This is a genomic window from Frankia sp. BMG5.23 (genome assembly GCF_000685765.2).
GTDB lineage: Bacteria > Actinomycetota > Actinomycetes > Frankiales > Frankiaceae > Frankia > Frankia casuarinae.
Map to the genome: position 1 here is coordinate 1 of NZ_JDWE01000032.1, position 57181 is coordinate 57181.

Annotated in this window: 49 protein-coding genes and 1 tRNA gene; 28 read left to right on the plus strand and 22 right to left on the minus strand. The window is 71.8% G+C overall.

Annotated elements, in window-relative coordinates; all coding sequences use genetic code 11:
* From BMG523DRAFT_RS14645 to BMG523DRAFT_RS14655, 3 genes are all read right to left on the minus strand, one after another.
* Positions 1 to 799 (minus strand): cbb3-type cytochrome c oxidase subunit I (locus tag BMG523DRAFT_RS14645; protein WP_043591408.1); only part of this gene is annotated, 799 nt, incomplete at its 3' end.
* A 269-nt stretch (positions 800 to 1068) separates the two neighbouring features.
* Positions 1069 to 2703 (minus strand): alkaline phosphatase, encoded by a 1635-nt coding sequence (locus tag BMG523DRAFT_RS14650; protein ID WP_082456745.1) that lies wholly within the window; start codon positions 2701 to 2703, stop codon positions 1069 to 1071.
* Positions 2704 to 2995: 292 nt separating this feature from the next.
* On the minus strand, positions 2996 to 3574 hold the full coding sequence (locus BMG523DRAFT_RS14655; protein WP_011438193.1) for a suppressor of fused domain protein: 579 nt from the start codon (positions 3572 to 3574) through the stop codon (positions 2996 to 2998).
* Positions 3575 to 3687: 113 nt separating this feature from the next.
* On the opposite strand from BMG523DRAFT_RS14655, the gene BMG523DRAFT_RS14660 reads away from it, so the two are divergent.
* From BMG523DRAFT_RS14660 to BMG523DRAFT_RS14670, 3 genes are all read left to right on the plus strand, one after another.
* On the plus strand, positions 3688 to 5169 hold the full coding sequence (locus BMG523DRAFT_RS14660; protein ID WP_011438192.1) for a TerD family protein: 1482 nt from the start codon (positions 3688 to 3690) through the stop codon (positions 5167 to 5169).
* A 193-nt stretch (positions 5170 to 5362) separates the two neighbouring features.
* The gene (locus tag BMG523DRAFT_RS14665; RefSeq protein ID WP_011438191.1) at positions 5363 to 6706 is read left to right on the plus strand and encodes a CBS domain-containing protein; all 1344 of its coding nucleotides are present in this window, start codon (positions 5363 to 5365) and stop codon (positions 6704 to 6706) included.
* Positions 6703 to 7341, plus strand: a complete 639-nt coding sequence (locus BMG523DRAFT_RS14670) for a DUF1003 domain-containing protein (RefSeq protein ID WP_043591401.1) — start codon at positions 6703 to 6705, stop codon at positions 7339 to 7341. The genes BMG523DRAFT_RS14665 and BMG523DRAFT_RS14670 overlap by 4 nt, the downstream gene beginning before the upstream one ends.
* Before the next feature lie 68 nt (positions 7342 to 7409).
* On the opposite strand, the gene BMG523DRAFT_RS14675 is transcribed toward BMG523DRAFT_RS14670, so the two are convergent.
* Positions 7410 to 7691: a chorismate mutase gene (locus BMG523DRAFT_RS14675; RefSeq protein ID WP_011438189.1), complete on the minus strand. Its 282-nt coding sequence runs from the start codon at positions 7689 to 7691 to the stop codon at positions 7410 to 7412.
* A 403-nt stretch (positions 7692 to 8094) separates the two neighbouring features.
* On the opposite strand from BMG523DRAFT_RS14675, the gene BMG523DRAFT_RS14680 reads away from it, so the two are divergent.
* Both BMG523DRAFT_RS14680 and BMG523DRAFT_RS14685 read left to right on the plus strand, forming a co-directional pair.
* Positions 8095 to 8940 (plus strand): PD-(D/E)XK nuclease family protein, encoded by an 846-nt coding sequence (locus BMG523DRAFT_RS14680; RefSeq protein WP_023841351.1) that lies wholly within the window; start codon positions 8095 to 8097, stop codon positions 8938 to 8940.
* A gap of 126 nt (positions 8941 to 9066) precedes the next feature.
* Positions 9067 to 10284, plus strand: a complete 1218-nt coding sequence (locus tag BMG523DRAFT_RS14685; protein ID WP_043591402.1) for a pyridoxal phosphate-dependent aminotransferase — start codon at positions 9067 to 9069, stop codon at positions 10282 to 10284.
* Here BMG523DRAFT_RS14685 and BMG523DRAFT_RS14690 read toward each other — a convergent pair.
* Positions 10271 to 10903 (minus strand): hypothetical protein, encoded by a 633-nt coding sequence (locus tag BMG523DRAFT_RS14690; protein WP_011438186.1) that lies wholly within the window; start codon positions 10901 to 10903, stop codon positions 10271 to 10273. The genes BMG523DRAFT_RS14685 and BMG523DRAFT_RS14690 overlap by 14 nt on opposite strands.
* Before the next feature lie 53 nt (positions 10904 to 10956).
* On the opposite strand from BMG523DRAFT_RS14690, the gene BMG523DRAFT_RS14695 reads away from it, so the two are divergent.
* From BMG523DRAFT_RS14695 to BMG523DRAFT_RS14705, 3 genes are all read left to right on the plus strand, one after another.
* On the plus strand, positions 10957 to 11331 hold the full coding sequence (locus BMG523DRAFT_RS14695; RefSeq protein WP_011438185.1) for an antibiotic biosynthesis monooxygenase: 375 nt from the start codon (positions 10957 to 10959) through the stop codon (positions 11329 to 11331).
* Between the two features lie 175 nt (positions 11332 to 11506).
* Positions 11507 to 12487, plus strand: a complete 981-nt coding sequence (locus BMG523DRAFT_RS14700; protein WP_011438184.1) for a ParA family protein — start codon at positions 11507 to 11509, stop codon at positions 12485 to 12487.
* A 7-nt stretch (positions 12488 to 12494) separates the two neighbouring features.
* Positions 12495 to 12890: a hypothetical protein gene (locus BMG523DRAFT_RS14705; RefSeq protein WP_023841352.1), complete on the plus strand. Its 396-nt coding sequence runs from the start codon at positions 12495 to 12497 to the stop codon at positions 12888 to 12890.
* Positions 12891 to 12944: 54 nt separating this feature from the next.
* Here the strand turns inward: BMG523DRAFT_RS14705 and BMG523DRAFT_RS14710 are convergent, their stop codons facing one another.
* A complete protein-coding gene (locus tag BMG523DRAFT_RS14710) occupies positions 12945 to 14621 on the minus strand; it encodes a DEAD/DEAH box helicase (protein WP_023841353.1) in 1677 nt (558 codons plus the stop codon).
* A 501-nt stretch (positions 14622 to 15122) separates the two neighbouring features.
* Here BMG523DRAFT_RS14710 and BMG523DRAFT_RS14715 point away from each other — a divergent pair.
* The gene (locus BMG523DRAFT_RS14715) at positions 15123 to 15788 is read left to right on the plus strand and encodes a ferritin-like fold-containing protein (protein WP_085949901.1); all 666 of its coding nucleotides are present in this window, start codon (positions 15123 to 15125) and stop codon (positions 15786 to 15788) included.
* Between the two features lie 84 nt (positions 15789 to 15872).
* On the opposite strand, the gene BMG523DRAFT_RS14720 is transcribed toward BMG523DRAFT_RS14715, so the two are convergent.
* The 3 genes from BMG523DRAFT_RS14720 to BMG523DRAFT_RS14730 all read right to left on the minus strand — a co-directional run bounded on the left by BMG523DRAFT_RS14720 (position 15873) and on the right by BMG523DRAFT_RS14730 (position 17412).
* Positions 15873 to 16100 carry a DUF3107 domain-containing protein gene (locus tag BMG523DRAFT_RS14720; RefSeq protein WP_011438181.1) on the minus strand — a complete coding sequence of 76 codons (228 nt, stop codon included), beginning with the start codon at positions 16098 to 16100 and terminating at the stop codon, positions 15873 to 15875.
* 242 nt (positions 16101 to 16342) lie between these two features.
* Positions 16343 to 17032: a TetR/AcrR family transcriptional regulator gene (locus BMG523DRAFT_RS14725; protein ID WP_023841355.1), complete on the minus strand. Its 690-nt coding sequence runs from the start codon at positions 17030 to 17032 to the stop codon at positions 16343 to 16345.
* Positions 17033 to 17208: 176 nt separating this feature from the next.
* Positions 17209 to 17412: a hypothetical protein gene (locus tag BMG523DRAFT_RS14730; protein ID WP_023841356.1), complete on the minus strand. Its 204-nt coding sequence runs from the start codon at positions 17410 to 17412 to the stop codon at positions 17209 to 17211.
* 419 nt (positions 17413 to 17831) lie between these two features.
* On the opposite strand from BMG523DRAFT_RS14730, the gene BMG523DRAFT_RS14735 reads away from it, so the two are divergent.
* Complete coding sequence (locus BMG523DRAFT_RS14735) at positions 17832 to 19022, plus strand: Ku protein (RefSeq protein ID WP_043591403.1); 1191 nt, start codon at positions 17832 to 17834, stop codon at positions 19020 to 19022.
* A 121-nt stretch (positions 19023 to 19143) separates the two neighbouring features.
* On the opposite strand, the gene BMG523DRAFT_RS14740 is transcribed toward BMG523DRAFT_RS14735, so the two are convergent.
* Positions 19144 to 19317, minus strand: a complete 174-nt coding sequence (locus BMG523DRAFT_RS14740) for a CsbD family protein (protein WP_023841357.1) — start codon at positions 19315 to 19317, stop codon at positions 19144 to 19146.
* A gap of 221 nt (positions 19318 to 19538) precedes the next feature.
* Here BMG523DRAFT_RS14740 and moeZ point away from each other — a divergent pair, with 221 nt between their 5' ends.
* Together moeZ and BMG523DRAFT_RS14750 are read left to right on the plus strand one after the other, a co-directional pair.
* Complete coding sequence (gene moeZ / locus BMG523DRAFT_RS14745; RefSeq protein ID WP_011438177.1) at positions 19539 to 20711, plus strand: adenylyltransferase/sulfurtransferase MoeZ; 1173 nt, start codon at positions 19539 to 19541, stop codon at positions 20709 to 20711.
* A 44-nt stretch (positions 20712 to 20755) separates the two neighbouring features.
* The gene (locus BMG523DRAFT_RS14750; RefSeq protein ID WP_011438176.1) at positions 20756 to 21142 is read left to right on the plus strand and encodes an MGMT family protein; all 387 of its coding nucleotides are present in this window, start codon (positions 20756 to 20758) and stop codon (positions 21140 to 21142) included.
* Between the two features lie 15 nt (positions 21143 to 21157).
* Here the strand turns inward: BMG523DRAFT_RS14750 and BMG523DRAFT_RS14755 are convergent, their stop codons facing one another.
* Entirely contained in the window at positions 21158 to 21904 is a 747-nt protein-coding gene (locus BMG523DRAFT_RS14755; RefSeq protein ID WP_035729824.1) for an SDR family NAD(P)-dependent oxidoreductase, read from the minus strand.
* A 196-nt stretch (positions 21905 to 22100) separates the two neighbouring features.
* On the opposite strand from BMG523DRAFT_RS14755, the gene BMG523DRAFT_RS14760 reads away from it, so the two are divergent.
* Positions 22101 to 25412 (plus strand): ATP-dependent DNA helicase, encoded by a 3312-nt coding sequence (locus BMG523DRAFT_RS14760; RefSeq protein ID WP_011438174.1) that lies wholly within the window; start codon positions 22101 to 22103, stop codon positions 25410 to 25412.
* Positions 25409 to 28801, plus strand: coding sequence for an ATP-dependent DNA helicase (locus BMG523DRAFT_RS14765; RefSeq protein ID WP_011438173.1), 3393 nt, complete (start codon positions 25409 to 25411; stop codon positions 28799 to 28801). The genes BMG523DRAFT_RS14760 and BMG523DRAFT_RS14765 overlap by 4 nt, the downstream gene beginning before the upstream one ends.
* Here BMG523DRAFT_RS14765 and BMG523DRAFT_RS14770 read toward each other — a convergent pair.
* Positions 28759 to 29550 carry an endonuclease/exonuclease/phosphatase family protein gene (locus BMG523DRAFT_RS14770; RefSeq protein ID WP_011438172.1) on the minus strand — a complete coding sequence of 264 codons (792 nt, stop codon included), beginning with the start codon at positions 29548 to 29550 and terminating at the stop codon, positions 28759 to 28761. The two genes, BMG523DRAFT_RS14765 and BMG523DRAFT_RS14770, sit on opposite strands and share 43 nt — an antisense overlap.
* 28 nt (positions 29551 to 29578) lie before the next feature.
* A complete protein-coding gene (locus BMG523DRAFT_RS14775) occupies positions 29579 to 30937 on the minus strand; it encodes a helix-turn-helix domain-containing protein (RefSeq protein ID WP_108913854.1) in 1359 nt (452 codons plus the stop codon).
* Between the two features lie 137 nt (positions 30938 to 31074).
* Here BMG523DRAFT_RS14775 and BMG523DRAFT_RS14780 point away from each other — a divergent pair, with 137 nt between their 5' ends.
* Both BMG523DRAFT_RS14780 and BMG523DRAFT_RS14785 read left to right on the plus strand, forming a co-directional pair.
* Positions 31075 to 32472 carry a pitrilysin family protein gene (locus BMG523DRAFT_RS14780; RefSeq protein ID WP_023841360.1) on the plus strand — a complete coding sequence of 466 codons (1398 nt, stop codon included), beginning with the start codon at positions 31075 to 31077 and terminating at the stop codon, positions 32470 to 32472.
* The gene (locus BMG523DRAFT_RS14785; RefSeq protein ID WP_043591405.1) at positions 32469 to 33815 is read left to right on the plus strand and encodes a pitrilysin family protein; all 1347 of its coding nucleotides are present in this window, start codon (positions 32469 to 32471) and stop codon (positions 33813 to 33815) included. Before BMG523DRAFT_RS14780 ends, BMG523DRAFT_RS14785 begins: the two co-directional genes overlap by 4 nt.
* 48 nt (positions 33816 to 33863) lie before the next feature.
* On the opposite strand, the gene BMG523DRAFT_RS14790 is transcribed toward BMG523DRAFT_RS14785, so the two are convergent.
* Entirely contained in the window at positions 33864 to 35027 is a 1164-nt protein-coding gene (locus BMG523DRAFT_RS14790; protein WP_011438168.1) for a GAF and ANTAR domain-containing protein, read from the minus strand.
* A gap of 113 nt (positions 35028 to 35140) precedes the next feature.
* Positions 35141 to 35380, minus strand: a complete 240-nt coding sequence (locus BMG523DRAFT_RS14795) for a mycoredoxin (protein ID WP_011438167.1) — start codon at positions 35378 to 35380, stop codon at positions 35141 to 35143.
* A gap of 94 nt (positions 35381 to 35474) precedes the next feature.
* On the opposite strand from BMG523DRAFT_RS14795, the gene BMG523DRAFT_RS14800 reads away from it, so the two are divergent.
* The 3 genes from BMG523DRAFT_RS14800 (at position 35475) to BMG523DRAFT_RS14810 (ending at position 38545) form a co-directional block, all read left to right on the plus strand.
* Entirely contained in the window at positions 35475 to 37700 is a 2226-nt protein-coding gene (locus BMG523DRAFT_RS14800) for an ATP-dependent DNA helicase UvrD2 (protein ID WP_043591406.1), read from the plus strand.
* 168 nt (positions 37701 to 37868) lie between these two features.
* Positions 37869 to 38144, plus strand: coding sequence for a hypothetical protein (locus tag BMG523DRAFT_RS14805; RefSeq protein WP_011438165.1), 276 nt, complete (start codon positions 37869 to 37871; stop codon positions 38142 to 38144).
* A 110-nt stretch (positions 38145 to 38254) separates the two neighbouring features.
* Complete coding sequence (locus BMG523DRAFT_RS14810; RefSeq protein ID WP_011438164.1) at positions 38255 to 38545, plus strand: WhiB family transcriptional regulator; 291 nt, start codon at positions 38255 to 38257, stop codon at positions 38543 to 38545.
* 527 nt (positions 38546 to 39072) lie between these two features.
* Here BMG523DRAFT_RS14810 and BMG523DRAFT_RS27385 read toward each other — a convergent pair.
* Complete coding sequence (locus BMG523DRAFT_RS27385; RefSeq protein ID WP_023841362.1) at positions 39073 to 39207, minus strand: hypothetical protein; 135 nt, start codon at positions 39205 to 39207, stop codon at positions 39073 to 39075.
* A 43-nt stretch (positions 39208 to 39250) separates the two neighbouring features.
* On the opposite strand from BMG523DRAFT_RS27385, the gene BMG523DRAFT_RS27390 reads away from it, so the two are divergent.
* The gene (locus tag BMG523DRAFT_RS27390; RefSeq protein WP_308726832.1) at positions 39251 to 40204 is read left to right on the plus strand and encodes an alkaline phosphatase family protein; all 954 of its coding nucleotides are present in this window, start codon (positions 39251 to 39253) and stop codon (positions 40202 to 40204) included.
* A gap of 17 nt (positions 40205 to 40221) precedes the next feature.
* Here BMG523DRAFT_RS27390 and BMG523DRAFT_RS14820 read toward each other — a convergent pair whose 3' ends face one another.
* From BMG523DRAFT_RS14820 to BMG523DRAFT_RS14830, 3 genes are all read right to left on the minus strand, one after another.
* A complete protein-coding gene (locus BMG523DRAFT_RS14820; RefSeq protein WP_023841364.1) occupies positions 40222 to 41946 on the minus strand; it encodes an AarF/ABC1/UbiB kinase family protein in 1725 nt (574 codons plus the stop codon).
* A 113-nt stretch (positions 41947 to 42059) separates the two neighbouring features.
* A complete protein-coding gene (locus tag BMG523DRAFT_RS14825; protein ID WP_011438162.1) occupies positions 42060 to 43340 on the minus strand; it encodes a ThiF family adenylyltransferase in 1281 nt (426 codons plus the stop codon).
* A gap of 177 nt (positions 43341 to 43517) precedes the next feature.
* A complete protein-coding gene (locus BMG523DRAFT_RS14830; protein ID WP_011438161.1) occupies positions 43518 to 44885 on the minus strand; it encodes a zinc-dependent metalloprotease in 1368 nt (455 codons plus the stop codon).
* A 282-nt stretch (positions 44886 to 45167) separates the two neighbouring features.
* Here BMG523DRAFT_RS14830 and BMG523DRAFT_RS14835 point away from each other — a divergent pair, with 282 nt between their 5' ends.
* The 3 genes from BMG523DRAFT_RS14835 (at position 45168) to BMG523DRAFT_RS14845 (ending at position 47264) form a co-directional block, all read left to right on the plus strand.
* Positions 45168 to 45608, plus strand: coding sequence for a molybdenum cofactor biosynthesis protein MoaE (locus BMG523DRAFT_RS14835; RefSeq protein WP_035729938.1), 441 nt, complete (start codon positions 45168 to 45170; stop codon positions 45606 to 45608).
* Positions 45609 to 45668: 60 nt separating this feature from the next.
* The gene (locus BMG523DRAFT_RS14840) at positions 45669 to 45944 is read left to right on the plus strand and encodes a hypothetical protein (RefSeq protein WP_011438159.1); all 276 of its coding nucleotides are present in this window, start codon (positions 45669 to 45671) and stop codon (positions 45942 to 45944) included.
* 282 nt (positions 45945 to 46226) lie between these two features.
* Entirely contained in the window at positions 46227 to 47264 is a 1038-nt protein-coding gene (locus BMG523DRAFT_RS14845) for a PDZ domain-containing protein (protein WP_023841368.1), read from the plus strand.
* A gap of 112 nt (positions 47265 to 47376) precedes the next feature.
* On the opposite strand, the gene BMG523DRAFT_RS14850 is transcribed toward BMG523DRAFT_RS14845, so the two are convergent.
* Positions 47377 to 47883 carry a PPA1309 family protein gene (locus BMG523DRAFT_RS14850; RefSeq protein ID WP_011438157.1) on the minus strand — a complete coding sequence of 169 codons (507 nt, stop codon included), beginning with the start codon at positions 47881 to 47883 and terminating at the stop codon, positions 47377 to 47379.
* Positions 47884 to 47985: 102 nt separating this feature from the next.
* On the opposite strand from BMG523DRAFT_RS14850, the gene BMG523DRAFT_RS14855 reads away from it, so the two are divergent.
* Positions 47986 to 51042 carry a UPF0182 family protein gene (locus BMG523DRAFT_RS14855; RefSeq protein ID WP_011438156.1) on the plus strand — a complete coding sequence of 1019 codons (3057 nt, stop codon included), beginning with the start codon at positions 47986 to 47988 and terminating at the stop codon, positions 51040 to 51042.
* 78 nt (positions 51043 to 51120) lie between these two features.
* Positions 51121 to 51197, plus strand: a tRNA-Met gene (locus BMG523DRAFT_RS14860).
* Positions 51198 to 51479: 282 nt separating this feature from the next.
* Here BMG523DRAFT_RS14860 and BMG523DRAFT_RS14865 read toward each other — a convergent pair.
* Both BMG523DRAFT_RS14865 and BMG523DRAFT_RS14870 read right to left on the minus strand, forming a co-directional pair.
* A complete protein-coding gene (locus tag BMG523DRAFT_RS14865; protein ID WP_011438155.1) occupies positions 51480 to 51746 on the minus strand; it encodes a hypothetical protein in 267 nt (88 codons plus the stop codon).
* A 238-nt stretch (positions 51747 to 51984) separates the two neighbouring features.
* Positions 51985 to 52473, minus strand: coding sequence for an Lrp/AsnC family transcriptional regulator (locus BMG523DRAFT_RS14870; RefSeq protein WP_011438154.1), 489 nt, complete (start codon positions 52471 to 52473; stop codon positions 51985 to 51987).
* A 195-nt stretch (positions 52474 to 52668) separates the two neighbouring features.
* Between BMG523DRAFT_RS14870 and BMG523DRAFT_RS14875 the strand changes: the two genes are divergently transcribed.
* The 3 genes from BMG523DRAFT_RS14875 to BMG523DRAFT_RS14885 all read left to right on the plus strand — a co-directional run bounded on the left by BMG523DRAFT_RS14875 (position 52669) and on the right by BMG523DRAFT_RS14885 (position 56773).
* The gene (locus tag BMG523DRAFT_RS14875) at positions 52669 to 54072 is read left to right on the plus strand and encodes an aspartate aminotransferase family protein (RefSeq protein WP_023841370.1); all 1404 of its coding nucleotides are present in this window, start codon (positions 52669 to 52671) and stop codon (positions 54070 to 54072) included.
* Between the two features lie 31 nt (positions 54073 to 54103).
* Entirely contained in the window at positions 54104 to 55534 is a 1431-nt protein-coding gene (locus tag BMG523DRAFT_RS14880; RefSeq protein WP_011438152.1) for a gamma-aminobutyraldehyde dehydrogenase, read from the plus strand.
* 237 nt (positions 55535 to 55771) lie between these two features.
* The gene (locus BMG523DRAFT_RS14885) at positions 55772 to 56773 is read left to right on the plus strand and encodes an alpha/beta fold hydrolase (protein ID WP_108913827.1); all 1002 of its coding nucleotides are present in this window, start codon (positions 55772 to 55774) and stop codon (positions 56771 to 56773) included.
* Positions 56774 to 57181 lie beyond the last annotated feature (408 nt).

Sequence of the window (57181 nt, forward strand, 5' to 3'; positions counted from 1 at the left end):
ACCAGAACAGGTGCTGCCAGAGCAGCGCGCCGCCGTTGGCGGCGTCGAACACGTGCGCGCCGAAGCGCCGGTCGGCCTCCAGGGCGAGCAGCGCCGCGGCGAGCACGGGGAAGGCGATCAGCACGAGGATCGAGGTCGCCAGGAAGGTCCAGCAGAAGATCGGCAGCCGGAACATCGTCATGCCCGGGGCCCGCATCGTCAGGATCGTCGTGATCATGTTGACGGCGCCGAGGATGGTACCGACACCGGAGACCGCGAGACCCACGATCCACAGGTCCGACCCGGCCCCCGGCGAGTACACCTNGNTNTTCAGCGGCGAGTAGGCGAACCAGCCGAAGGACGCGGCGCCGTTCGGGGTCAGGAACCCAAAGATCACCGTCAGGCTGCCGAACAGGAAGAACCAGTAGGACAGCGCGTTCAGCCGCGGGAACGCCACGTCCGGCGCGCCGATCTGCAGCGGCACGAGGAAGTTCGCGAACGCGAACGCCAGCGGGGTCGCGAACATGAGCAGCATCAGCGTGCCGTGCATCGTGAAAAACTGGTTGTACTGCTCGTTGGAGAAGTACTGCAGCCCCGGGCGGGCGAGTTCCGCCCGCATCATGATGGCCAGGACACCGGCGAAGAGGAAGAACCCGAACGACGTGACGGCGTACAGGATGGCGATGTCCTTGTGGGACGTCGTCCGCAGATAGCCGAGCAAAGGGGTACGTGGCCTGGTGTGCGCGGCGACGATATCCGCTGGCTGCGTCCCGGTATCCGCCGCTCCGCCCGGTTCTCTCGGTTGGTGTAGAATCGTCACGTTCGGCTCCCGATGTTCGTCGTCCGCGCGGCGCCAGAAGGCGTGTGGAAAGCGGCGGACGGGCCGGGGAAAGGCTAACGTGGCGACCGGTGTCCTGGCCGTAGAACCGTCGAGTTTCTTCGGATTTATTCGCGATGCGCAGGCCAGTGAGGCCACCCGGTGGTCGAATTCCCGCGCCTTTTCCGATGAATCGGGTGGAAATCGGCCGGCAGGGCGCGGGCCGGCAGTGCGGGCCGGCAGGGCCGGAGCGTGCCGCCGCACGCTCGCTCTCAGGCCGGCCGCGCGCCGGGCCGCCCGTTCTCGACCACCCAGGTGGCATCCGTGGACGTGGGCGAGTGGCGATGGGCGATGTCGGCGACGACCCGCATGTCCGCGCGCCATTCGTCCGGGGTGACGCGAACGCGCGTGTAACCTCGCCGGTCACCGCGAAAATACCGGACATGCGGGTTGAGTCGGGCATTGTTCTGCCGGATGAAGTCCTCGCTGACGAGGAAGAAGGCCGAGCTGATCGAGGTGCAGACGAACTCCGTCGCGACGACCGGCGTCTCGGGCCGGTCGAAATCGACCCGGAGGTCGTTTACCCAGGCGCAGTGGATGTCACCGGAGAGCACCACCGGGTTGCGCACGCCGCTGTCGCGGATCTCCGACAGCAGCCGGGTCCGGTAGGGGCCGTACCCGTCGTTCTGATCCAGGTTGGCCAGCCGTGGTCCCTCGCCGAGGGGTAGCTGCCCGTTCAGCTGGGCCATCATCGTCTGCTGGGCGAGGACGTTCCAGCGGGTCCGCGACGTGGTCAGGCCGTCGCGCAACCAGCGTTCCTGGGCGGCGCCGGCCATCGTGCCGGCCGTGTTGTCCCGGCCCAGGGATGCGAGCCCGATGCCCTGCGGGGAGTCGCCGGGCTGCCGGGTCCGGTACTGCCGGGTGTCCATGACGTTGAACGTCACCAGGTTCCCGAACACGAACCGCCGGTAGATCCGCATGTCGGGCGATCCCGGATTCAGCTCCGCGCGGATCGGCATGTGTTCGTAGTACGCCTGGTAGGCGGCGGCACGCTGGCGGGCGAACACCGCAGGGTCCTGCCGTTGCTCCCCGGCGTCGCCGGCCTCGTCGATCAGTCCGGCGTAGTTGTTCTCGACCTCGTGATCGTCCCAGGTGACGACCCAGGGGGCCACGTGATGAGCGGCCTGCAGGGCAGGATCGGACTTGTACTGGCCGTACCGGTTGCGGTAGTCCGCCAGCGTCTGGAGTTGGTCCAGACCGGGCCGCTGCGGGGTGGTGTGCCGCCGGTCCGGGTAGTTGCTTTTCGGGTCGTACTCGTAGATGTAGTCGCCGACGTGGACGACGAGGTCCGGCGCGTCGGTGGCGATGCCGTCGAGGGCCGGCCAGTACCCGTTCTGGAAGTCCTGGCACGAGGCCAGCGCGAAGGTCAGGGCACCGCCGGTCGATTCCGGTCCCCTCCCAGGTGCCGCGGCCGTCCGGGTCCGGCCGACTGGACTGAGCACGGTGCCGGCACGGAACCGGTAGAAGTAGTCACGCTCCGGCGCGAGTCCGCGGACGTCGACGTGGACGGAATGCGCGAACGCCGTCTGCGCGGTCTGCGTGCCGGCGCGCACCACATCGCGGAAACCCTCGTCCGTCGCGATCTGCCAGTCGACCTCAATGTCCCGCGTGGGCATGCCGCCGCCCTCGGTCGGCCTCGGCGCGAGCCGGGTCCAGAGGATGACGCCGTCCGGCAACGGGTCGCCGCTGGCGACCCCGAGCCCGAAGACCCCGTCGGTGACGCCCGCGATCGGGGTGGGTGCCCGCAGGGTCGGCGCGGGGGCCGGGATCGAACCGCCGGAGCCGCCGCAGGCCGCCAGGCTCGCCCCGCCCAGCGCGGCGCCCGCCAGCCCGAGGCCGCCGAGCAGGACGGCACGGCGACGTGGATCGGCCCCCGGGTTCGTCCCGTGGCCGGACCGGGCGGCGGCGCGAGGACCGGTGCCCGGATCGGCGCGTGCCGACGGATCGGTGCCGGCCGGTCGACCAGTCTGACCGGTGGCGGCTGACGGCGAGCCGGTGGCGGCTGACGGCGAGGGCGCCCGCGGGAATCGGCGGGAACGCGGAGAGCCGGCCGCGGCGTCACGGGTCACAACTGGATGAGAGTAGTGGAAACGGATGAACTCGCGGCCCGTTCACAGCGGATCACCCCCACGCCGGGGGTCAGCCGAGATGGACCTCCCGGCGGCCGGGGTCGCGCAGATCCGTCCCGGCCGCCAGCCACCGCTGGTGCAGCGCGTCCGGGCCGTGCACCCGCTTGTAGGCGGACTCGTTGGGGGTCATCGGAAGCAGGGGGAGAAAGCGGACAGGTGCGAGCCCGGTGGCGAGATCGGGGATGAGCCCGCCGGGCTCGCCGACGAGCACCGCGGTGAACGGTGCGCCGTCCCAGAGCGGTTCCCCGAGATCCAGGCCGGACCCGGGAGCCACCGGACGGCCCTCGACCGTCGGGACGGCGGCCAGCACGGCCAACCGCCGCAGCACGCTGTCGCGCCGCCCGCGCAGGGACAGCACGAGTTCGGCCCGCGGGCCGGCGGGGTCGCGCACGGTCGTCGTCGCCGCCGTCATCGGCTCCCGGGACATACCCAGGGTGAGATAGCGGATGACGCCCGCCTGGTCCGGGCCGAACCGCAGCACCTCGATCTGGTCGGTGCCGAGGAACGTGACCGCGGCCCGACCGGTGTCCGGTCCGAAGAGCGCCGCCGCATGCTCCTCGACCGATCGCAGGATCGCGCTGTCGCTCACCAGGCCGATGCCCCGCCACGTTGTTCCATACCTGCGATCGTATGGTCGGCAGTGATCCCGGGAACCGTCGTGGCCGGTGCGGGAGTTATCGTGGTGCGACGTTGGAGGGGTTCATGGCACAGATGCTGACCAAGGGCGGCAACGCCGCGTTGCCCACTACCGACGTCCGGGTCGAGATCGCCTCGTCGAGTCCGCTGGACATCGCGGCGATCCTGGTGACCATCCACGGCAAGGTGCGCACCGACGACGACTTCGTCTTTTTCAACCAGCCGACGGGTCCCGGGGTGCGTCTCGTACCGCCGTCCGCGCTGGAGTGCACGTTGGCCGCGGTCCCGCCGGAGATGGACAAGGTGGTCGTCACCGGGAGTCTCGACGGCAGCGGGCCGGCCACCTTCGCCGCCCTGCGCGGCCTGAGCATCGTGGTGCGGGACGCGCGTGGCGGCGCCGAGCTCGTCCGCTTCGATCCGTCCGGGCTGAGCAGCGAGACGGCGCTGATTCTCGTCGAGCTCTACCGGCGCGCCGGGACCTGGAAGGTGCGGGCGGTCGGCCAAGGCTACGCCTCGGGGCTGGCCGGCATCGCGACTGACTTCGGCATCACCGTCGACGACCCCGGCACCTCCGAGGCCGCGACGCAGGTCGTGCAGCCACCCGTGGCCCCGCCCCACCCGCAGGCAGCCCCGGCACCGTACGGCACGCCCCCGGGCGGTCGGCAGTGGGGTCCGCCGCCTCCCGCGCCGACCCCGGCGGGGGGCCCGCGGTGGGGGTCGCAGCCGGGCGGTCAGCAGTGGGGTCCGCCGCCTCCCGCGCCGGGAGCGCCCGGTCAGCCGCAGTGGGGGACACCGCAGCCCCCGCCCGGTCAACAGTGGGGTCCGCCGCCGCCCCCGCCCGCTCAGCCGCAGTGGGGTCCGCCGCCCGCGCCGACCCCGGCGGGGGGCCCGCAGTGGGGGTCGCAGCCGGGCGGTCAGCAGTGGGGTCCGCCGCCTCCCGCGCCGGGAGCGCCCGGTCAGCAGGGTGGCCGGGTGAACCTGGACAAGGGGCGGGTATCGCTCGCCAAGGGGCAGAGCGTCTCGCTGGTGAAGACCGGCGCGCCGCCGCTCACCCGGGTCCGGATGGGCCTTGGGTGGGATCCGGCCCAGCACGGGAAGTCGATCGACCTCGACGCGTCCTGCATCCTGTTCGACGAGCGCGGCAAGGACGTCGACAAGGTCTGGTTCATGTCCAAGAAAGGCGCCCGGGGAGCCGTGCGCCACTCCGGGGACAACCTGACCGGCCATGGCGAAGGGGACGACGAGACAATCTTGGTCGATCTCGGTGCCCTGCCGGGGAACGTCGTCACCCTGATCTTCACGGTGAACAGTTTCCAGGGACAGACCTTCGTCGAGGTGCGTAACGCCTACTGCCGGTTGTATGACGATCTCACCGGGCAGGAGCTTGTCCGGTTCGACCTGTCCGACTCCAAGCCGTCCACCGGACTGGTGATGTGCCGGGTGCAGCGCGATCGCGGGGCTCCCACCTGGTCGATGACGGCGATCGGGGAGTTCCATGACGGCAAGACCGTCCGCGCCATGGTCAATCCGTCGAGGCAGTACCTGTAGGCAGTGCCTGTAGGCCGATCCCCGGCCCCGGAACGCCGGGCGGTTTGCCGGCGGCCCGCGCGACGGTGTTGATCCGGCCGACCTCTCCGGGTTGTGGGATGTCCCGGGCCGGGTAACCTCCGGCCGTGAACAGGTCTGCAGCGCCGTCGTGGGCCGGTGTGTTGCACTTCGCAGGCATCGCCCGGTGATGGGCATGGTCTCCCGCCCGGCCCCGTCCCGCGTCTACTGCCGCCGGCTGGCGGGCCTGCTCGTCCTGGACCCGAACGGCGACCAGGTCGGCAGGGTGCGCGATGTGATCGCGACGCTGCGACTCGGGCATGAGCCGCCCCGCGTCCTGGGCCTGGCCGTCGAGGTCCAACGCCGACCGATCTTCGTGCCGATGAGCCGGGTCACCGGGGTGGAGTCGGGCGCGGTGGTGCTGTCCTCGGCCCGGCTGAGCTGGCGGCGTTTCCAACAGCGCCCGAACGAGACCCGGGTGCTCGGCGAGCTGCTCGACCGGCGGGTGACGCTCATCTCGTCCGGTGTCGAGGTGACCGTCGTCGACGCCGCGATCGAACTGGTCCGCGGCGGCGACTGGGTGCTCGACCAGGTGGCGGTGCGGGTCGGCCGGGGCCGGCGCGGCGAGGTGAAGACGGTTGCCTGGGACGAGGTCACCGGCTTCTCGCTGCCCGAGGAGGGGCAGGGGGCCGCGAACCTGCTCGCTGCGTTCGAGAAGCTGCGGCCCGCCGACCTCGCGTCGCTGCTGCATGACCTGTCCGAGAAACGGCGCGCGGAGGTCGCCGCCGCCCTTGACGACGAGCGGCTTGCCGACGTCCTCGAGGAGCTGCCGGAGGACGAGCAGGTCGAGCTGCTCGGGGGACTCGCCGACGAGCGGGCCGCCGACGTGCTGGAGGCGATGGGCCCCGACGACGCGGCGGACCTGCTGGGCGAGCTGCCCGCCGACGACGCGGAGCGTCTCCTGCGGCTGATGGAGCCCGACGAGGCCGCCGGCGTGCGCCGTCTGCTGCTCTACGCCGACGACACGGCCGGCGGCATGATGACCAGCGAGCCGGTCGTGCTCGCCCCGAACGCGACGGTCGCCGAGGCGCTGGCCCGCATCCGCGAACCCGAGCTTTCCCCGGCGCTCGCCGCGCAGGTCTACGTGGTGCGTCCGCCCTACGAGACGCCCACCGGCCGCTACCTCGGTCTCGCCCACTTCCAGCGGCTGCTGCGTGAGCCGCCGGCGACCCTGGTCGGTGGCGTGATCGACGTCGACATCGCCTCGCTGCGGCCGGAGACCCCGCTGGCCGAGGTCACCCGTCATCTGGCGTCCTACAACCTGGTGGCGGCACCGGTTCTCGACCGCGCCGGCCGGCTCGTCGGCGTCGTCACCGTCGACGACGTGCTCGACCACCTGCTTCCCGCGAACTGGCGGGAGCGACAGCTCGACGCGGACGTGGATGCGCGGGCGACCCCCGGGGCACTGACTCCGCCCGCCGCGGGCGACGTGGAACCAGGCTCCCGCGGTGAGGCGGGCAGCTCCCCGGCCGCCTCATGAGACGTCTGGGAGGTCTGGGAGGTCTGGGAGGTCTGGGACGTCTGGGAGGTCTGGGACGTCTGGGAGGTCTGGGACGTCTGGGACGCCGCCGGCCGCGAGGCGCCCGCCTCGATCAGCCGCGGCTGTCCCGGCGGTCCGCCCTGCGCTCCGCCTACGAGCCGGACGCCTTCGGGCGGATCGCGGAGCGGGTGGCGCGTTTCATCGGCACGGCCCGGTACCTCGTTGCGCAGAGCGTCGTGATTGTGCTGTGGGTCGCTTACAACATCATCGCCCCGCAGTCCGTCCGGTTCGACAATTTCCCGTTCATCTTTCTGACGTTGGTCCTGTCGCTGCAGGCCGCGTACGCGGCACCGCTCATCCTGTTGGCGCAGAACCGCCAGGATGACCGGGACCGCGCGAACCTCGCCCAGGACCGCGAGCAGACCATCCGTAACCGCGAGGACACCGAATACCTCGCCCGCGAACTGGCCGCGATGCGCATCACGATCGGCGAGCTCGCCACCCGGGACTTTCTGCGTTCGGAGCTGCGGGGGTTGCTCGCGGAGCTGGAGGGGCCGGACGGTGACCGGGCGAAGGACCGCGACCGGGAACGCCGACGGCGGCGGGGGGGCGAGCGTTCGTTACGTCCGCCGTGATGATCGGGCCGGTGCGGCGGGCTGGTGCGAACGGCGGCCGCGCGCCGCACCGGCGGATACCCGGGTGCCTACCGCACGGTACCGCGGCAGAGCGTCAGCACCGCCATCGCGATCTCGACCCCACGAGGCCCCAGCTTGTCCGCCCAGATCGCGATGATCTCGTTCTCCCGGGCGTGCTGGATGCGAGGCCCGCCCTCGGCCGAGCGCAGCGCTTGGATCTGCTGGGACAGATCCCGCCGGGTCGCGACGAGATCACGCAGCTGAGCATCGATGTCATCGATGAGCTGTCGTCCCTCGTCGATCGAGGCGATGGCCGGCGCGGTGCTGGGGGCGTCGACGACGTTCTCCACAAGTGGGCCTTTCGGTCGGAGGCCCGGCGCACCCCAGGCCGAGACAACCCGGAGGCGGACCGGGCCTGGGTCTGGCGCTTGTGCCGCGTGAGATCAGCGGCGGAGCGGGGACCGTGCCCGGTCCCCATAAAACAGCCGTAGCGACGTGCCGTGACATGCGAGTCGGCGGCACGTGAGTCGACTGCACTGCATGGCAAGAGCATGCCAGCCGCGCGCCGATTCGTCCAGGAGCCTGATCTCTTGGGTACCCTCCACCCTGGCTCTTGGGTAACCCCCACCCCGACTAATCCCTCGCCTTGATTAACCCCTCGCCTTGATTAACCCCTCGCCTTGACTCGGGCGGCGCCGCCCGAGCGGGCGTCCGGTAACCGAGGCGAGGCCGGTAGAGACTATAGAGTGAGTGATGGCGCAACTGGAGCTCACCGGCCTGCCCCGCCGGCTTTTTTCCTGCACGCCGTCGCGGCTGGCGGCCTTCGAGGACTGCCCCCGCCGGTACCGGATGACGTATCTGGACCGGCCGCGGCCGCCCAAGGGGCCGCCCTGGGCGCACACCTCCTTCGGCGTCAGCGTGCACAACGCGCTGCGACGCTGGTGGGAGGGGCCGATCGAGCAACGGGTCCCACAGCGGGCCGCGGCGCTGTTGCGGTTGCTGTGGGTCGACGAGGGTTTCCGGGACGGTGAGCAGTCGTACCGGTGGCGCGAGCGCGGCGCGCGGATGGCGCATGACTATGTCGCGCACCTCGATCCGGCGGCCGAGCCGCGCGGGGTCGAGCGTTCGGTCGCGGCCCGTACCGAGGCGCTGGCCTTCTCCGGACGGGTGGACCGTCTCGACGACCGGGACGGGGAGCTGGTCGTCGTCGACTACAAGACCGGACGCCGGCCGGTCACCGACGACGATGCGCGATCGTCCCCGGCGCTCGCGCTCTACGCCCTGGCCGCCGGGCGGATGCTGCGCCAACCATGCCGGCGGGTCGAGCTGCACCACGTGCCCAGTGGGCGGGTCGCGGCCGCCGAGCACACCGAGGCGAGCATCGCCCGGCACGTGCGGCGGGCGGAGTCGGTCGCGGCGGACGCCGTGCGCGCGACGGAGGCCCTGCGGGCGGGTGAGGATCCGCAACGGGCGTTTCCGCCGAGCCCCGGCCCCCTGTGCTCGTGGTGCGATTTCCGCAGCCACTGCCCCGAGGGGCAGGCGGCCGGCCCCGAACGCCAGCCCTGGGACGCCCTCGGCGACGAGGGCGACGAGGACTGAGGCATCGGCGTACCAGGGCGCCGGCGACCGGCGGGTCGGCCCGGACACCGGGTCGGCCCGGACACCGGGTCGGCCCGGACACCGGGGCGCCGGACACCGGGCCGGGAGAGGCGTCATCATGAGACGGTGCCCGACCAGACCGCCACGCCCGCCCGGCCGCGGGTCTCCGCGAAGGCCGCGACCTTCACCGAATCGGTGATCCGGGAGATGACCCGGCTCGCTCTCGCGCACGACGCCGTGAACCTCGCGCAGGGCTTCCCCGACTTCGCCTGCCCGCCGCAGCTCAAGGAGGCGGCCAAGGCCGCCATCGACGCGGACGTGAACCAGTACGCCATCACGTGGGGAGCCGCGGAGTTCCGCGCCGCCGTTGCCGCGAAGGTGGCCGGAACCTACCCGGGCTGGTCGGTCGACCCCGACACCGAGATCTGTGTGACCTGCGGCTCCACCGAGGCGATGATCGCGGCGATGCTTGCGCTGGTCGACCCCGGCGACGAAGTGATCATGTTCGAGCCGTTCTACGAGAACTACGGCCCGGACGCGATCCTCTCCGGCGCCCGGCCGAAGCTCGTCCGCCTGCATGCCCCGGACTGGACGATCGACGAGGCGGAGCTGCGTGCGGCGTTCTCCGACCGCACCCGCGCCATCGTGCTGAACACCCCGCACAACCCGAGCGGCAAGGTGCTGCGCCGCGCCGAATTGGACCTCGTCGCCGAGCTCTGCCAGCGCCACGACGCGCTCGTGTTCACCGACGAGATCTACGAGCACATCCATTACCTGGGCCCGGGCGGCCACATCCCGCCGGCCACCGTTCCCGGGTTGGAGGACCGCACCGTCACCATCAATGCGCTGTCCAAGACCTACGCGGTGACCGGCTGGCGGGTCGGCTGGACGATCGCGCCCGCCGCCTACACCTCGGCGATCCGCAAGGTGCACGACTTCCTCACCGTCGGGGCGGCGGCACCGTTGCAGGCCGGCGGGGTGGCGGCGATGAACCTGCCGCAGACGTACTACGTCGATCTCGCCCGGCAGTACCGGGAACGGCGGGACCTGCTCTGCGCGGCCCTCGCCCGGACCGGCTTCACCTTCCGGGAACCGGACGGGGCGTACTACGTGATGTGCGACACCCGCGCGCTCGACCCGGCCGGTGACGACGTGGCCTTCGCTCGCCGGCTGGCCACCGGGATCGGGGTCGCCACCGTTCCCGGCTCGTCGTTCTTCGCGGACCCGGCGGACGGCCGCCACATCATCCGGTTCGGCTTCCCCAAGAAGCTCACGACCCTGGAGGCCGCGGCGCGGCGGCTTGCCCGTCTCACCCCGGCGGCTACCCCGGCTACCCCGGGTTGAGGCCTGTCCCAGGCGGCTGGGGCATCGGGTAGCCGGCTTCGGCCGCCCGGGTATGCCCCGCGTGCAGCTCCCGGTCCAGCGCTGTCAGCTGACCGTGTGTCCCGCCGCGCAGCGATCGGCCGGCCAGTCGCGGGCGAGCGGCCATCTCATCGGGCGACGGCGGCGCGTACCGCCCGCGCAGGTATTCCCCGATCCACCGGGCCTGGGCGGCCGCGAGCCGCGCGGGACCCGCGACATGGAACAGCCAGGGAACCTCGAGATCGAAGACCTCGCCGAAACGGGCCGAGCCCGTCCCGGCCGGACCTAGCCGCGCCGCCGGGCCGGTGAGCACCACGGCCTCGAAAACGCCGAGCGGGTGGGCTTCGCCATCCGGCTGGGGAGCGCCATGCACCTCAAAAGGCGGACCGAGCGCGGCGGCTCCGACCAGGCGCAACGTAGCGGGAGTCACGGCGACGACACGATCAGTCAGATCGTGCGTGGCGAGTTCGGCGAGGGACGGCGGCGGCGCGGGGCCCTCGGAGAACGCGGTGACGGTCAGCCCACCGTCGGCGAGTGTGATTGTCGCGGCGGCTCCGGCGGCATCGAGACCGAGGACGGCGACACGGGGAAGACCTGGCACGTCGGGGGACTCTAGCGGTGCGGTGATGGATCCCGCGCACTACGGTTGAAGACATGAGCGTTGTCAAGATCAACGTGTTGACCGTGCCCGCAGAGCTGCGAGACACCCTGGAGAAGCGGTTCGCCGGCCGCGCCGGGATGGTGGAGCAGGCCGACGGGTTTGAATGGTTCGAGCTGCTGCGCCCGATCGAGGGCACGGACACCTACCTCGTCTACACCCGTTGGCGTAGCGAGGAGGACTTCCAGAAGTGGCAGTCCTCGCAGGCGTTCGGTGAGGGCCACCGGCAGGCCGCGGAGCAGACCGCGGCCGGTCAGGGCGCTCCGGCGGGCCACGGGGCCCCGGCGGGGGGGCAGGGTGCCCCCGCGGCCACCGCGGCCACGCTGTGGTCGTTCGAGGTGGTGCAGACCGCCGCCCCCGCCTCGAACTGACCCGCGCCCGGCGGCGCACACCGGATGAGACGAGTGGTACCCCGGGATCCACCGGGGTTGCGGATGGCTGGTCGGTGTCCGACTTAGGGTGATTGCGGAGTGGCCTCGGGGGCGCGTCGAGATTTTCGCTCGTCAAGTGTTGTGACGGATCGGTCACGCCCCCACACTGATCGGTGTGGCCCGAGTACTCGCTGTTGCGAATCAGAAGGGCGGCGTTGCCAAGACGACCTCCGTGTCGAGTCTCGGTGCCGCGCTGTGCGAGCTGGACCGTCGGGTCCTGCTGGTCGATCTCGACCCACAGGCATGTCTGACCTTTTCGCTCGGGCTGGATCCGGATGCCCTCGAACTGTCGGTGCACGACGTCCTGTTGGGACGGTTGTCCGCCGGCATCATCATCACCAGGACACCGGACGGCACCGATCTGCTGCCCGCGACCATCGAGCTGGCGGGTTGCGAGGCGGTACTGCTGTCACGCACCGGGCGGGAGCACGCGCTGCGGCTCGCCCTCGCCGAGATCGTCGACGAGTACGACTTCATCCTCATCGACTGCCCGCCCTCCCTGGGCGTGCTCACCATCAACGGGTTGACGGCGGCGGACGAGGTCATCGTGCCGCTGCAGTGCGAGACGTTGTCCCACCGCGGCGTCGGCCAGCTGTTGGACACGGTGCACGACGTGCAGCGGCTGACCAATCCCGGCCTGCGGGTCCGCGGCGTGCTGCCGACCTTGTTCGACGGTCGCACGGCGCACTGCCGGGCGGTGCTCGCCGACGTCTCCGCCCGGTACGACATCGCGGTGCTGGCGCCGCCGGTAGCCCGCTCGGTGCGCTTCGCCGAGGCGCCGGGAACGGGGCGGTCCATCCTGACGACCGCACGGCGCTCCAAGGGGGCCGAGGCCTACCGGTCGCATGCCCGTGCCATCGCCGGGGTTGCGGGGGTGGGCACGGCTGCCGGCATCGCTGGCATCGCTGGCATCGCTGACCCTGCCGGAACCGCGGTTGGACAGGCCGCCGAAACCGTTGACGGCCCGGGGGCCACCTCGCCCGGTCGGCGGCAACGCCCTCGGGAGGGGGACGGCCAACCCGCGGGCATGCGGGACCATTCCCGCCCTCCGGTGCAGGTCGGCGAACCGACCTGCACCGGAGAGGTGCGGGTGTGAGCCGACGGTGAACGAGCTCGGGCGGACACCCGGCCGGGTGCCGGGCGGGAGGCAGGCGCAGGACCGGGCGACGGCCGGGTTCGACCGGCTGCGTCCGCGTGGCGCCCGGTCTCCCCTGGTCACTCCGGTTCGCGCGAGATCAACGGTGGGTCGCGACGCGCATGGAAAGCGTGCGTTGTACAGCGGCGTCCGCCCCGTGACACCGCCGAACACCAGCCTGACCGTCAACTGCTCCCGATGCGGGCAGACCAGCTCCCTCGGCGCCTGGCACGCGCTGCGCGTCCTGACGCCGAGCGTCCATCTACCGCTGGTCCGGCTCCGGCATCCCTCCTTGGTGCGCTGTCCCTCGTGCCGGCGGCTGAGCTGGGTCCGGCTGGGCCTGCATTTTCGGCCCGCGGGCTGACGACCCCCGCGGACCGGCGACCCCCGCGGGTATGCGGGGCCGGGGGCCGGGGTGTCAGGCCGACTCGGCTCGGGGTGGCGCGTCGGCGTCGGCCTCGGTGCCGTCGCCGGCCTCCCGCATCGTGCCCGTGCCGCGGCCACGGTTGCCGCGCCGCCGGCGCCGGCGGCGCGGCGACTCCTCGGCCTCGACGCCCGTCTCCGAGGCCAGGGCGGAGACGACGCGGGCGGTGTCGGTGTCCGTGTCGGTGAGCGGGGCGGTCCCGGTGAACTCGACCAGCCCGGTCTGCCCGGCACCGTCCACCACGGGTGCGCCGGCCTTCCGGCCGTCCTCGTCGACCGGGTCCGCCGGGTCCGCCGGGTCCGCGGCGATGGCCAGCCCCGCACCCGCGGCCGCCGCACCACCGCCGCGGGTGCGCCGACGGGCGCGAGTCCGGGTCGGCACCGCCGCCGGCTCGGAACGGTCCTGGTCACGCCCGGTCCGCGAGCCGCGGCGCCCGCCGCGACCGGACTGCCCGAGATCCTCGATGTCCTCGGCCGCGAGCCCGGCGCGGGTCCGCGCCGCGTGCGGCAGGGTGCCCTTCGCGCCCGCCGGGATGCCGAGCGCCTCGTACAGGTGGGGGGAGGTGGAATAGGTTTCCACCGGGCCATCGAACGGCAGGGCGAGCGCCTTGTTGACGAGCGTCCACCGCGGCAGGTCGTCCCAGTCGACGAAGGTGATGGCCACCCCGCTCTCGCCCGCCCGACCGGTGCGGCCGATGCGGTGCAGATAGACGTTCTCGTCTTCGGGGCACTGGTAGTTGACCACGTGGGTGACACCGTTGATGTCGATGCCCCGGGCGGCCACGTCGGTGGCGACCAGGACGTCGACCTTGCCGGAGCGGAAGGCGCGCAGCGCCTGCTCGCGCTGGCCCTGGCCCAGGTCGCCGTGCACCGCCGCGGCCGCGAAGCCGCGCTTGGCGAGGTCCTCGGCGACCTTGTCCGCGGTGCGCCTGGTCCGCACGAACACCATGGCGAGCCCCCGGCCGCCGGCCTGCAGGACCCGGGCCAGCACCTCCATCTTGTCCAGCGCGTGGGCGCGGAAGACGTGCTGACGGGTGGTCGGGACCGTGCGCCCCTCATCCGGCTGTTCCGCGCGGACGTGCACGGGCCGTTTCATGAACCGCCGGGCCAGGGAGATGACCGGGCCGGGCATGGTCGCGGAGAACAGCATCGTCTGCCGCTCGGTCGGCAGCTGCGACATGATGCGCTCGACGTCCGGCAGGAAGCCGAGGTCGAGCATCTCGTCGGCCTCGTCGAGCACCAGGGTGCCGACGCCGGCCAGGTCGAGCACGTGCTGGCGGGCGAGATCCAGCAGGCGGCCGGGCGTGCCGACGACGATGTCGACCCCGGCGCGCAGCGCGGACAGCTGCGGCTCGTAGGCACGCCCGCCGTAGACGGACAGCACCCGCAGGCCACGGCGGGCGCCGGCGCGGGTGACGTCCGCGGTCACCTGGACGCACAGCTCACGGGTGGGCACCACGACGAGGGCCTGCGGACGGCCGTCGGCACCCTCCTTGGCCGCCAGCACCGTCTGCACCACCGGGACGCCGAACGCGAGGGTCTTGCCGGTGCCGGTGCGGGCCTGCCCGATGATGTCGTTGCGGGCCAGGGCGAGTGGAAGCGTCAACTCCTGGATGGGGAAAGCGTGCACGATGCCCGCTTCGGTCAGGGCCGAGACGGTCTCGGCGCGCACGCCGAGCTCCGCGAAGGTCGGTGCCGCCGGGGACCCGGGGGTGGAGGGGGTGGTTTGTGGCTCGTAGGGAGTCAGATCATCTGTGGGTACTTCAGCTGTGACGGACAGCGGGACGCTCCTGGTCTTCTCTGAGCGGTGTCTACGCTGAACCCGCTCGCGGTGAGCCGCGCGGCGCCCGCGACCCGAAAATCCATGTGCCCCGGTGCCCTCGATGGCAACTCTGGGTGCACAGGTGACGAGGCGACGCCTGCTACACGGCGGCCGAGGTGACATAACGACCCCTGGCTGCCCCCAGCATAGCCGGTGTAACCCCGGGTGGGGGCTCCTTGGCAGGAGTGTTTGCCGACAGCGACTGCGGCGGGTGTCAGAATCGCGCCTGTGGCACAGACGACACGGACCCCGACCGGCCCGGCGACACCCATCGCCATCACCGCCCCCGGTCAGGTAGGTGACTCTGACAATCGGGTGCCCCCGTCCCCGGATGCCGGACCCGCACCGACCGTGGACCAGGCGACCGTGGACCAGGCGACCGTGGACCAGGCGACCGTGGATCTGCTGGGCCTGCTCGCCTACGGCGAGCTGACCGCCTTCGAGCGCATGGCCACCGACGCGCGGATGTCACCGACCGTTGCCGACAAGATCGCCCTGGCGAAGATGGCCGCCGCCGAGTTCGCCCATTTCCAGGCCATCAGCGACGAGCTGGACCGGCTCGGCGTCGACCGGGAGCTCGCGATGGCCCCGTTCATCGCGCCACTGACCGCCTTCCACAACTCGACCGCCCCGGCCGACTGGCTGGAGAGCCTCGTGAAGGCCTACGTGGGGGACAACATCGCGGCGGACTTCTATCGCGAGATCGCGGCGCGGCTTCCGTCACCGTCACGCGAACTGGTTCTGAAGGTGCTCGACGACACCGGGCACGCAGCCTTCGCGGTCGAGCGGGTGCGCGCGGCGATCAGCGCCAACCCGACGGTGGCCGGGCGGCTGGCGCTGTGGGCCCGTCGGCTCGTCGGTGAGGCGCTCACGCAGGCCCAGCGGGTCGGGGTCGATCGCGACGCGCTCACCGGGCTGTTGGTCGGGGTTGGCGACCTGGAGGCGCTGGCGGCGATCTTCAACCGCATCATGGCGGCGCATGGCCGGCGGATGGCGGCACTGGGCCTGTCCGCCTGATCCGGGCCCGCCGACCGGCGCGGCGACGCCGGTCGGCTCCCCGGCGGGCCGGCCGGCGGACCGCTGCCGGTGGTCGGCCGGGACCTAGACGGCGCCGAAGCCCACCCGTCGAGTCGTGGTCGCGGCGATCTCCACATAGGCCAGCGACGCGATCGGCATTATCACCTGCCGGCCCTTGTCGTCGACGAGGGTCAGCACCCCGTTGTCGGCCTTGACCGCCTCATTCACCAGCGCGGCGACAGCCTCCGGGGACTGGCTGCTCTCCAGCACCAGCTCCCGACTGACCTGCCGGACGCCGATCTTGACCTCCACCCGATGACCTCCGCCTTCGTCGGACCTACCGTCGGCGGACGAGCGCCGCCGATCTTGGATCACCGCCCACACTATGGCTTCCGGGACTTCTCCACCGCGGCAGGGGCGGCGTGTTCGCTCCGGGCACATCCGCTCACCCGGCAAACGCTTGCCCGATGCGCCCGTTACACCCGTTACACCCGTTACACCCGTTACACCCGTTATGCCCGGCGCGCCCGTTACACCCGATGTGCCGGACGACGTCAGCCGGCGGGGGGGACCTCCTCGTGCGGCTCCGTGTTCGTGCGCGCGGCATCCCGGTGCTCCTGGCGGGGGTAGCCGCCGATGCCGCGCCAGGCCAGCTCCACCATCGACTCGATGGCCCGTTCCTTTTCCACGGTGGCACCGCGGACCAGCCACCAGCGCGACGCCGTCTCGGCCAGCCCAACCAGCCCGACCGCGAGCAGGTCGGCCTCGTCCTGGGGCAGCCCGGTGTCGGCGACGATCGTCGCGGCGATGGCCCGCACGCACTGGGCGAAGGCGGTCTCGATGCGCTGGCGGACCGCGGGCTCGTTGCGCAGGTCCGACTCCAGCACGAGCTGGTGTGCCCCAGAGGGGTCGTTGACGAAGTCGAAGTACGCTCGGATGGACCGGGCGATGCGCGCGTGGTTGTCCGAGGTGGAGGCGAGCGCGTCCTGGACGCTCGTCACCAGCTGGGTGGCGTGCTCGTCGAGCAGCGCGAGATAGAGCTCGAGCTTGCCGGGGAAGTGCTGGTACAGCACCGGTTTGCTGACGCCGGCCCGCTCGGCGATCTCGTCCATCGCCGCTGCGTGGTAGCCCTGGGCGACGAAGACCTCGCGGGCGGCTCCCAGAAGCTGGAAGCGGCGCGCGGTGCGGGGGAGCCGGGGAGCCCTGCCCGGTCGTGCGTCGGGCGGGGCTGGCTCGGCGGTCACCGGCGCACCTCCTGGCTGATGGCGCACCTCCTGGTTGATGCGGTCAACAGTACCCGCGGGGTCCGACCGGCCGGCGTTCGTCGAAACGAAACCAGCCGGCCTGCTCGTCGCTCGCGCGGGGTGGCGCTGGGTCGCTGGTGGTCGGGTCGTTGGTGGTCGGGTCGCTGGTGGTCGGGTCAGCGGTAGTCGTCGTCCTCGTCGGTCTCGACCACGATGCTCTGCTCGACGACGTCGTACTCGTCGGCCTCGACGGGTGGCGCCGAAGGTAGCCAGCGCGGCGCCGGGCCGGCCGGACGTATCTCCCGGGCCTGCTCGACGGCGTCGGCGTCGGGCGCCTCGATCGGAAGATCGGATGCCGGAAGGTCGGTGGGTGCTCCCATGGGGACGTCCTCCTGCGCTCATCGTTATGGCGACCCGCTGGGGCGGGCGCCGGAAATGGACGATCCGAACCTGTCCGGGGTCCGGATCGCGATGTGCCCGGAACGGGTGGCCCTCACGCGCCATCGGCCGGGCCGGCCTCGTCACGGACGTGGCGGTGGCGTCCGTCACTCATCCCACTCCCCGCTCCCGCGCCGTTCCCGGCTCCGTGTCCCGCTCGCACCAGGCTTCCCGTCCTGGGTACGTTCCGCCCTCCTGCACATATATCCCCCGCCGGTCGTCGGTGTTCTCCGGTGTGTCTCCAGGGCGGCTGGCGTCCTGGAGATCTTCACCTGTTGATAGGTTCAAGCTTTTCGCCTGTCTGGCTTACTCGTGGGCTTCCGGTGGGACACCATAGGGGTACGTGACGTGAGGGGCGAACATGCGTGCGACCTGGAAGGGCGTGATCTCCTTCGGCCTGGTGTCCATCCCGGTGAGGCTCTACTCGGCGACCCAGGAACGGGATGTCGCGTTTCACCAGGTTAGACGGTCGGATGGGTCTCGTATCCGATACCGGAGAGTGGCGGAGGCCGACGGGGACGAGGTCAACTACGCCGACATTGCCAAGGGCTACGAGCTGCCGGACGGGGAGACCGTCGTACTCACCGACGAGGACTTCGCGAATCTCCCGCTGTCCACCTCCCGGGCGATCGACGTGCTGGAGTTCGTCCCGTTGGAGCAGGTCGACCCGATCTACTTCGCGAAGAGCTACTACGTCGAGCCCGACCGCACCGGCGCCAAACCCTACGTTCTTCTTCGTGACGCGCTGGCCGCATCGGGCCGTGTCGCGTTGGTGAAGATAGCCCTGCGGCAACGCGAGCAGCTCGCGACGCTCCGGGTGCGCGGCGGCGTCTTCGTCCTGGAGACCATGGTCTGGCCGGACGAGGTGCGGCAACCGGACTTTCCGTTCCTCGAGGAGGACGTCGCGGTGCGCCCGCAGGAGCTGTCGGTGGCTGCCTCGCTCATCCACACCCTGGCAGCCGACTTCGACCCCACCAGGTACACCGACAACTACCGTGAGGCCCTGCAGGCCGTGATCGACGCGAAGGTCGCCGGCCGCGAGGTTGTGGCCTCGCCGGGCGGGTCGGCTGGTGAGGCGGTCGGCGACCTCATGGCGGCGCTGCGCGCGAGCATAGCCGCCGCCCGCGCTGGACGGCCCGGCGAAGCGGCTGTGGCAGGTGGTGCGGCTGTGGCAGGTGGTGCGGCTGTGGCAGATGGTGACGCGGGGCCCGCGGCTGCCGGGGTCACCGACGAGGGGCCCGACGACAAGGCGTCCGACGACAAGGCGTCCGACGACAAGGCGTCCGATGGACGGCGGGGCGGCCGTACCTCCTCGGTCAAGGGTGCCTCGTCGGCCCCGGGTACGCGGTCGACCGCCCGGAAGACGCCGTCCTCGACGAGGAGCACCGCGAAGACGAACGCCGCCACGAAGACGCCGCCCGCCAAGGCCTCCGCGGCCAAGGCCTCCGCGGCCAAGGCCTCCGCGGCCAAGGCCACCTCCTCGAGGACGGCCCCGAAGACGGCCCCGAGGACGCCGACCTCGAAGACGCCCCCGACGCGGCGATCCGCCTGAGGAGCGGTTCCCCACGACCGACCTGAGGAGCGGTCCCGGCGCGGGAGCCGGGGGCAGGTGGTGGCGGGGGCCGGTGGATACCGGGCGGTCAGTGACGGAAGGCGGTCAACGACAGGGGCGGTCAGTGACGGAAGGCCTCCTTCGCCTTCTCCCCGGCGTTCTTGAGGTCGGCGACGCCGCGTTCTCCCCGGCCCTCCGCCTGCAGGTCCCGGTTCTCGGTGGCCTTGCCGGCCTGTTCCTTGGTCCGCCCGCGGAGCTCCTGCATCTTGTTCCTGACCTTGTCAGTGAAGGACACTGCACTCACTCCTCACTGTATGTGCGGTGGGTCGGAAGAGGTCTACCCGTGGCAGCCGCGGGAACACTCCGGGGGCGCCGTGCGCTGCACCAGAGGGCCGGCCGTCGCGATGTCCGACGTGTACCCGTGATGAGGGACCTCCCGGCGGATGGCCCAAATCCGGCGACGCCGCGTCGCGCTGTGGCATCGTCGAAGGACGACACCGAACGCGAGGAGCAAGCGTGTCCCTTCCGCCCCTGGTCGACCCCGCCGAGGGGCTGACCGTCGACGAGATCCGCCGGTACTCTCGGCATCTGATCATTCCGGATGTCGCCATGGACGGCCAGAAGCGGCTGAAGAACGCCAGGGTGCTGGCGGTCGGTGCCGGTGGCCTCGGCTCGCCGACGCTGATGTACCTGGCCGCCGCCGGCGTCGGGACGCTAGGCATCGTCGAGTTCGACACCGTTGACGAGTCGAACCTGCAGCGTCAGATCATCCACGGCCAGTCCGACGTCGGCCGCTCGAAGGCGGAGTCGGCCCGTGACTCGGTTCGCAACATCAACCCGTACGTGAACGTCGTCCTGCACGAGACCCGGCTGGACGCCTCCAACGTCATGGAGATCTTCAGCGGGTACGACCTCATCGTCGACGGCACGGACAACTTCGCCACCCGTTACCTGGTCAACGACGCCGCGGTGCTGCTCGGCAAGCCCTACGTCTGGGGTTCGATCTACCGCTTCGACGGTCAGGCCAGCGTCTTCTGGGCCGAGCACGGACCGTGCTACCGCTGCCTCTACCCGGAGCCGCCTCCTCCCGGCATGGTCCCCTCCTGCGCCGAGGGCGGGGTGCTGGGTGTGCTGTGCGCCTCCATCGCCTCCATCCAGACCACCGAGGCCATCAAGGTGCTGACCGGGGTCGGTGATCCGCTGGTCGGTCGGCTGATGGTGTATGACGCCCTGGAGATGACCTATCGGTCGATCAAGGTCCGCAAGGACCCGGAGTGCCCGTTGTGCGGGAAGAACCCGACGATCACCGAGCTGATCGACTACGAGGCGTTCTGCGGGGCGGTCTCGGAGGAGGCGCAGTTGGCCGCCGCCGGCTCGACGATCACCGCGGGCGAGCTCAAGAGCTGGCTGGATGCCGGCGAGCCGATCGAGCTCGTCGACGTCCGTGAGCCGGCCGAGTGGGAGATCGTCCGGATCCCCGGCGCGCGCCTGATCCCCAAGGGGGACCTGCCCGCGCATCTCTCCGAACTGCCGCAGCACCGTCGGGTGGTCGTCTACTGCAAGTCCGGGGTGCGCTCGGCCGACGCGCTCGCCACGCTGAAGGGCGCAGGCTTCTCCTCTGCCGTGCACGTCCAGGGTGGCGTGACCGCGTGGGCGATCCAGGTCGACAAGTCGCTGCCGGTCTACTGAGCCCGGATGAGCCACGGAGCCCGGACGAGTCCCCCGGAGCCTGGATGAGCCCCAGGCCGCGGGCCCGGCGTGATGCGCCGCCGGCGAGCGTCTCCGCCGGGCTCGGTACCCGGATCTCGCTCGGCGGCGCGCCGGGTCCGCACGCCCTTGAGGTGCTGGATGCGGTGGCGCGCATCCCGCCGGGCAGGGTGATGACCTATGGCGACGTGGCCGAGTACGTCGGCGCCGGGTCGGGGCGCACGGTTGGAGCCGTGCTGTCCCGATTCGGCGACGAGGTGCCCTGGCACCGGGTGATCCGGGCGACCGGGGAACCGAACCCGGCCGCACCGGTCGAGGCCCTGCGCCGGCTCGTCGCCGACCGGACGCCGCTGCGCCCCGGAGGCGACCAGGTCGATCTCGCCGCGGCCCGGTGGGACGGTTCTCCGGCCTGACCGCCGCGGGCCCGGTCAGCGGGCGGCCATGCCGCCGTCGGCCAGATAGACGCTGCCCGTGACCAGGGAGGCCCGGTCGGACAGCAGGAAGACGACGACCTCGGCCACCTCGTCGACCGTGCCCAGCCGGTTGATCGGCGAGAACAGCGCGGCTCCGCGCCGCGGCCGGCCGTCGACATGCAGCAGCGGGGTGTCCACGAAGCCCGGCGCCACCGCGTTCACTCGGATGCCGCGGGTGGCGTAGTCCAGGGCGGCCGTCTTGGTCAGCCCGATGACCCCGTGCTTCGCGGCGACGTAGGGCGCCGACCCGGCGAACCCGACCACCCCGAGCACCGAGGCCATGTTGACGATCGAGCCTCCGTCGCCGCGCAGCATCGCCGTGATCTCGGCCCGCATGCTGTAGAAGACGCCGGAGAGGTTGACGTCCAGCACCCGCTGCCAGTCCTGCGCCGGGGTGGTCTCCACCGGCTCGCGCCCCGCGCTCACTCCCGCGTTGTTCACCGCCAGGTCCAGCCGTCCGAAGGTGCCGACGGTGACCTGGACGGCGCGTTCGAGCGAATCGGGATCGGTGACGTCCGCCTCCAGGGCGAGCGCCTCCCCGCCACCGTCCTCGATCGTCGCCACCACCTCCTTGACAGTGTGCGCGTCGAGGTCGGTGGCGACGACCCGGGCTCCCGCCCTCGCCAGTCGGCGGGCGCAGGCGGCACCGATGCCGGATCCCGCTCCGGTCAGGAGCGCGACCTTGTCGCTGCACTCGGTCATGACTAAGGACACTGCCACGTCCTGACGCGCACGCGTGAGAGGCCCCCCGAGTGTCCCGGTCGTCGAGTGTCCCGGTCGTCGCCACACCGCGGTCCCATCGCTGCCGCGCTACGGACGCTGCCGCGCTACGGACGCCGACCCGCCGCGGAGCCGGCGGGTTGGCTGGGTTGTCGGACCCACGTGATGTGCTTTGCCCGTGGTCGTCCTTCCTGCCCCCGCCCCGCGTCCCGGCTACCGGCTGATCGCAGCCCCGGTCGCGCCGCCGCGTCCGCTCGTCCTGGATGCGGCGCAGCGCGCGGTGGTCGAGCACGGCGGCGGGCCGCTGCTGGTGCTCGCCGGGCCCGGCACCGGGAAGACGGCCACGCTCGTCGAGGCGGTCGCCGCGCGGATCGAAGCCGGGGCGGATCCGCGGTCGATCCTGGTCCTCACCTTCAGCCGGCGAGCCGCCGGAGAGCTGCGGGAGCGGATCACCGCACGGCTCGGTGCCGAGGGCGGGGCCGGCGGAGGTCCCGGGGCGTGGACGTTCCACGCCTGGTGCCTGGCGCTGCTGCGCGCGCACGAGCGGCCGGCCCCGCCGGGCGGGCTCCGGCTGCTGTCCGGCCCGGAGCAGGACAGTCGGCTGCGCGATCTCATCGAGGGTTCCCGCGAGGACGGCCGGCCGGTCTGGCCCGAGCCGCTCGTGGGTTGCCTGCGCACCCGCGGTTTCACCGAGGAGGTGCGGGCGCTGCTGGCCCGCGCCCGCGAGGTCGGGCTCGAACCGGTCGCGCTGGCGCAGCTCGCTCGGCGTACCGGCCGCCCGGACTGGGCCGCCCTCGCCGAGTTCTACGAGATGTACCTCGACGTGTTCGGATTCGAGGGGGCGGTCGACTACACCGATCTCGTCCACCGGGCCGTGGTCGTCGCCGAGAGTGCCGAGGGGGGCGCCTGGCTGCGTGGGCGCTACCGGCACGTCTTCGTCGACGAGTACCAGGACACCGATCCGGCTCAGGAACGCCTGCTGGAGGCGGTGGCCGGTGGTGGTGGCAACCTCGTCGTGCTGGGCGACCCGGACCAGTCGATCTATGCCTTCCGGGGGGCCGAGGTCGCCGGCCTGCTGGGCTTCCCGGCCCGGTTCCCCCGCCTCGACGGCGAGCCGGCGCCGATCGTCGCGCTGCGGCGCTGTCGGCGGATGGCCCCGGCCCCGCTGGCGGCGAGCCGGCACGTGGCCCGGCGGATCCCGGCCGCCGGGCTTCCGGTGGCCGCGATCCGGGCACACCGCGACCTCGTCGGGCGCGCCGACGCCGGGGCGGGCCAGGTGCAGGCCCGCACGTTTCCGGGCACCGGCGCGGAGGCCGAGTCGGTGGCCGACCTGCTCCGTCGCGAACATCTGGAGAACGGCGTCGCCTGGGACGCGATGGCGGTCCTGGTCCGCACGGCCGAGCGGATCGGCCGGTTGCGCCGCGTGCTGGCCGCCGCCGGCGTTCCGGTCAGCGCCGACGGTGACGACCTGCCGGTCGCCCAGGAGCCGGCCGCCGCCCTGCTCCTGCTGGCGCTGCGCTGCGCGGAGGATCCGGCCGGGGCGCTCACCGTCGACGCGGCGCGCACCCTGCTCACCTCGCCGCTCGGTGGAGCGGACCCGGCCGGGCTGCGGGCGCTGGGCCGGGCTCTGCGCACCCTCGAGCGCGACGCGGGGTCCGAGCATCCGGCGCCGTCGGCGGAGCTGTTGCGGGCGGCGGTCGCCGAGCCCGACCACTGGCTGGCGACGATCCCCGACGACCTGGCCGGTCCGGTCCGGCGGGTCGGCGGTCTGCTGCGGACGGCCGGTCAGGCGTTGCGGGACTCCTCGGGCGCCCCGCAGGACGCTCTGTGGGCGCTGTGGTCGGCGAGCGAGTGGCCGGCGCGGCTGCGACATGCCTCGGCGGCCGGGGGCGCCGCCGGGCGCGCGGCCGACCGTGACCTCGACGCCGTCGTGGCGCTCTTCGATGCCGTCACCCGGCTGGGCCAGCGGCGTGGGCCGGGCGGTGGCGTCGCGTCCCTGGTCGCGGAGCTCACCCGCCAGCAGATCGCCGGGGACGTCCTCAAGCCGGCCGGGGAGTCCGTGCGCCGCCGCGGGGTGCGGCTGCTGACCGCCCATCGCGCCAAGGGGCTCGAATGGGAGGTCGTCGTCGTCTGCGGAGTGCAGGACGGCACCTGGCCCGACCTGCGGGAGCGGCATTCGCTGCTCGGTGCGGAGCAGCTCGACGCGCCGTCCCGGGGCGGGTTGCGCCCGCCGCTGACCCGCCAGGACCTGCTCGCCGATGAACGTCGGCTGTTCTACGTCGCCCTGACCAGGGCGCGGCGCCGGCTGGTCGTCACCGCGGTGAACAGCCCCGAGGACGACGGCAGCCTGCCGAGCCGCTTCCTTGAGGAACTGGGTGTAGCGGTGGAGCACGTGCCCGGTCGCCCAGCCCGGCCGCTCACCCTGGTCGGCCTGGTCGCGACCCTGCGCCGGCTGGCGACGGAACCGGACTCAAGCCCGGTGATGCGCTCCGCCGCGCAGGCCCGCCTCGCCGCGCTCGCCGCCGCACGGGACCAGGCGGGCCGGCCCCTGGTGCCGGCCGCGCACCCGGACACCTGGTGGGGGCTGCTCGACCCCACCACGTCGGATGTTCCTGTTGTCCCGGTGGCCGGGCCGATCCGGCTGTCCGGCTCGTCGCTGTCGAGCATCGGCGCCTGTTCCCTGCGGTGGTTCCTAGAGCACGAGGCGTACGCGGTCACCCCGGCCTCGACCGCGCAGGGATTCGGCAAGGTGGTGCACGCCCTGGCGGACGAGGTCACGACCGGGCGGACCCCGGCCGACCTCGCCGCGCTCGACGCCCGGCTGGACACGGTGTGGCGGCAGTTGGACTTCGACGCCCGCTGGCGCTCCGATCAGGAGCGCGCGGCCGCCCGCGAGGCGCTCGCCCGCTTCCTGGACTGGCACGCCGCCGAGCGCGGTCGGCGCGTGATCGACGCGGAGGTCAGGTTCTCCTGCGACCTACGGGTCGCCGGGCGGGACGTCCAGCTGCGCGGATTCATCGACCGGCTCGAACTGGACGAGGCCGGCCGGGTCCACGTCATAGACTTCAAGACCGGTCGGACCGCGGTCGCTCCCGCCGAGCTCGCCACCCACCCCCAGTTGGGCAGCTATCAGCTCGCCGTGCGGGCCGGCGCGCTCGACGATGTGCTCGCGGCCGCGGCGCCGGATCAGCCCGGGGCGGATCAGCCCCGGGCGGTGCCCGGCGGGGCGGAGCTCGTGCAGCTCCGGCGGGATGCCGGCGCTGCGGCGGCCGGTCCGCGGCTGCCGGGGGAGCGGCCTGGCCCGCCGGAGGTCCAGGCCCAGAGCGCGCTGCCTCCCCACGGCGCGACCTGGATGGACGAGGTGCTCGACGCGGCGGTGCGCACCATCGACGCCGAGGCGTTCCGGCCGACGCCCGGCGACCACTGCACGCTGTGCACCTTCCAGACGAGCTGCCCCGCGCGGCCCGAGGGACGTCAGGTGGTCGAGTGAACCCGCGGGTGGAGCAGCCGGGCGCGGGCGTCCACGTGACGATTCCCCGCCAGCCGTTCCTGCCCGGTTTCGACGGCGACGTCGACGGTGACCCGGCGGGCGGCGTCGCCGGTCCCCGGCTCGACCCGGACGACCTGCGCGACCTGCTGGAGGTCCCGTATACCGACGAGCAGATCGCCGCGGCCACCGCTCCGCTCGAACCGGGGGTCATCATCGCGGGTGCGGGATCCGGCAAGACCTCGGTGATGGCCGCGCGGGTGGTCTGGCTCGTCGCCACCGGGCAGGTGCGGCCCGACCAGGTGCTCGGACTGACCTTTACGACGAAGGCGGCGGCGGAGCTGTCCGGCCGGGTGCGGCTGGCGTTGCGCAAGGCGTCGGCTGGGGCGGGCCCGGGTGGACCGGCCGCGGACGGCGAGGTGGACGGGGAGCCGACCGTCGCCACCTACCATGCCTTCGCCGGGCGGCTGGTCGTCGACAACGCCCTGCGGCTGGGGCTGGAGCCGGACCTCCAGCTGATCTCCGGCGCGGCCCGCTACCAGCTCGCCGCCCGGGTCGCCCGCTCCCACGGCGGGAAGGTGGAGGCGCTGACACGTTCGCTGGGCGCGCTCGTCGGCGAGCTCGTCGCGCTGGACGCCGAGATGAGCGAGCACCTGGTCGATCCGGCGGACCTCGTCGCGTTCGACGGCGCGCTGCTCGCCGAGATCGACGCGGCGCTGCGGCGTGCCGAGCAGCGGCGGGGCACCCGGGGCGTCCGCCGGGAGCTACGCCGGTGCGCGGCCGCCGCCCGGGGGCGCCGGGAGCTGGCCGCCCTGGTGGCGGAGTACCGGGCGGCCCGGCGGGAACGCGACGTCCTGGACTTTGGTGACCAGGTCACCTGTGCCGCGAGGCTCGCCGAGACCATGCCGGAGGTCGGTCGGGCCGAGCGGGCGCGGGCCGCTGTCGTCCTGCTCGACGAGTACCAGGACACCTCGGTGGCCCAGCGGCGGATGCTCACCGGCCTGTTCGGCGGCGGGCATCCGGTCACCGCCGTCGGCGACCCCTGCCAGGCGATCTACGGCTGGCGCGGGGCGTCGGTGGCGAACCTCGACCACTTCCCCACGCACTTCCCCGGGGCCGACGGCACGCCCGCGGCCGTCTACGAACTGTCGGTGAACCAGCGCAGCGGCGGCCGGCTGCTCCGCCTCGCCAACACCGTCGCCGCACAGCTGCGGGCCCGTCACCGCGTCGTCGAGCTCCGCCCGCGACCCGACGTGGCTGACCAGGGCGAGGCGGTGGTCGCGTTGCACGTCAGCTGGGCCGACGAGGTGGCCTGGATCGCCGGCCAGCTCCGCCGGGTGGTCGACGCCGGCACCGCTCCCGGCGACATCGCCGTGCTGGTCCGGGCCCGTGGCGACATCCCCGCGCTGTTTACCGCGATGCAGGCGGCCGGGCTGCCCGTCGAGGTCGTCGGGCTGACCGGGCTGCTCATCGTCCCGGAGGTCGCCGAGATCGTGGCCATGCTGGAGGTGCTCGACTCGCCGACGGCGAACGCCGCGCTCGTCCGGCTGCTCACGGGGCCGCGGGTGCGGCTCGGCCCCCGGGATCTCGCCGCGCTCGGCCGCCACGCGCGTGAGGCGGCGCGGGTCCCGGACCCGGTCGGCGATCCGGACCTGCCGGGACGGTCCGATCCACTTGCCGAGGCGGTCGCCGACGTCGACCCCGCCGACGTCGTCGCCCTGTCGGACGTCCTCGACGACCCCGGGCCGCAGATGTCCGCGCCGGGGCGCGCCCGGGTGCGTCGGCTTGCCGCCGAGATCGCCGCGCTGCGTGGGCACGTCGGCGAGGGCCTGCTCGACCTGCTGCACCGGGTGGTCGCGACGATCGGGCTGGACGTGGAGCTCACGGCGACCGAGGTGGCGGTGCGGGCCCGGCGCCAGGAGAACGTCGCGGCCTTCCTGGATGTGGCCGCGGGCTTCACCGATCCCGACGGCACGAACTCCCTGCCCGCGTTCCTCGGATTCCTCCGGGCGGCGCGGGAGCACGAGCGGGGTCTCGACGTCGCCGGCCCGTCCGGGGCCGACGCGATCGCCCTGATGACGATGCATCGCTCCAAGGGCCTGGAATGGGAGGTCGTCGCCGTCCCGAACCTGACCAGCAAGGTGTTCCCTGACCTGACCGTGCGCGACCAGTGGACCACCTCGCCGGGCGTGCTGCCGATCCCGCTGCGCGGCGATGCCGACGATCTGCCGGCGTTCACGGTCTGCGCCGAGAAGGCCGCCCTGGACGCCTTCCGGGCCGATGCCCGTCAGTACGCCGAGCGGGAGGAACGCCGGCTCGCCTACGTTGCGGTCACCCGGGCGAAGTCGCTGCTGTTCGCGAGCGGGCACTGGTGGGGGCCCACCCAGAAGACCCCACGCGGTGCCTCGGTGTTCCTCGACGAGCTCGCCGAGCACGCCCGCACCGGCGGTGGGCTGGTCGACGTCTGGGCGCCGGAGCCGGCGGAGCGTACCAACCCGGCGCTGGCGACGCCGGAACGGTTCGCCTGGCCGATCCCCTACGAGCCGGAGCCGTACGCCCGGCGCCTCGCTGCGGCCGAGGGGGTCATGGCGCGGCTGGCCGCGTTGAGCGTACCGGGGGCGTCGGCGGAACCGGCCGGGGAACCGTTCGTCGACGGTCCGGCCGGGATGACGGCGGCCGAGCGCGTCCTGCTCGCCGAGCTCGACCGGGAGGCCCGGCTGCTGCTCGCCGAGGAACGCGCGGCACGCCTCGCGCGGACCGATGTCGCCCTGCCGGCGAGCCTCACCGCGTCCCAGATCGTCCGGCTGCGCGCGGACCCGGAGGCGTTCGCCCGTGAGCTGGTCCGGCCGCTGCCGCGCCGTCCAGTGGCCGCGGCCCGTCGCGGCACCCGGTTCCACGCCTGGGTTGAGGAGATTTTCGACTACCGTGCACTGATCGACACCGAGGATCTGCCCGGCGCGGCCGACGCGGAGCTCACCGACGACGATCTGCGCTCGCTGCAGCAGGCGTTTCTGCGTACCGCGTACGGTGCCCGGCGGCCATTCGCGATCGAGGCACCCTTCGAGCTCCGCCTCGCCGGGCGGATCGTGCGCGGTCGCATCGACGCTGTCTACGACCTCGGCGGCGGTCGATGGGAGGTGGTCGATTGGAAGACCGGCCGGTCCGATGCCGACGATCTTCAGCTCGGGATCTACCGGCTGGCCTGGGCCCGCCTGCGGGGCGTCGACCCGAGTGCGGTCGACGCCGCCTTCCTGTACGTGCGTACCGGCGCCGTTGTCCGGCCCCCGACGTTGTCCGAGGAGGAGCTCGCCGACCTGCTCGCGAGTCCGAGCACCGGGCCCGCCGCGGGTCAGGCCCGCGGGTCGGCGAGGTCGACGGACAGCGCCAGGTGATCCGAGATGGGCACGCGGCGGGCCTGCACGGCGATGATCCTGCCTACCGGCCCGCGGGCCAGCACATGGTCGAGCTGCACCCGCGGGGAGTGCGCGGGGTAGGTGGGCGTCACCGCCAACCGGCGCCAGCGGGTGAGCGCGGCCGGTAGCCGGCCGGGCAGGTTCAGATCGCCCAGCAGGACCAGCGGCCCCGGGACGTCCGCGAGCCGGCGGGCCAGCCGGCGCAGCTGCACGGCGTTCCACCCCGGCACGAACGACAGATGGGTGTTGACCACCGTCAGCGGGCCCCCGGCCGACTCCACCCGCGCGGCGATCGCGGCCCGCGGCTCGTCGTCGAGCATGATCAGACGTCCCCGCCTGTCCGGACCCCCCGGTATCGCGATCGGGGACCGCACCGGCGCCCGGCCGAGGTCGATCACTCGCCACTCACGGACGGGCAGCCGGCTGATCAGAGCGATGCCGTACGCCGGCTCGTCGTCCCGGCGCTGCCCGTCAGCCGGCCGCCAGCCCACGCCGGGCGTGCCGAAGACGGTGGGGACGAACCGCCAGTCGTCGTCGCCGGCTCCGATCATCGCCGCCGCCTCCGCGGCGAGGTCCAGCCCACCCGATCGTGGCTGGTCGAGATCGACCTCCTGGAGCCCGAGGACGTCCACGCCGAGAGCGGAGACGGCCGCGGCGAAGCGGGCGGGCTCGACCGTCCCATCCGTGAGCGACAGGCCGTGCATGATGTTGAAGGAGCCCAGCCGCACGCCTGGACCGTATCGGATGCGGGGTCCGTCACGGCCCGAGTGGCCGACCCCGCACCGCCGCGGGACGGCGGGAGCCCGGGCCCCGGCCCTCGTCCGTGTCCTCGCGGACCGCGGCGCTCACCGGGTCGGTGGCCACGTCCTCGGCGCCCCCGGCGCGCAGCACCAGTTCGAGATCGAAGCGGGTGTCAGGGTCCTCCAGACATGGTCCGAACAGCTCGCGAAGCTGGTTGACCCGGTAGCGGACGGTCTGCGGATGGATGTGCAACCGCTCGGCGATCAGCCCGCGCTGCCCCCGCAGGGTCAGCCAGTGCAGGAGGGTCTCGGCCAGCCGTTCCCTGGTCCGGTCGGGCAGCCCGTCAAGGGGGGCGAGCCGGCGGGACGCGAGGTCGGTGATGAGCCCGGGGTCGCTGGCCAGCAGCAGGGCGCTGAGATGTTCGTCGGTGAACAGGGGGTCGGCCGCGGCGATACCGCGAAGCCGCCCGGCGCTGCGGGCATCGCAGGCGAACCTCGCCCGCGCCGCGCTCGCCGCCGCCTGACCCCACGGCACGGCCGGTCCCACCACCGCGGCGAGCCCGGCGAGCTGTTTCGCCAGTGCCGCCCGGGTGGCCGCCCGCTCGGTTGAGCCGACGAACACCCAGATGTCTGCCCCCTGCACGGCGCGGGGGCAGCCCGAGGGCAACCGGGAGGGGAGCGAGCCTGCCCAGGGGTCGGCCTCGTGGTCGGCCTCGTGGTCGGCCTCGTGGTCGGCTTCGCCGTCAGCCGGGTGGGTGGCCGCGGAGCCGGTCGGGGCGGGGACGAGCACGGCGGCCAGCCGGCCGGGCAGCCGCACGTTGCCGGAACGGGCGACCTGCGCGATCGCCCCGCCGGCCGCGCCGGACAGCAGCATCTCGCCCAGCCGGTCCCACAGCCGCTCCAGTTCACCGGCCGCGGTGTACTGCTCGGAGGCGTAGCCCTCGGCGGAGGCCGCGGAGATGCCGTCGATGTAGGCGAACATCATCTCGGCGAGGGACACCAGCGCCGGGCCGTCCAGCCCGCCGCGGCGGGCCGCCGCCTCCCCGAGGCGCCGCCAGGAGACGCGGGCGCCCACCCGGTAGGCGCTCAGCAGGTTGTCCAACGACCGTCCCGCGTACACCTCGCCGCGGCCGAGACGGACATAAACCTCCCGGCTGGCGGCGAGGTCGACAGTGCAGTGGGGACCGGCCTCGACCAGGCTGAGGAAGCGGAACAACGCCTCGTCGACTCCGCGGCGCACCCCATGGCCGAACTTGCCCTCCAGCGGGCGCGCGTAGGCGGGAACCTCCCGGGCGATCGCGGCGATAATCTCTTCACCCAGAGCGTCGAACTCGGCAGCGAGGATCTCGCTCAGCCCGGCTGGAAACTGTCCCATGAGGACAGTTTGCCGCCCGACCGTCGCAATCTCCCGCACCTCGTCGTCTGGGCGGGGCCGCCCGTGGTCGTCGCCGACGGCCGGCGGAATCGGTCCCGGGCGGGTCGGGGCACGGCCTCCCGTGGCCATGACTTGGGATGGGCGTCCTCTTCGCCACCGGCGCGGCCCGCCGGGCAGTAGCGTTGGCAACTGTGTCCCCGCCTAGAGAACCCGGCCCGGCCGCGTCCACCGCGGTGAAGTCGGCCCTGCCGGCATCCTCCTATCCGATCGAGCGGACCCGGCTCGGTAACGGCCTGCGCGTGCTGCTCGCCCCCGACCACACCGCGCCGGTGGTGGCCGTCTCGGTGCACTACGACGTCGGGTTTCGATCCGAGCCCGAGGGCCGTACCGGATTCGCTCACCTGTTCGAGCACCTGATGTTCCAGGGCAGCGAGAACGTCGGTAAGGCCGAGCATCCGAAGCACGTCCAGGCCGCCGGCGGAATCTTCAACGGATCGACGCACCCGGACTACACGGACTATTTCGAGCTGCTCCCGGCCGGGGCGCTCGAACTGGCCCTGTTCCTGGAGGCGGACCGGATGCGGGCGCCGAAGATCACCCGCCAGAACCTGGACAACCAGATCGCCGTGGTGCAGGAGGAGATCCGGGTCAACGTCCTGAACCGCCCCTACGGGGGATTTCCCTGGATCAAGCTGCCGCCGGTCGCGTTCGACACCTTTCCGAACGCCCACAACGGCTACGGGGATTTCTCCGAGCTCGAGGCCGCGAGCTTGGACGACGCCGAGGACTTCTTCGACAAGTACTACGCACCGGGCAACGCCGTGCTGACCATCGTCGGCGACATCGACCCGGAGGAGACGCTCACCTTCGTCCACCGGTACTTCGGTGACATCCCCGCCCGCTCGGTGCCGACGCGGGTGAGTTTCGCCGAGCCGGTGCCGAGCACCGAGCGCCGGGCGGTGCTGACCGACCCGCTCGCGCCGCGCGCCGCCCTGGCGGTCGGCTACCGGGTGCCCGACCCGATCGGAGACCTGTCCACCTACCTGTCCTACTACCTGCTCACCGAGATCCTCAGCGACGGCGACGCCAGCCGGCTCGAACGCCGCCTGGTGCAGAAGGATCGCTCGGTCATCGGTGTGAGCACCTACCTTGGCACCTTCGGGGATCCGTTCGAGCAGCGTGACCCGCTGCTGCTGACCCTGGAGGCCCGCCAGTCCGAGGACGCGAGCGCGGACGCCGTCCTCGCCGCCGTCGACGAGGAACTGGCGCGGCTGGCGGGCGAGGGCCTGGCGGACGGCGAGCTGGAGCGGGTGCAGGCGCGGGTGGCGTCCTCGCTGCTGCGTGAGTCCGACGACGCGCTGGGACGGGCACTCGCCATGGCCGTGCATGAGCTGCAACGGGGACGTCCCGAGTTGGTGAACGAACTGCCCGCGGAACTGTCCGCGGTGACCGGGCAGGCCGTCGCCGCGGCCGCCCGGACGCTTCTCGACCAGGGCCGCTCGGTCCTGGAGCTGCGTGCCGGCGCCGCCTCATGAGCGGCAGCGCGCTGAGCTCGACGACCACCCGGGCGGCGGTCATCCCGGCCGTGCGCCCGACCGTCCCGGCGGAGTTGCCGGCCGTCACCGACCGCACTCTCGACAACGGTCTGCGGGTGCTGGTGGTGGAGCGGGCCAGTGTGCCCCTGGTCGAGGTGCGGCTGCGGATCCCCTTCGCCGGCGTCGGCGCCGTGCACCAGGCCCGGGCCGAGGTGCTCGCGGAGACGCTGTTCACCGGATCACACCGCTTCGACCGGGTGGGCCTGGCCACCGAGGTCCAGCGCCTGGGCGGATCGTTGTCGACGGGGGTTGACGCCGACCGGCTGGCCATCGTCGGTTCCGCCCTTGCGGTGAACCTCGAACCCTTGTTGGGAATCATGGCCGAGGTGCTCCTCAGCGCCACCTACCCGGACGACGAGGTCACCGGCGAACGCGACCGGATCGTCGAGGACACGGCGATCGCCTGTAGCCAGCCCGCGGTCATCGCCCGGGAGGCGCTGCTCGGCCGGCTCTTCGGTGACCACCCCTACGCCACCGGCATCGCCGAGCCGGAGACCGTCGGACAGGTCGGCCCCGAGGACGTACGGGCCCTGCACGCCGAACTGATCTCCCCGGCCGGCGCGATCCTCACCCTGGTCGGGGACGTGCCGGCGCCGCGTGCTCTCGCGGCGGTCTCCGCCGCGCTCGGCGGTTGGACGGGCGGGCCCGCGCGGACCGTCCCGCCGGTCCCAGCCCTCACCACCGGCCCGATCGTCATCGTCGACCGTCCGGGTGCCGTGCAGACCAACATCAGGCTGGGCGGACCGGCCCTGGGCCGTTCCGCGGCCGGATACCCGGCGCAGCGGCTGGCGAGCACCATCTTCGGTGGTTACTTCAGTTCCCGGCTGGTCAACAACATCCGCGAGGACAAGGGCTACACCTACTCCCCGCGCAGCTCGATCGATCACTACCAGGCAGGGTCACGGTTCACCGTCGCAGCGGACGTCGCCACCGAGGTGACCGGGCCCGCGTTGCTGGAGATCTTCTACGAGCTCGGGCGGATGGCGGTTCTACCGCCCAGCGAGGAGGAGCTCGACGCCGCCCGCCAATACGCCGTTGGCACGTTGGCACTGGGCAGCGCGACCGCCGCCGGTCTCGCCTCGACGCTGTCGGCGCTGGCCGGGGCCGGGATCGGGGTCGAGTACCTGCGTGATCACCCGCGCGCCCTCGCCGAGGTCGGCGTGGGCGACATCCAGGCGGTGTCCGCGGACCTGCTTGCCCCGGCAAAGCTGATCACGGTGCTCGTCGGGGACGCGGCCAGGATTTCCGCGACCGTGGGGGCACTGGGCATCGTCGCGACCTGAGCACCGGGCCCGTCCCGCTCCCGGGGGTCCCGCTCCCGGGGGGCGTGCTCAGCGCCTGGTGGAGGTGGGACGCGGGGGCGCGGGGCGGGGCGCGCCGCCGCCGGGGCCCGGTGCCGGTGGTCCACCGCCCGGTGGATTGCCGCCCCGCCCACCGAGCTCGCCCGGTAGCACGGCGCGTGGGTCGCCAACCGAATCGACCACCTGCCGAGCCAGATCGTGCACCCTGCGTCCCATTCCGCGAGCGGTGCGCCGCAGCCGCTCGAAGGCCTCCCGCGGGCGGATGTGGTTACGTTCGGCGAGGACCCCGATGGCCTGTTCCACGATTACGCGGGAGGCCAGCGCGTGTTCCAGCTGGACGACGGACAGCCGGAGCTGCTCGACCTCGCTCAGGTCACGATCGGGGCGGCGGGGTCGGCCGGGCGGGGCGAGATCCTCGGCCAGCAGATCGGCGAGCACCATTGCCGAGAGGAGGTCGCCGACCGGCCGGATCTCGGCTCCGGGGCCCTCCACGACCCACCCGGCGGGAGTACGTCGAAGGCGCATGTCCGAGGGGGTCCGGCGGGGGCCGGTTCCCGCCCCGGTTCCGCCCGCCGCGGACGGCGGTCCGGGCCGGTCCGGCCCGGCCCGGCCCGGCGGTCCGGGCCGGGCCGCCCGCGCGATGGTCTGCGGGGTGGGTATCCGCCCCGGTGGGCGCGGGGTCGCCGGTGGGCCCGGCGGGGGCGGGCCGCCGGGCGGGCGGGGACCGTTCGCGGAGACCGTCGGCGGGCTCGGCGCGGGAACGTCCCCGGTGACCGCGAGTGCATCGGCTACCCCGCGCAGCAGGGCCAGGATGTCGGCCGATACGATCACCTTGCTACGGTCCAGGCCGACGAGGAGGCCCACCAGCCGACCGTCCGTGCGGACCACCGGCATCGTGACATGGCTGCGTATCCCGAGCTGGCGGTATTCGGCCGTGTCGGATCCGGCGTGCGTCGGGTCAAGACCGGACGCCGTGGCGGGCGTGCCGTCGAGCACGCGGGCGACCAGGCTGTCCCCCCGGGGATAGTGCGTTCCCTCGTCGAGACCAGGGGAGGGACCTGTTACCCGGAGATAGCTCGCGGTCGTCGTCGATACCACGACGAAACAGGCCGTCTCCATCCGGTGAAGGGCACTGGCGGCCCGCAGCGCGGCATCGACGGTGCTCCACGCCTGTTCTGAAGGTGCTGACGACACAGGCCGAACTCTCCCACAAACTTCACGGGCAGTAACGGACACCGTCCCACGAGCCGGCCGCGTGTGCAGTGGGAAGGTAAGAACTCCCGAGATGTCGTTGCTCTACGTATCCGTTATGCGGCAGAAGTGGCCTTCTCTGTGACTTGGCGAAGGCTCGGGTTCGTCATCACAGTGCCATCGGGAAAGAGCACGGTCGGCACGGTCGCGTTCCCGTTGTTCGCATCGCGGACACGTTGCTCTGCTGTCGGGTCCTGCTCGATATCAACGGTCGTGTACTCGATGCCGGCATGGTCGAGTTGGCGCTTCAGCCGAACACAGTAGCCACACCAGGAAGTCGTGTAGATCGTGAGCACGAAAGGGCCTCCAAGCCGCTGGTGACACAACGGTTCATGTAACCCCACCGCGGCGCCGTCGGTTCCCGCCGCGCGGCGGGGACTACCGTATCGGATGATGTCCGGACCGCCTGCCCTCGCCGCCCAGGCCGCCCGTGTGCGATCGGGCAACGATCTGCTCGCCGCGCTCGATCCCGAACAGCGGGCCGCGGCCGGAGCCCCGCTCGGACCGGTCTGCATCCTCGCCGGCGCCGGTACAGGTAAGACACGCACCATCACCCATCGAGTCGCGCACATGGTCGCGCAGGGGGGGGTCGGGCCGGGCCAGATCCTGGCGGTGACCTTCACGGCCAGGGCTGCGGGAGAGCTGCGCGGCCGGTTGCGGGCCATGGGTGTCGATGGAGTGCAGGCCAGGACGTTCCATTCCGCGGCTCTCAAGCAACTGTTGTACTTCTGGCCGTCGGTCGCCGGGGTCGCGCTGCCCAAGGTGGAGAAGAGCAAGATCCCGTACGTGGTGCGGGCGGCCGCCCGCCTGCACCTGCGGCCGGACCGGGCCGAGCTGCGCGACCTCACCTCGGAGGTCGAGTGGGCGAAGACGACGCTTGTGACCCCGGCGGACTACGCCCGGATGGCGGCGGCGAGCGGGCGGGAGACCGCCGCTCCCCCCGAGACGGTCGCCCGGCTCTACGCCGCGTACGAGGAGGTCAAGCGCGACGCCGGTGTGATCGACATGGAGGATCTGCTGCTGCTGACCGCGGCGATGATCGAGGAGCACAGCTGGGTCGCGGCCGAGGTGAGGGCCAGATACCGCCATTTCGTCGTTGACGAGTATCAGGATGTCAACGACCTGCAACAGCGTGTCCTCGACGCCTGGCTGGGGGAGCGCGACAGCCTCTGTGTCGTCGGGGACCCCCATCAGACGATCTATTCGTTCACCGGGGCGTCGCCCGAGCACCTGCTCGGATTCCCGCGCCGGTTCCCGGACGCGGCCGTGGTGCGTCTGATCCGAGACTACCGGTCCACCCCCCAGGTGGTCGGACTCGCGAACACCCTGATGCGGGCGGCCCCGGCGGCCCGCCTCGTCGCCGCTCGCCCGGACGGTCCCGCCCCGGTGTGGCTGGAGTGCGACAGCGAGCCGGCGGAAGCCGCCGCGGTGGCGTCCCGGATCCGCCGGCTGCTCGACCAGGGCGTGCCGGCGAGTGAGATCGCCGTGCTGTACCGCACGAATGCCCAGTCCGAGGCGTATGAGGCGGCGATCGGCGGGGCCGGTATCGCCTACCTGCTCCGGGGCGGGGAGAAGTTCTTCGAGCGGACCGAGGTCGTCGCGGCCATGAGGTTGCTGCGGGCCGCGGTGCGCTCCGCCGACACCGACCGCCCGGAGGGACTCACGGCCGCTGTCGCCGACATCCTCGCGGCGCTCGGCTGGCGGGCGGACCAGCCGACGGTGGGCTCGGGCGCCGAGCGGGAACAGTGGGAGAACCTCGCCGCGCTGCACCGGCTGGCCGGCGATCTCGCCGCCCGTTCGCCCGAGGCCGACCTCGAGGCCTTCGTCGCCGAGCTCGGCGACCGCGCGACCCACGAGCATCAGCCGACGGTGCAGGGGGTGACCCTGTCGACCCTGCACACCGCCAAGGGCCTGGAATGGGATGCGGTGTTCCTCGTCGGGCTGACCGAGGGCACGCTTCCCCTCGTCCATGCCAGGACCGCCGAGCAGATCGCCGAGGAACGTCGCCTGCTCTACGTCGGGGTGACCAGGGCCCGTAGGCACCTCGTCCTGTCCTGGGCGCTGTCCCGGGCGGAGGGCGGCCGGCGGTCGAGGCGGCCGTCTCGCTTCCTCGACGATCTGCGTCCGATGCGCCGGGAGTCCGCGGCCGGCGTCCGCCACGGGGGGCGAGGCGAGGGCACGAGGCCCGTGGCCGGGGCGGAGGAGACCGGCCCGGGTCGGTCCCGGAGCAGGTCGGCGGTGCGGTGCCGGACGTGCGGCCGGTCGTTGACGGGTGTGCACGCGCGGGTCGGGCGCTGCGAGGGCTGCCCCGGCGACGTCGACGCCGCGCTGTTCGAGCGCCTGCGGGTGTGGCGTTCGGCGCGGGCGAAGGAACAGGGGGCACCGGCCTTCGTCGTCTTCACCGACGCCACGCTGCAGGCGATCGCCGAGAGCCGGCCGGGCACGGTGGCCGAGCTCGTGCGGCTGCCCGGCATCGGACAGGCCAAACTCGACCGTTACGGGGAGGAGGTACTCGCCCTCGTCGCGGGGCGCACGCCGCCGGTCGGGTCGCCGCCGGTCGGGTCGCCGCCGGTGGTGGAGTCACTGGGGTCCGACACGCCGCCCGACGCTTCGTAACTGGAAGTGTTCGCGGCGCAACACAGAAAATATGTTGTGGTTCGCGCGGCGAGCTTCTACCGTTACCGAGGACGCCTGAAGCGGGCATGTGGAGTGACACCCGTCCGGGTCCCACGGACTCCGGGTCCCACGGACTCCCGAGCCCACAGAGAAGGAGGTGATTTCGTCGTGTTCAGCATCGTGATGGACAGAGCTGTCGCCGAGATCACCCGTCCGTGGGAGAACCGGCACGGCGCGGCATTGATGAGTGCCGCCATCGGTGCCGTCGTCGGTGCGTCCGCAGGCCGTGGCACGTCCGCCGCCGTCCCCACGGTCCAAGCCGATGATCTGTCGGCCCAGGAGTCCGCGTTCCCGAACCCGGCGGGGGGCGTGGCGCTGGCGTCCGGCTATGCACACCGTCACTTCACCTTCCGGGGATCCGCCCACGATCCGCTCCTGGACTAGCGCCGACTGGAGCCGAATCCGAGGCCGCGGATCCCGATGGGGACTGCGGCCTTTGTCGTTTCGCTTCCTTCATCCCACCCGAAGACCAACCTGTCTCGGAGGTGACATCGGTGTTCGACCCCTCGGTCGTTTCCCGGATCGAGCGGGATCGTCTCGTCCTGCCCTGCTGGGACGTAGATCCTGACATGTTCTTCGCTGAGTCCCCGGCGGACGTGGAGACCGCCAAGGCCGTCTGCCGGACCTGTCCCATCCGGGCGGCGTGCCTGTCCGCCGCGCTGGACCGTGCCGAGCCCTGGGGAGTGTGGGGCGGCGAACTGCTGGTGACCGGCAGCGTCGTCCCGCGTAAGCGGCCCCGCGGCCGTCCGCGCAAGGAGCGCAAGGAAGAAGAGGTCGCCGCCTGAGCCCCCGTGCCACCCGTTGATCACACGGGGGCGGCGGTGGCATCGCCGCACCAGCACGGGCGGGACACCGGATCGTCGGTGTTCCGCCCACCGGTGTTGCCGCGCTTTTCTTCCGCTGGTGCCTGCGGCCCCGGTACTGTTCCGGCGTGCCCAGCAGCGAGCGTGTCTACCCGGTGTCCACAGGTGCGGGTCCGGCCGGAGCGCCGGGACTGGCCGCATCCGACGATCTTTCTCTGGCCGTTGCCATCCTCACCGGTCCCGAGCTGGCCGCGATCGTGGATCTCGTGGCCTGGGTCGATTCCGGCTGGCTCTACGTGGCGAACGCGATCGGTTCGTCGCGGTTGCCGGTGGCCGATCCGGACGGTCCCCGGGAACTTCGCTTCGGGCGTGATCCGCTCGGGTCGGAGGATCCGATGCACGGCGTGCCGCTCGCGGCGGCGCTCGCCGACCCGTCACCACCGAACGAGCGCAACTCCTACCCGTTCGCCGGACGGCGACTGCTGTCCGCCTTCGCCGATCCCAGCCGTTCACCCGATCTGATCGTCGTACACACCCCCCGGCACTACTGGCCCGACCGCGGCGGCCACCTGGGTGAGCACGGATCGTTGGATGCCGGCCAGTCCCGGGCTCCGCTGATCCTGTCCGGCGCGGGTCATCGACATCGGACCCACCCTCGCGGCCCTCGCCGGCGTGACCATGGCGGATGTGGAGGGGACGCCGCTCACCGATCTGGTGGGGCCAGGGGCCCGGCACGTCGTCGGCCTGCTCTGGGACGGGGCCAACAGCAACGACGTCCTGCACCTCGCGCACGCCGGCGAGCTGCCGGGGGTCGCGCGTCTGCTTGCCACCGGGACGGCCCTGACCGGCGGCGCGATCGCCGAGTTCCCCAGCGTCACGTTGACCAACCACACCTCCGCGCTCACCGGAGTCGGGCCGGGCCGGCACGGCATCCTGCACAACGTGTACTTCGACCGGGCGACCGGCGAGCAGGTCATCGTCAACGACGTGCGGACCTGGCATTCCGCGTGCGATCAGCTTCGGGACGGGGTGGAGACGCTGTTCGAGGCCCTCGCGCGCGACCGACCCGGGGCGACCAGCGCCTGCGTGAACGAACCGGTCGACCGGGGTGCGGACTACTCGACCTTCGGGCTCGTGCGGGCCGCCGGTAACCACGGCGGGGCCGGCGATATGGGGGACTACCTGCCTGCGGCCGACGGCGACCCGCACGCCACCGCCCGCTGGGTAGGGGAGAACGCCGACTATGCCTGGTCCACCCGGGTGGACGCGCTCGGCCTCGCGCAGGTCCAGCAGCTCTGGGCGGCGGACGCGGTGCCCCCGGACCTGATGTGGTGGAACACCACCATCACCGACACCGGGCATCACGGGGGCGGCCCGTACTCCGAGCAGGCCCGCGCCGCGCTGCGGGACGCGGACGCCCGGTTGTGCGCCTTCCTCGACCTGCTCGCCGAGCGGGATCTGCTGGCCGAGACCGCGATCCTGCTGACCGCCGACCACGGCTCGGAGGCGGCGGATCCCACCTGCCAGGGCGACTGGGGGGCTGCGCTGCGCGCCGCCGGGGTGCGTTTCCGGGACGAGGGATACGGCTTCCTGTACCTCGGCGTCGACATCGTTGACATCGTCGAGCAGCCGGGGGGTTGACCCGCCGGGCCAGCCCGTCAATAAGCGTCGGTCACGGTTGCGGGGTCGGAGAACGACTCCTCGTCCGGTGCCCGGCGCGGGGCGGCCTTGCGGCCCGACCCGGGTCGAGCCGCGGCGGAGCGGTTCGCCGGGGTAGAGGGCCGGCTCGGTTCGGCCGGCTCGGCCTGTAGGGGCAGCGCCGCGGGGGCGGTGGCCAGGTCGTCGGCAGTCGCCGGAGCGGTGTCGGCCGCCGACCTCCCGGCCTTGCGGGCCTTGGTCGTCCTGCCGGTCCGTCCTGGTCTGCGGGGTTTGCGCGGGCCGGGCAACCCGCCGGCCAGAACGACCGGGCCGTCCAGCGGCCGGACGATTCCGGCCTCGTCCTGGACGGGGAGAGCGGGCAGGGGACGACCGGGCCGGTTGGCGTCCTCGGCCGCGCGGGCGGTCGCCGTCCCCGGTTCGGCGAACCCGGGTTGCCAGCGCTCCATCTCGTCCCGGAAGCGGCCGGTGCTGCCCAGCTGGCACAGGATGCCGATCGCGCCGAGTGTCACCCGGTGGATGAGCAGGTACGACGGCGGCAGATTGAGCTGGCGACCGAGCTGTGCCGCCGCCGACCGCCAGTCTCCGAGCCTGGCGGCCTCCTTGCGCAGCCAGCCTCGGGAGAAGGTGAACTCCTCCACCGCGATCGGCTCCAGCATCGGGGCCAGATAATCCAGCAGGTCCTCGGCTCGGATTTCGGCCGACGGCGGGATGAAGCCCTCGCGGCGCAGTCCCTGCTCGACGGCGTCGGCGTCCCCGGCCAGGGTCTGTCGAGCCAGCCGGCCGATCGGCGCCGGCAGGCCGTCCGGCAGGCGGTTCACGGCGCCGAAGTCCAGGACGCCGAGCCGCCCGTCGGACAGCAGGCGGAAGTTGCCGGGATGCGGATCAGCGTGCAGCAGACCGGCGCGACCCGGGCAGGAATAGAGAAACCGCACGAGCAGCAGGCCGGCGGTGTCGCGCTGCTGCGGGGTACCGTCCGCGATGATGACGGACAGGGGTATTCCCTCGATCCACTCGCTCACGAGCACCCGGCCAGAACCGGCCAGCGGCCGGGGGATGACGACGTCCGGGTCGTCCGCGTACGCCTCGGCGAAGGCCCCCTGCCAGGCGGCCTCCAACCGATAGTCGAGCTCCTCGGCGATTCGGGCCTTGAGCTCCTCGACCAGCGGCTTGATGTCCAATCCGGGAGTGACCGCGCCGAACAGCCGAGCGGCCCGGCCGAGCTGGGTGAGATCGGCGAGCAGAGCGGGACCCGCTCCCGGATACTGCACCTTCACCGCGACGGCTCGGCCGTCAGCCCAGACCGCCCGATGCACCTGGCCGATGCTGGCCGCCGCCGCCGGAACGTCGTCGAAGCTCGTGAACAGCGAGCGCCAGTCCGCTCCGAGCTCCTCGGCGAGCACGCGGTGCACCACTGCCGCCGGCAGCGGGGGCGCCGCCTCCTGCAGCCTGGTCAGCGCCGCCCGGTATGGCCCGGCGACGTCGTCGGGAAGCACCGCCTCGAAGACGGACAGCGCCTGGCCCAGTTTCATGGCGCCACCCTTGAGCTCCCCGAGCACCCGGAAGATCTGCGCGGCGGTGCGCTGCTGGAGCTCGGAGGCGACGGCCTCGGCGGGGCGACCACCGATGCGTTTGCCGACGCCGAGGGTGGCTCGGCCGGCTATTCCGATGGGAAGCGTGGCCAGCTTGGCGGTGCGGACGACGGCCCGCCGTGGGATCTCGGACACTGCTCCATCGTGCCCTGTTCCGCGTCGTCACGGGTGCCGGCCAGGCGTAATGACTCCAGGACGCCAAATGACTCCAGGACGCCGGCGCGGCGACCGCCCGCGGGGTGGAACGGTCACGCGGGTGCCACCGGCGCAGAGGCCTCCGCCGACGCGGCCGCCGATCGGGCGGTGCGGCAGGGACAGTTGGGGTGGACCGGCCAGGTGCGTCGGCGAATCCGCCAGCCGGGAACGGTGAACTCCAGCGTGCCGTCGGCGGTCACCGGTAGGACCGCGGTCACCGGTAGGACCGTGCGCGGGGAAGTCAATGTAATGAAGGTCTCATTATGGCTGCTTGCTGTCGGTGGCAGATGGTCCGAGTTGTCGGGATGTTGGCCCGGGGCGGGTCCCGTGACGCCGGACAGGTCGGGTGGGGCAGATAGGGCAGATAGGGCAGATAGGGCGGATAGGTCGGGTGGAGGCGAGGCGGCGAGGTCCAGAAAGGCCAGGGCCTGCATGGCGGTGAGCGCGGCGACAAGACCCGCCAGGGTGATCTCGCAGGCGTCCGGCCCGGTGGCCGGGCGGTGGACCATCTGCATGGCGAGCACCGGCCAGACCGGGTTCCGGGAGTACCGGTGGAGGTGCTGGCAGTGCAGGCACGCGGTCACGGTCGGCACGACGAGCGGACCGACGATCCCCGTGGTCTCCCGCACTCCGGCCACGAGATGGGCGGTGCCTCGGCCTTCCAGATCGAGGCACTCCCCAGGGTGGATCATCGGCAGACCGACCGGAGCCAGCACGATCAGATCCGCGGCGAACCGGTCCTCGTCGGGCCGACGGTGCCCGGCGCCCTGCCGGCTGGCCCGGGTCACCGCCGCGCCGGTGGCCAGGGACCGGGGACGCCCCACGTCGTCGAGGCGCAGGCCGCCCGGGGAGACGTCGGCGGCGGTCGTCACCTCGGGATCGTCGATGACGACCCGACCGATCCCGGCCGCGGCGAGCAGGGCCGCGACCTGAGCACCGACGCGACCGGCGCCGCGCACGAGGACCCGCATCGCCCGGCGGGTGGCGAGGACCCGGCGGGCACCGGCCGGATCCTCCGACACCAGGGACAGCGCCGCCAGGTCGGGCGACAGACGGTCATGCTCGACCGCGGGCAGCGGTGCCGCACCGGGAGGCGCCGTGGCGTCGTCCAGCAGACCGGCCTCGGCGAGCAGGTCGAGCAGGACCCGGCCGGCGGGAGTGCCATCGAGACGCAGCTGCTCCAGCGTGCGGCTGCCGTCGAGGGCGTCGAGCAGGGCGGCGTCCGACGGGGCCAGGTCGGCGAGGATGACGGCGCGTGCGGTGTCGATACCGAGCTGCAGGGTGGAGCTGTTGTGCCAGAGCCGGCGCAGGCCCGGCTTGAGGATCGGGCGCATGGATCCTCCGGGTGTTCCCGCCGGCCGGTTGAGGCCGGGGAATCGGACCAGGACGGGCCGGTCACGGCGACCGGCGGATCCTCAGCGTGGCACGTCCGACCGGCGAAGGATGAACACCCGTGGATCGCTGTGGACGTGCTGTGGACGAAACTGTGGATCATCACTGGTCCGTCCGGGTTACCTGTCCGGGTTGTCCGGCCCGTCGGATCCGCCATCGGCGGGTGGGGCGCCGCGGAGTTTCTCGATTTCACCGATCGGGTCGTCGAGCGCGCTCGACGACGCGCCGGACACGAACGCCTCCGGGGCGGCGAGATCTGCCGCGGTGGGCAGCAGATCGGGATGCGCCCACAGCGCGTCGCGACCCTCGTGACCCCGGGCCTCCCGTACCGCCTCCCACAGGGCGGCGGCCTCCCGCAGCTTGCGTGGCCGCAGGGAGAGACCGACCAGCGTGGCGAAGGTCTGCTCGCCCGGACCGCCTTCGGCGCGACGGCGCCGCACCATCTCGCGCAGTTTGCCCGCGGCCGGCAGATGACCGGTGGCCGCGGCGTCCGTCACATGATCGACCCAGCCCTCGATCAGCGCGAGGATCAGTTCGAGACGGGCGAGCGCGGCCTTCTGCTCGGGGGTGGTGGCGTCGCTGAACACGTCCTCGCCGAGCGCCTCCGACAGCCGTTCAGGGTTCATCAACGCCGTCGGGTCGACCATCCGCATCACCCGTCCGACGGCCTCGGTATCCACCGCGATGCCGCGGGCGTACTCCTCCACCGCGCCCAGGACGTGGGCGCGTAGCCAGGGGACGTGCGCGAACAGCCGGCTGGACGCGGCCTCCCGCAGCGCCAGGTAGATGCGGACCTCGTCCTCGGGGATCTCCAGGCCCTGACCGAAGGCGACGACACCCGCCGGGATCAGGGCGGCGGTCCCGACCGGTCCGAGTGGCAGCCCGACCTCAGTGGAGGAGACGACCTCGGCGGCCAGGGTGCCGATCGCCTGCCCCACCTGGGCGCCGAACAGCATCCCGCCGACCCGGTCCATCATCTGCATGATCGGGCCGCCGGTGGCCATCAGCCCGCTGAGGTCGAGTCCCGGGGGCAGCGCGCCGCGCAGCTCACTCGGCAGCTCGATCCCGCCACCACCGAGGTGGTTCAGCCCGCTGGAGATCCCAGTGCGCATCGCCTCGGCGACCTTCGTGGCGATCGGGTCGCAGAGGGTCTGCCAGACCGGCAGGGTCTTCTCGATCCACTCCTGCCGCGACCAGGCCTGCGCCGCCGTGGCTCCGGCCGGCAGCGAGGTCACCGCGTCGAGCCAGACGTCGGCGATCCGTATCGCCTCGCTCACCGGCTCCCGCTGGGCCGTGGACACCGCGGAGTCGGTGTCGCCGAGGGACCTGACGGCCACCTGGCGGGCCAGCTCCCAGTTGACCGGACCGCCATGCCAGGACAGCAGCCGTTCGAGCTCGGCAAAGAACGGGGCGCCGCCACCGAAGGGGGGCCGGGGCTCGTCGCCGCCGCCAGCGGGCGTGAAGCCGAACGGGAAGTTGCCACTCATCGGCCGTAGCCTCCTCGGGAGGCGGGCAGTCGCACGCACGGTTGGCACATGAACCCACGGTAATGCGTTTTCTGCCCGACGGGCGAAACGGTGCTGGCCCCGACCGTTACGGTCGTAGCTGTGGAACCGACGTGTTCTCCGGCGGGGGCCCCGCCGATCGCGCCCGCCCCGCCCGCGCCACCTCCGTCGTCCGTGCCGTCCGTGCCGTCCGTGCCGTCCGTGCCGTCCGTGCCGTCCGTGCCGTCCGTGCCGTCCGTGCCGTCCGTGCCGTCCGTGCCGTCCGTGCCGGACCCGGACCCGGTCGCGCGGGTGACGCTCGCGGAGATCCGGGACGGCGTCCTGTCGGTGGACGAGTGCATGGCCGCTGTGCGGTCCCCTGGCGTGGGGGGGATTGCCCTGTTTGTGGGCACTGTCCGGGGCCATGACCAGGGCCGCGGGGTGACCGACCTGACGTATCAGGCGCATCCCCGGGCCGGCACGGAGATCGCCCGGGTCGCCGGCGACGTCGCCGCGACCGCACCGGTGCTGGCCGTCGCGGTGGTCCACCGTACCGGTCACCTCGCCGTCGGGGACACCGCCGTGATCGTGGCGGTCGGCGCGGCCCACCGGGCGGAGGCTTTTGCCGCCTGTCGTCGTCTGATCGATGACATCAAGGAGCAGGTTCCCATTTGGAAACACCAGATTTTTGCGGATGGCGCGGCGGAATGGGTAGGCGCCTGCTGATCGGGGCACCCTACGATAGAAATAAGTCATCTTCTTGCCCGTCTCGACGTCGAGGCTCCCATGTGGTTCCTGTTGATCCCCCCCGTCGCCGTGCTCATAACTCTTGCGTGGGTCACCCTACGCAGCCGTCCCGACCGCACCTCCGAAGCCATGATCACGATTGAGGGCTATCGGCGCAGTATGGCCGCGCTGGCCCGACCGATCCCCGCCCAGCACGAGGTTCGTACCGTTACCGCCCTTGACGAACCCGGTCATCCCGGTCATCCCGGGCGGTCCGCCTCGGCCGGGGCGCCGTTGTCCGCGAGACACACGGCGCCGCCGCCCGAGTCCATCTGACCGTTTCCGTCCGGCGGCCGGGGCGTCTCACCGGCCGCCGGACGGCGGTTCAGGACCGAGTGGTCCTTCGAGTCCCTCGGCCGTGCTTTCGATCTCGTTCTTTACTCCCCACCTCCCGGCCCGCCGCGCGGCCTTCCGGACTCTGCCACGGCCTTCCGCCGCGCCTTTCGGGCCACCGAATGCCTTTCGGTGTCGATCATCGCAACCCCGGACCGTCGTGGCGAACCTCGGTTCCCGGACGCCGGGACGAGGGTCGTGAGCCCTGATACATAGACTGCGAGCATGGTCCGGCGCACCCAGACCCTCGTGGTCGCGTCGGTACTGGCCTTGGTTCTCGTGGTCGCGGGGCTGTGGATGCCGGTACCGTTCGTCACCTTGGCCCCCGGGCCGGTCACCGACACCCTCGGCAGCGTTGACGGGACGTCCTTGATCACCGTGGACGGCCGGCGGACCTATCCGACCGCCGGCAAGCTCGAACTGACCACGGTCGAGGAGACGCCCCGGCTCAACCTCGTCACCGCGCTGCGGGACTGGTCCGACTCCGACCGGGCGGTGGTCCCCAGCGAGCTGATCAGGCCGCCCGGTTCGAGCCAGGAGCAGATCCAGCAGGAGAACGCGCAGGCGATGCTCGACTCACAGGACCAGGCGACCGCGGCAGCGCTCGCGCAGCTCGGTATCGCGCCCACCGGCCGTTCGGTCGCGGTCGCCGGGGTCCCCACGGGCTCCCCGGCCACCGGCAAGCTGATGCCGGGCGATGTGATCGTGCAGGTCGGTGGGATGGCCGTGGCCAACCAGGAGGAGCTGCGCCGGCAGATCGGGAAGGTGGCTCCGGGCCATCCTGTGACGGTCACCTATCGGCGCGACGGAAAGACGGCCACGGCCACCGTCACGACCCGGGCCGCCACCGACGACCCCGCTCGTGCCATGATCGGTGTCACCACGACGGAGAAGCGGACCTACCCGTTCACGGTTCGTATCCGCATCTCCGATGTCGGCGGGCCGAGTGCCGGGCTGATGTTCGCGATGGGCATCGTGGACCTTCTCACCCCCGGCGCGTTGACCGGAGGAAAGATCATTGCTGGCACCGGGACGATCACCTCCGCCGGTGAGGTGGGACCGATCGGCGGTATCCAGCAGAAGATCCTCGGGGCCAGGGCGTCCGGGGCATCGATCTTCCTGGTCCCCGCGGGGAACTGCGGTGACGCCCGCGCGATCGACTCCGGCGGTCCGCGCCTGGTGAAGGTGGAATCGCTGGCGGGCGCGCTGAAGGCCGTCGACGCCCTCCGGACGAATCCGGCCGCGGCGGTGCCCTCCTGCTGAGCGCGCCCCATCCGCGTGCCATGCGCCATCCGCGTGCCCGGTGGCGCCGTTGTGCCCGGTGGCGCCGGAAGAGGGCGGGCGGCTGCCGTGCGCCGCCGCCCGCCGGGTCGACTCACTGGAAGGTCGCGAGCAGTCCGTCGACGAGGTTGTCGGCCAGATCCGGATCGATGACGAGTTCGTCGTCCCCGCGGACTCGCAGGCAGGACGCGTGCAGCCCGCTGCGGGTGACCCCGACGGCGAGGCGGACGTCCTGGCGTTCGGGATGGTTCGCCGCCCAGTACTCGATCTCGTGATCGGAGTACGGAGCCTCCTCCTCCGCGCTGGGCGGCAGGACGACAAGCTCGGTGACCAGCACGCATCCGAGCACCTCCGGCGGCCATCCGATCCCCGCCAGCACCTCGTCGAGCCGCCCCACCGGCAGCGGTTCCTGCTCGACCGGGGTCAGCGACCCAGGCGGGGAGTCTCCGATGTGGGGGGCCAGCGCGGGTTCTCGCGCCAGCAGGTCGGCGGTGTCGGCCAGCGCGTAGACCTGGCTGGGCTGATCCCACCCGGAATCGGCGACGTGCCGCTCGACCTCGAGTACGACGGAGGTCAACTCCGTGATGTTCGGGCTGTTCACCGACCCATCCTCTCCGATCTCCCCCAGAGCCCCTGGCGTAGGTTGCCGTACTAGGGCGGTACGCGCCCCGAATCACCGAATCACCGACGCACGGAGGAACCTGTGGCAACCACCAGTCGCCGCCCGGTGCTGACCCGCACCAAGGTGCTCGTGCCGGTGCTGCTTGTCATCGTCCTCGCGATTACGATCATCGCCATCTTCACCCGGCTATACACTGACCTGCTGTTCTACCGCTCGATCGACTTCAGCAGGGTGTTCACCACTGTCCTCTACACCCGGATTTTGCTGTTCGTCCTCTTCGGCGTGGTAATGGCGATCATCGTCGGGACCAACATCGTACTTGCGTACCGGCTACGGCCGCCGCTTCGGCCGTTGTCGACCGAGCAGCAGAACCTGGAACGCTACCGGTCGGTGATCGAGCCGTATATGCTGCTGATCCTGCTCGCGGTCACGACGCTGTTCGGCCTGGCCGCGGGCCTGTCCGCCGCCGGCCAGTGGCGGACGTGGCTGCTGTGGGTGAACGGCGAGTCTTTCGGGACCCCTGATCTGCAGTTTCACCGGGATATCAGCTATTACGCGTTCAGCTATCCCTTCCAGCGGTTCCTGCTCGGCTTCCTGCTGACCGCGGTGCTGCTGTCGTTGCTCGTCACCCTGCTGACCCACTACCTGTTCGGCGGAATCCGGATGCAGACCACGGGGGAACGGGTGACCCCGGCGGCGAAGGCGCACATCTCGGTGCTACTCGGGCTGCTCGCCCTGCTTAAGGCGTGGGCGTACTACCTCGACCGGTTCGGCTCGGTGTTCTCCTCGCGCGGGGTGGGGACCGGTGCGTCCTACACCGATGTGCACGCCGTGCTGCCGGCGAAGCTGATCCTGCTGTTCATCTCGCTGGCCTGCGCGGTGCTGTTCATCTACAACATCTTCCAGCGGGGCTGGACGCTGCCGCTGCTCGGCGCGGGCATCCTTGTCCTGTCCTCGGTGGTGATCGGCGGGATCTACCCGGCGATCGTCCAGCAGTTCCAGGTCCGGCCGAACGAGGCGACCCGCGAGGAGCCCTACATCGCGCGCAACATCGCGGCGACCCGGGCCGCCTACGGCATCCAGGACGTCGAGCCGCAGGACTATGCCGCCAGCACCGACGTCACCGCCCAGCAGGTCGCCGCCGACACCGGCACGGTCCCCAACATCCGTCTACTCGACCCCAGCAAACTCTCCCGGACGTTCCAGCAGCTCCAGCAGTTCCGCGGCTACTATGGTTTCCCGCCGACGCTCGACGTCGACCGGTACACCGTCACAGGGGCGGACAAGAAGTCGACGACCCAGGACTACGTGGTATCGGTGCGGGAGCTGAACCAGGCCGGGCTGGGAACGCAGCAGCGCAACTGGATCAACGAGCACCTGACCTATACCCACGGCAAGGGATTTGTCGCGGCGCCGTCGAACACCGTCGACGTGGGGCGCCCCGACTTCGATCACGGCGTGAGCGGTTTCCCGCAGGACGGTACCTTCGGTATCAAGGAGAACCGGGTCTACTTCGGGGAGATGTCGCCGTCGTATTCCATCGTCGGCACCAGGCAGATGGAGATCGATGGGCCGGGGCCGGGAGAAACCCAGGTCACCACGACCTACCAGGGCGACGGTGGGGTCTCGATCGGCTCGACCTTCCGTCGGGCGCTGTTCGCGCTGCGGTTCGGGGAGAAGAACATCCTGCTCTCCGGTGACATCACGAAGAACTCCCGGATCCTGGACGAGCGAAACCCGCGGGACCGGGTGAGCAAGGCAGCGCCCTGGCTCACCCTCGACGGAGACCCGTACCCGGCGATCGTCAATGGCCGGGTGACCTGGATTCTCGATGGTTACACAACCTCCGACGGCTATCCTTACTCCGCCCGGCGCACCCTGGGTGACGTGACCGCCGACTCGGTGACCACCCAGAGTGGCAACCGCACCCGGCAGGCCTCGAACCAGGTCAACTACATCCGTAACTCGGTGAAGGCGACGGTGGACGCCTACAACGGCACCGTCACCCTCTACGCCTGGGACGAGTCCGACCCGGTGCTACGGACCTGGATGAAGGCGTTCCCGGACACGGTGAAGCCGAAGAGTGACATCCCGCCGTCCCTCCGAGCACACTTGCGTTATCCGGAGGACCTGTTCAAGGTCCAGCGCGATCTGATCGGGCAGTACCACATCTCCAACCCGCGGGACTTCTACTCCCAGGAGGACTTCTGGGATGTGTCCGACTCGCCGGATGGAAGCGGGCAACCCCAGCCGCCGTTCTACGTCTACAGCCAGCTTCCCGGGCGCAAAGACCCGTCCTACAACCTCACCTCACCGTTGATCTCCGCCCGGTCCTCGAAGCTCGCGGCGTACATGGCGGTGTCCAGTGACCCCGCCAACTACGGCCGGTTCACCCTGCTCAAACTGCCGGCGGGGAACACGATCAACGGTCCGGTCCAGGTGCAGAACGCCATCGAGGGCAACGGCGACGTGGCCAAACAGCTGTCGCTATGGCGCAGCGGGGGAGCGACCACGATCGAGGGCAACCTGCTGACCCTGCCCCTGGCCGGCGGCCTGCTCTACGTCGAGCCCTACTACGTCCAGGCCAGAGGGAGCACCGGCTACCCGACCCTGCAGGGGGTCGCCACGGCCTTCGGCGACCGCATCGGTTTCGGTGCCTCGCTGGGTGAGGCCCTGGACAAGGTCTTCGGTGCCGGTGCCGGTGCCGCGGCGGCCGGGGCCGGCATCGGGGCCACGACCACGGACGCCGGTCAGGACGGCACGCCGGCTCCCAGATCCGGGCAGGGCGGGGCCGGCGTCCCGCCGCCGGGGCAGACCGCGCTGCAGGACGCCGTGGGCGACGCCGACCGCGCCTACCAGGCGGGGCAGGACGCTCTGCGCAAGAGCCCGCCGGACTTCACCGCCTACGGGAAGGCCCAGAGCGAGCTGGCTGATGCGCTGGGTCGCCTGCGTACTCTGTCGAGTCCGGCGGCGACACCGCCCGCTGCCACGGCGACACGGGCCGGTGCGTCGGTGCCCGCGTCACCGGTCCCCGCGTCACCGGCAGCCAAACCACCGGCTCCGTCTCCTTCGGCGACCGTGGCCGGCGGCGACACTCCCGGTCCACCGGGGGCCCGGGCCGCCCCGGCGCCCGGCTAGTCCCGAAAGTTCCGAAATTGGGGCCGCCATCGATTTGACAGCCGCCGATGGCGGCCCTGTATAGTGAAGACACACCGACGCGGGGTGGAGCAGCTCGGTAGCTCGCTGGGCTCATAACCCAGAGGTCACAGGTTCAAATCCTGTCCCCGCTACCAGTCGAAAGTACCCTCGGAAAGTTTTTCCGAGGGTACTTTCGCATTTAGGCAGGCATGCATCATTATCACGGGCCGTATCACGGGCCGTTTTCATCGGAATCCGTCCGCTCCTTCCGCCGGTTGGCGACCCGGGCGCCCGGCCGGGATGCGCGCCGACGCCCGGCGGCGCGGGGCCCGGATTGGCGGTCGTCCGAGCCCGGGACGCACAGTGGTGGCCCGGGAGCCGCCCCGGCATGGCGGCCGTCGGCGGCGGGTTCTCCCGCGGCGGGGCCCGTTCCGGGATCAGCGGGGGGTGGTTCCCGGGGTTCGCCACGGGCTTGCCGGACGCACCGCCTCGGCCGCCCGCATCAGCGCTTGGGCCAGCCGGCGGGCCTCGTCCGGATCCAGGTAGGCCGCGGCAAGGGTGTCGAGCATGGGCGCATCCAACCGGAGCAGGATGACCGGAGCCTTCCCGGCGCTCGCCGGTGGCTCGGGACGTACCGTTATCTCCGCCTGCCCGATCCGGGTAACCATAATGCCGTCCTGCGGGTCATGGTGGACCAGCGCCATGTTCACCCCATCGTGTGTCCGGGCCGAGATATTTGACGTTCGTTGCATATGTTGGACTCTTGTTGTGGCCGCTTGGTTGTTCCCGTCGGCGGTACAAACGGTGACACCCCCGAACCGCATGCCCGCCCGCGTCGCCGCGCCCGTCGGCCCGTCGGCAGGTTCTGCGCCCTATCGATGTTCGACCCGGCCCGGCTTCCCCTCCGCGCCCGGCGGCCCGCGCTGTCGGCGTCCGGACGTTTCAGCGTGCTCCCCACGTGTAGGTCTGCTTGACCAGCCGCAGGTAGACGAACGTCTCGGTGGCGAGGACCTGTGGCAGGGCGCGGATCTGCTCGTTGATCAGTTCGAGCAGGTGCTCGTCGTTCTCGGCGACGATCTCCACGATGAGATCGAAGGATCCGGCCGTCAGGACGACGTAATCGACCTCGGGCAGCGCGGCAATCGTGTCGGCGACGACGCGGGTGTCCCCGGTGACCCGCACCCCGATCATCGCCTCCCGGTGGAAGCCCACCCGGAGCGGGTCGGTGACGGCGACGATCTGCATGATGCCGGCGTCGAGTAGACGCTGCACCCGTTGGCGCACGGCCGCCTCGGAGAGCCCGACCGCCGCCGCCATGGCCGCGTAGGACCGCCGGCCGTCCTGCTGCAGCTGCTCGATGATGGCCTTGTTGACATCGTCCAGCAGGGTATCGGAGCTAAGTCGCTGGCCGGGCGACCGTCGCGACTGCACCCGGCGTCCTCCTCGGTCCTCCGTGGCGGTTCCCCACGCCCGTTCACGCTGGCCTGCCCCTGCTGCCATCGTATGGCCGTCGATGAGTGAACTGGGAAGCGATCCTTATCCACGCAATCTTCGACGGATTCCATCGTCAAGCTGCCGATCAGGCTACGCTTTCAGTGGCTGATCGGTGGAAAGGATGCGTGGCTAGTGTCGAATGTGACTGCCTCCGGGAGCGGTGTGACCCGGGTCGTTGCGCGGGCCAGGGTCGCGGAGCTGGCCGCGCGCGAGTCCGCCCGCCTCGACGTCCGCACCCGGGGCTCGGAGGCGCTGCATGCGCGGGCGGTGCGGTCGATGACCTCCGGGGTGCCGTCGTCCTACCAGGTGCGTGATCCCTGGCCGATCTACCTCACCCGCGGTCTCGGGTCGAAGGTCTGGGACGTCGACGGCAACGAGTACTCCGACTTCCACAACGGGTTCGGTTCGATGGTGCAGGGGCACGCCCACCCGGCGATCGTGCGGGCCGTGACCGAGCGGGTGGCGCTCGGTACGCACTTCGCGATGCCCACCGAGGACTGCGTGGTGGTCAGCGAGGAGTTGGCCCGCCGCTTCGGCCTGCCGCAGTGGCGCTATGTCAACTCCGGCTCCGAGGCGACGATGGACGCGATCCGCATCGCCCGCGGCGTCACCGGCCGCGACACGATCGTCAAGATCTTCGGTTCGTACCACGGGCACCACGACTACGTGATGGTGTCGATCGGGACCCCGTACGACGACATCGGTCCGGCCGAGAACATGAACTCGTTGGGTTACGGTGCCGGGATCCCCCGGGTGGTCGTCGACCTCACGGTGCCGGTCCCCTTCAACGACGCTCCGGCGATGGAGCGGCGGATCGCCGCGCTCGCCGCCGAGGGACGCCTGCCCGCCTGTGTGATCATGGAGCCGGCGATGATGAACCTCGGCGTCGTCCTGCCGGAGCCCGGTTACCTGGCGGCGGTCCGGGAGATCACCTCCCGGTACGGGGTTATCCTGATCTTCGACGAGGTCAAGACGGGGCTGTGCGTGGCGGCCGGTGGGGCCACCGAGAGGTTCGGCGTGCGCCCGGACCTGGTGACCCTGGCCAAGGCGCTCGGTGGCGGGCTGCCGTCCGGGGCGATCGGCGCGACGGCGGAACTGATGGAGGCCGTGGCCTCGGACCGGGTGAAACAGGTCGGCACGTACAACGGCAACCCGCTGACCATGGCCGCCGCCCGGGCGAGCCTGTTCGAGGTGCTCACTCCCGACGCCTACACCCACCTCGATCGGCTGGGTGGCCGGTTGACCGCCGGCTGCGACGAGATCCTGACCCGGCACGGCATTCCCGGCTACACCGTCGGCATCAGCTCGAAGGGATGCGTGCACTTCACCGACGCCCCGATCCGTGACTACACCTCGTTCATGGCGCACCAGAACGCCGAGTTGCCCGAACTGGCCTGGCTCTACAACGCCAACCGCAACGTCCTCATGGCGCCCGGGCGCGAGGAGGAGTGGACGTTGTCGGTGCAGCACACCGACGCCGATGTCGACCGCTACCTCGACAGCCTCGACCAGATGGCCCGGGACCTCGTCGGCTGAGCCGGCCCGATCCCCCAGGAGGGACAGAGACATGGATGCGATCTTCGCCAATCTCATCGGTGGCGTCTCCACCCCGGCCGTCGATGGCGAGACAATGTCCATCCTGAACCCGTCGACGGCGGACCTGCTGGCGCAGGCACCCCGGTCGGGGCCGGCCGACGTCGACGCGGCCGTGGCGGCCGCGAGCGCGGCGTTCGAGGGCTGGCGGGACACCACGCCCGCGCAGCGGTCCCGGGCACTGCTGCGGGTGGCCGACGCGCTGGAGGACCGGGCCGACGAGGTCGCGGCGGTGGAGAGCGCGAACACCGGCAAACCGCTGCGGCTCACCGTGGACGAGGAGGTCGGGCCGTCCGCCGACCAGATCCGGTTCTTCGCCGGGGCCGCGCGGCTGCTCGAGGGCCGGTCGGCCGGCGAGTACCTGGCGGGGTACACCAGTTATGTCCGCCGCGAGCCCATCGGGGTCTGTGCCCAGGTCACGCCCTGGAACTACCCGCTGATGATGGCGGTCTGGAAGGTCGCGCCGGCGATCGCGGCGGGCAACACCGTCGTGCTCAAGCCCTCCGACACCACCCCGGCGTCCAGCCTGCTGCTTGCCGAGATCGCCGCGGAGTTCCTCCCGCCCGGCGTGCTCAACGTGGTGTGTGGTGATCGTGACACCGGACGCGCGCTGGTGGCCCATCCGGGCCCGGCGATGGTCTCGGTGACCGGCAGCGTGCGGGCCGGGATGGAGATCGCCCGGGCCGCGGCGGACTCCTTGAAGAGGGTGCACCTCGAACTCGGGGGCAAGGCGCCGGTCATCGTCTTCGACGACGTGGATCCGGCGGTGGTGGCGCGGCAGATCGCCGAGGCCGCGTACTTCAACGCCGGCCAGGACTGCACGGCGGCGACCAGGGTGCTGGCCGCGCCGGGCGTCCACGACGAGCTCGCAGCCGCCCTGGCCGAGGCGGCCGGGAAGACCGCGACTGGATCGCCGGAGGAGCCCGACGTCGACTACGGGCCCCTCAACAACGCGGGCCAACTGGCCCGGGTGAGCGGTTTCGTGGAGCGGGCACCTGAACATGCCGAGGTGCTCGCCGGCGGTGCTCCGCTGGACCGGGCGGGCTACTTCTACCCGGCCACGGTCGTCTCGGGTCTGCGCCAGGACGACGAGCTCATCCAGTCCGAGGTGTTCGGCCCGATCATCACGGTGCAGCGGTTTGACTCGGAGGACACCGCGGTTGCCTGGGCCAACGGGGTCGAATACGGCCTGGCCTCCAGCGTCTGGACCCGCGATCACGGCCGGGCCCTGCGGGTCGCCCGCCGGCTGGACTTCGGCTGCGTATGGATCAACACGCACATCCGGCTCGTGGCGGAGATGCCGCACGGTGGGTTCAAGAAGAGCGGGTACGGCAAGGATCTGTCGGTCTACGGCCTGGAGGACTACACCAGGATCAAGCATGTGATGAGCAACATCGAATTCTGACCATCAGGTTCTGACCACCAGGTCAGAAGCGGTCGGGCGCGGGGAGGCGGGTACGAGTCCCGGGCCGGCTCCCGGGGTAGGCCGTGGAAGTAGGATGGTGTGCTTCGAGCGGGGGCAGGTGGGTGGCGGCGAGTCGCGGGTGGGTGGTGGCGAGTGAGGAAGAATCCAGCCTCGGTCGTGGCATCGGCAGACGGGACGACGAGCACCGGGGGCGGCCGTGCCCATGGCGTGCCCCGGGTGGGCCCGCTGACCTCCCGCTTCGTCACGGTCCACGGGTACCGGCGGTGCTATCTGCGGGCCGGGCGCGGGCCGGTTCTACTGCTCATCCACGGCATCGGGGACAACGCGCGCACCTGGGCCTCGATCATCCCGAAGTTGGCCCGCCGGCACACCGTCATCGCTCCCGACCTGCTGGGACACGGCGAGTCGGACAAACCGCGCGGTGACTACTCGGTGGCCGGCTACGCGTGCGGCATGCGTGACCTGCTCACCATCCTCGGAGTCGAGCGCGCCACGGTCGTCGGACACTCGCTGGGCGGCGGGGTGGCCATGCAGTTCGCCTACCAGTTCCCGGAGCGCTGCGAGCGGTTGGTGCTGGTCGCCACCGGCGGGGTCGGGCCGCACCTGCATCCCGCGCTGCGGGCGGCGGCCGTGCCCGGAGCCGGGGCGGTGCTTTCCCTGATCGGCATGCCGCCGGTGCGGGTCGCCGGCTGGGCCGGAATGCACGCGCTGCGCCTGCTGCACACCGATCTCGGGCGGGACGCCGACGATCTCCTGAACGTCTTCGACTCGCTGGGCGTACCCACCGCGCGGGCGGCGTTCCTGCGCACGCTACGGTCGGCGGTGGACGGGCGTGGGCAGTCCATCACGATGCTGGACCGGTGCTACCTCGCCGCCGGGATGCCCTCGCTGATCGTCTGGGGTGACCGGGATGCCGTCATCCCGGTTGAGCACGCGTGGATGGCGCACGAGGCGATGCCGGGGAGCCGCCTGGAGATCTTTTCCGGTGCCGGGCATTTCCCCCATCACACTGACCCCGAACGCTTCCGGGCGGTTCTCGAGGATTTTCTGGCGACCACCCGGCCGGCGAGTCACTCCCCGCAGCAGTGGCGGACGATGCTGCGTGAGCACGGCCGCTCGACCAGGACCACGGAAGTGTCCGCGCCCGCCGTCCAGCCGTCGGGCGCGCGTTCGGCCCCGGCGGAAGCCGCGGGTCGTGGCCTCACCCGGAGCCGATAAACGGGCACGGCTGCCGGCCACCGCGGGGCCGGGATCCGCCGTTATACGTTCACCGAGGTGACCCGTCGCATCGGAGCGGAGCCGCTATGCATCCACGACCCGGTTGGCCATCCATAGCCATGCCTTGCGGGAAGTCACCCGGTGAGATGCGTCGGTGCCGTTCTCGGCTGAACCGCTCTCGCGGAAGGTCTTCCCGGTCACCGATGGATCCGGCCAGCCGAGGATCAAGGACTCTCGTACCTCTTGGCGTGCCGCCTGTTCGGGCCAGAGTCTTCGCGTGATGCGCTGTCTTCCGGCGCGGGTCTGCATTAACTGGTCGGCACCCGCTATCGTGGAGTTCAACGGGCAGGCCGACGTCAATATGGCCTATCCTTGGTGGCGTAACACCAAAGTCCTCTCAAATCTCGG

What these genes read in the sequence shown, in the direction of transcription:
- BMG523DRAFT_RS14660 (WP_011438192.1), top strand. Translation starts at nt 3,688, where the DNA reads ATGGCACAGATGCTGACCAAGGGCGGCAACGCCGCGTTGCCCACTACC.
- BMG523DRAFT_RS14665 (WP_011438191.1), top strand. Translation starts at nt 5,363, where the DNA reads ATGGTCTCCCGCCCGGCCCCGTCCCGCGTCTACTGCCGCCGGCTGGCG.
- BMG523DRAFT_RS14670 (WP_043591401.1), top strand. Translation starts at nt 6,703, where the DNA reads ATGAGACGTCTGGGAGGTCTGGGAGGTCTGGGAGGTCTGGGACGTCTG.
- BMG523DRAFT_RS14680 (WP_023841351.1), top strand. Translation starts at nt 8,095, where the DNA reads ATGGCGCAACTGGAGCTCACCGGCCTGCCCCGCCGGCTTTTTTCCTGC.
- BMG523DRAFT_RS14695 (WP_011438185.1), top strand. Translation starts at nt 10,957, where the DNA reads ATGAGCGTTGTCAAGATCAACGTGTTGACCGTGCCCGCAGAGCTGCGA.
- BMG523DRAFT_RS14730 (WP_023841356.1), bottom strand. Translation starts at nt 17,412, where the DNA reads ATGGGAGCACCCACCGACCTTCCGGCATCCGATCTTCCGATCGAGGCG.
- BMG523DRAFT_RS14735 (WP_043591403.1), top strand. Translation starts at nt 17,832, where the DNA reads ATGCGTGCGACCTGGAAGGGCGTGATCTCCTTCGGCCTGGTGTCCATC.
- BMG523DRAFT_RS14750 (WP_011438176.1), top strand. Translation starts at nt 20,756, where the DNA reads ATGAGCCCCAGGCCGCGGGCCCGGCGTGATGCGCCGCCGGCGAGCGTC.
- BMG523DRAFT_RS14755 (WP_035729824.1), bottom strand. Translation starts at nt 21,904, where the DNA reads ATGACCGAGTGCAGCGACAAGGTCGCGCTCCTGACCGGAGCGGGATCC.
- BMG523DRAFT_RS14775 (WP_108913854.1), bottom strand. Translation starts at nt 30,937, where the DNA reads ATGGGACAGTTTCCAGCCGGGCTGAGCGAGATCCTCGCTGCCGAGTTC.
- BMG523DRAFT_RS14780 (WP_023841360.1), top strand. Translation starts at nt 31,075, where the DNA reads ATGGGCGTCCTCTTCGCCACCGGCGCGGCCCGCCGGGCAGTAGCGTTG.
- BMG523DRAFT_RS14785 (WP_043591405.1), top strand. Translation starts at nt 32,469, where the DNA reads ATGAGCGGCAGCGCGCTGAGCTCGACGACCACCCGGGCGGCGGTCATC.
- BMG523DRAFT_RS14800 (WP_043591406.1), top strand. Translation starts at nt 35,475, where the DNA reads ATGATGTCCGGACCGCCTGCCCTCGCCGCCCAGGCCGCCCGTGTGCGA.
- BMG523DRAFT_RS27385 (WP_023841362.1), bottom strand. Translation starts at nt 39,207, where the DNA reads ATGTCGATGACCCGCGCCGGACAGGATCAGCGGAGCCCGGGACTGGCC.
- BMG523DRAFT_RS14825 (WP_011438162.1), bottom strand. Translation starts at nt 43,340, where the DNA reads ATGCGCCCGATCCTCAAGCCGGGCCTGCGCCGGCTCTGGCACAACAGC.
- BMG523DRAFT_RS14830 (WP_011438161.1), bottom strand. Translation starts at nt 44,885, where the DNA reads ATGAGTGGCAACTTCCCGTTCGGCTTCACGCCCGCTGGCGGCGGCGAC.
- BMG523DRAFT_RS14840 (WP_011438159.1), top strand. Translation starts at nt 45,669, where the DNA reads ATGTGGTTCCTGTTGATCCCCCCCGTCGCCGTGCTCATAACTCTTGCG.
- BMG523DRAFT_RS14845 (WP_023841368.1), top strand. Translation starts at nt 46,227, where the DNA reads ATGGTCCGGCGCACCCAGACCCTCGTGGTCGCGTCGGTACTGGCCTTG.
- BMG523DRAFT_RS14865 (WP_011438155.1), bottom strand. Translation starts at nt 51,746, where the DNA reads ATGGCGCTGGTCCACCATGACCCGCAGGACGGCATTATGGTTACCCGG.
- BMG523DRAFT_RS14880 (WP_011438152.1), top strand. Translation starts at nt 54,104, where the DNA reads ATGGATGCGATCTTCGCCAATCTCATCGGTGGCGTCTCCACCCCGGCC.